Here is a 43,821-nt window from a genome sequence, read left to right as displayed (position 1 = left end):
GGGCATGGCTGAGATGCTCAAGGGCGGCGTCATCATGGACGTCGTTAACGTCGAGCAGGCCCGCATCGCTGAGGATGCCGGTGCCGTGGCTGTCATGGCGCTCGAGCGCGTTCCGGCCGATATCCGCGCCCAGGGCGGCGTGTCCCGCATGTCGGATCCGGACATGATCGATGCGATCATCGCTGCCGTGTCCATCCCGGTCATGGCCAAGGCCCGCATCGGCCACTTCGTCGAAGCCCAGATCCTGCAGTCCCTCGGCGTCGACTACATCGACGAGTCCGAGGTCCTGACCCCGGCCGACTACATCAACCACATCGACAAGTGGAACTTCACCGTTCCCTTCGTCTGTGGCGCCACGAACCTCGGTGAGGCCCTGCGCCGCATCAACGAGGGCGCGGCGATGATCCGTTCCAAGGGCGAGGCCGGCACCGGGGATGTTTCCAACGCCACCGGGCACATGCGCCAGATCCGTTCGGAGATCGCCAAGCTCGCCGCCCTTCCCGAGGACGAGCTCTACGTCGCGGCCAAGGAACTGCAGGCCCCGTATGAGCTGGTCAAGGAAGTTGCCGCCACCGGCAAGCTCCCCGTGGTGTTGTTCACCGCCGGTGGCATCGCCACTCCGGCTGATGCTGCGATGATGATGCAGCTCGGCGCGGACGGCGTGTTCGTTGGCTCGGGGATCTTCAAGTCCGGCAACCCGGCAGAGCGCGCGGCCGCCGTCGTGAAGGCCACCACGTTCCATGATGATCCCGACGTCATAGCCAAGGTCTCCCGCGGACTCGGCGAAGCCATGGTGGGCATCAACGTCGACGACATCCCCCAGCCCCACCGCCTCGCAGAGCGCGGCTGGTAAAAGTAAACCGTACGACGGCGGCCGGTCACCTTCCGAGGTGACCGGCCCCCGTCGTTTCTAATCCAGTCCCCTGCGCTTCAGGAGGGGCTCCAGTGCGGCGTCCCGGCCACGGAACGCGCGGAACGACTCCAGCGGGTCGCGGCTGTTTCCCCGTGAGAGGAGCTCGGATCGGAAGTGAGCGCCGTTCGCCCTTGTCAGGCCGCCGTTCTCCTTGAACCATTCCACGGTGTCCGCATCCAGTACTTCGCTCCAAATGTAGGAGTAGTAGGCGGCCGCGTAGCCCGCGCCGGCAAAGATGTGCTGGAAGTAGCCCGTCCGGTAACGCGGCGGAATCAGCGGGTGGGCAACGCCGGCGCTGGCAAGGGCTGTGGCCTCGAAGGCCAGGACGTCCTCCGGAACGTCCGCTTCAGCCAGTACATGCCAGGCCAGGTCCAACAGGGCAGCTGCAAGATACTCCGTGGTGGCGAACCCTTCGCCCCACAGCAGTGAGGCATTGAGTTTGTCCACAGTGGCCTGGGGGAGGGGTTCCCCCGTGGAGTAATGACGGGCGTAATTGGACAGGACTTCGGGCCACATGATCCACATTTCGTTGACCTGCGACGGATACTCCACAAAGTCCCGTGGAACGGAGGTGCCGGAGAACCGCGGGTAGGTGACCTCGGAAAACAGCCCGTGCAGTGCATGTCCGAACTCATGGAAGACAGTGCGGACCTCGTCGAGGGTCAACAGCGTGGGCTCGCCGGGAGCAGGTTTGGTGATGTTGAGGTTGTTGATCACCACCGCCTTTGTTCCCAGCAGGCCGGACTGTTCCACCAACGAATTCATCCATGCGCCACCACGCTTCGAAGCACGGGTGTAGTAGTCGCCCAGGAACAGTCCGATTCCGTGGCCGTCCTCGTCGTGCACTTCCCAGATACGCACATCCGGGTGGTAGCCATCAAGATCGGACCGCTCATGGAAAGTGATGCCGTACAACTGGGTGGCAGCATGGAAGACGCCGCCGGAGAGGACGTTGTCCAAGCTGAAGTAGGGGCGCAGCGCTTGCTCGTCCACCTCAAACTTCTCCTTGCGGACCCGGGCGGAGTAGAAGGCCCAGTCCCACGGCTCCAGGTCATGCCCGGCGGAGGCGGCCAAGGCTTCGGCCTCGGACTGGGCGTTCCGAACGGCGGCAGGGGCCAAGCATGGCCTCCACATCGCCGAAATTTGGCGCGGTCTGCTGGTCCACCACAAGCCCGGCATAGTTCGCAAAACCCAGGAGGTCAGCCTTCTCCGCGCGCAACCGGACAGTAGCTGACACGAGGTCCCGCACATCCAGGCCCCCACCGCTGGTGCCGCGTGCCAGGGACGCTTCATACAAACGACGCCGGATGGACCGGTTCTCCAGCGACGCGATGGCGGGCTGGTTGCTGGGCTGGATGAGCGTCAGCAGGTATTTGCCTTCGTGCCCGGCCGCTTTTGCCGCCTCAGCGGCCCCCGTGACATCTTCGGCAGGCAGCCCGGCCAGGTCTTCGGGGTCGTCGAGCAAGAGCGCCGCGGACTTCATCCCGTCCTTGACCCGCTGGCCGAACTCCGTTCCCAACCGCGAGAGTTCTGCGTTGACGTCCCGCAAGCGTTGTTGTCCAGCGGCATCAAGCTGGATGCCGGACTGCCGGAACTCCTTCAGGTATTCCTCCACCAGGCGGGAGGACTCGGGGTCGAGATCGGAGGCATCGATCGCGGCGAACCGTTCGTACAGGGCCCGGTTCATGTACACGGCGTCCTGGTGCGCCGAGAACTTGGGTGACAACTCTGTCTCCAGTGCCTTGATGTCATCAGAGGCATCGGCCGAAACCACGGTGAAAAATGCTGCAGCCGACCTGTCCAGAAGGCGCCCGGAGCGTTCCATGGCCACGGCCGTATTCTGGAACGTTGCCGGTTCGGGATTGTCCGTAATGGCTTGAATTTCCTGCAGGTGCCCGGCCAAACCGGTGTCGACAGCCTCGGCGTAGTGCCCGGGGGTGAGGCCGGCAAACGCCGGAAGTCCATACGGCAGGGGGCTGGGGCTCAGGAGGGGATTAGTCATGAAGTGACTCTTTCACGTAAGAATCGTGTCCTCAAGGGCGGCACGCCCGGGCGTGCGGGTCTTCCGCCTTAGGATAAAAGTCATGGGGAACATCACATCTGCGGCACGACGGATCCGTCATTCACGAGCCATGATCGTGACGATCACAGCGGTGGCTGCATTGTCACTGGGCGCTTGTGGTGTCCTTGCCGAAAACGATGACCAGAACCGCAGCGCAGCGGCCTCTGCTCCCGCTTCGGAGTCGCCAACACCAACCCGCACTCCGGCGCCCAACCCGACTCCCGGCAAAGGGCCCGCCTGCCCTGAACTTCGTTGCACTTCCATCACCGTGACCGGGGACATGCTGGTCCACACCCAGTTGTGGCAACAGGCCAGGGCAGATGCCGCGGCAGCCGGCCTTCCCGGGTACACGTTCGTCCCCCTCCTTGAAGGGCAGCGACGCTATATCCGCAACAGCGACCTCGCCATCTGTCATCAGGAAACACCGGTGGCGACGCCAGAGGGGCCCTTCTCGGCCTATCCGTCCTTCAACGTTCCGCCGCAGATCATCACTGCGTCCAAGGACGTTGGCTACCAGGCGTGCACCACAGCGAGCAACCACACCATTGACCGCGGGACTGACGGGCTTCTGCGGACGCTCGATGCCCTGGACGCGGCCGGGCTCAAGCACACAGGCTCCTACCGTACCGAAGCGGAGTCCAAAGAGATCCTGATGCTCCAAACCGAGGCTGCCAAGGTGGCCGTCATCATCGGTACCTACGGCCATAACGGTCAGATTCCCGAGTACCCCTGGCTGGTGGACGAGCTTGATCCCGCAGCCATGATCGCCAAGGCCACGCAAGCCAGGGCGTTGGGGGCGGACATCGTCCTGGGAGTGATGCACGCAGGCGACGAATATGCCAGCGAAGCAAACGCCCAGCAGCAGGATGTTGCGCACGCGTTGGTGGACAGCGGCCAGTTCACTATGATCTACGGGCACCACACCCACTCTGTGCTGCCGATAGAGAACTACAAGGGAACGTGGATTGTGTACGGACTGGGCAACGGTGTCACGGAGCTGTCGCCCTGGTACGTGCTCAACAACGAAGGTCTGCTGGTGAGGGCCCAGTTCAGCCAGAATGCCGCGGGCGCCTGGACCGCTTCAGACCTTGCCTGGGCGCCTTCGGTGATTGTCCGGGACCCCTACCGATGGTGTTCTGTGGCCAGCGATGCTCCACAGGGAGTCTGCGCGTCACCGGCAGCCGACGCGGCCACTTACCAACGGACCAAAGCTGTGGTGGAGTCCATGGGTGCAGCGACTGCAGGCGCGCACGAACTGCTGATTACCAAGGAGAAATAGCGCCTACCGCGGCCGGCGGGCGGCGTGTTCGCGCGCCAGTCGGGCGTAGTCGTCGTCGGGCGTTCCCGGTACAAAGGTGCCGTACTTGCGCTCGGCCGCCGTTCGGATGAGGAAATCGGCAATCGCCGGGTTCTTCGGCAGCAATGAACCATGCAGGTAACTGGCTACCACATTGTTGTAGCGCGCGCCTTCGTGCCCGTCCTTGCTGTTGTTTCCGGCACCTTTTGTGACGGTCCCAAGAGGTTCGACGCCGGGACCCAAGGTGGTCTGTCCGCTGTGGTTCTCGTAGCCCAGAATGTCTCCGAACTCGGTGGACTTCATGATCACGTTTCCAATGAGCCGCTCATCGGTGCCGTGGGTTTCGACGTCAAGGATGCCGATTCCGGGAATGACGGGCCCAGCACTGGTTTTGAAGAACTTGCCGAAAAGCTGGTAGAGACCGCAGATCACCAGCATGGGGGCGCCGCCATCGGCCAGGTCCCGGAGGTGGTCTGCGCGTGCCTGGAGGTCGTCCTGGATGACCACCTGTCCGCTGTCCTGTCCGCCTCCACCGACAACAATGTCTATGTCCTCGGGGAATTCGTCACCCACGTTGTATTCAAGCAACTCCGCTGTGTAGCCGTGCCACTTGATGCGCTGCTGGAGGACCAGGGCGTTGCCCCAGTCCCCGTAGATGTTCATCTCGCGGGGGTAGAGCTGAAGGACGCGGAGGGTCCCCTTGCTGGGCTGCGACGATTCGGGCTTTGCTTCCGGCGTGGGCTGTACTTCCGAGGTCATGAGACCACCTCAACTATGGTGATTTTGGCGAGTTCGCGGCGGATCGCGAGCATGGAGGTGTAGGTGCAGAAAATCCGTTTGGGTTTGCCGCGGGAGCCGTTGATGAACGTGCGCAGAGCGGCGGTGATGTCCGGTTCCACCACGCCGAACGGCACGTCGTCGTACTGCAACCGCAGCGCCATGTCGTAGGCGCGGACGCCAGTGAGGACTTCCACGCCATCCTCGCGCAATGATTCGAACTCCACATCCCAGAGCCAGGACATGTCCCTGCCGTCAGCGTAGTTGTCGTTGATGGCGATCATGGTGGCGTACCCACCGGCAGGGAAGGACTTCAGCCCGAGCCGGAATCCACTGGGATTTTTCACGAGGACAAGTTCCAAGGGCTGGCCATCCACGGTGAGGCTTTCACCACGACCAAAGGCAGGAGCTACTTCGCCCAGTGCTTTGACCAGTTTGGGGGTATCGACGGGGCCGGTACCGAGGACAGCGCGCGCCAGCGACAAGGCGGCAGCTGCGTTGAAGATGTTGTAGACCCCCCGCAACTTCATTTCGGTACTGACGGTTTCGCCGTCGAACTCGAAATCGGCGTCCTGCGCGCCTACCCGGCGGAGCACGACGTCGGCGGCCGGCAACTCTACTGGCTCACCTGGTGCCGCGGCCACCGAAGTTCCGGACGGCGACGGGCCGGAGCCCGAGGTTCGCATTTCGTCGTCGTTCGGGAAAGTGCTGCGCAGGGATTCGTCGAGGCCGAAGTACCGAACGGCGGGGTGGTGAAGTGCGTCAACGTCATGAAGGATCTTCGCGATCCGGGCCACGCGGGGATCTTCACGGTTCAGGACCACGGTGTCCGTGGTTCTGGAGGCGATGTGCTCCAGTAAGCGGGCGGTTTTGTCGATTTCGCCAAAGCGGTCCAATTGGTCGCGGAGGACATTGAGCAGGAGGCTGAAACGAGGCTGGACCTTGTTGACGAAATGCACTGCATGCGCTTCGTCGAGTTCCAGGATGGCGATGTCGGCATCGAGCCGTCCACGCCAGTCCACTTCGCCAAGGAGGGACGCGGCCACGCCGCGGGTGAAGTTGCTGCCAGAGCGGTTGGTGAAGACTTTCAGGCCTTGGCTTTCGAGGAGCTCCACCACCATCTTTGTGGTGGTGGTCTTGCCGTTGGTGCCACTGACCACGGCCACGCCGTGGGGGAGTGAGGCCAGCGTTCGCTGCATGAAGCCGGGATCGATTTTCTCAACCACCAGGCCGGGAAAAGCTGATCCTCCGCCCCGAAGCCGGGACAGTGTGCGGACCAGCTTGCCGAGGGGGACGCTGAAGGAAAGCATGCTCTGTAATATATCCCAGTCAGGGCATGGAACCCGGACTGGGCGGAGTCACCGGTGGCCGCAGAAGACGTCGCGGCAGGCGCAGCGCACTATGATGGATCAATGACCAACCCCCTTTCCGACGCTTCATCGCGCGTGGGTTCAGGACTCAGGATCGGCGTTCTGGCACTTCAGGGCGACTTCCGCGAGCATATCCACGCTGTGGAGGCCGCTGGAGCCACCGGCGTGGGTATCCGCCGGCCGTCCGAGCTGGACGATGTTGACGGCCTGATCATCCCCGGCGGCGAATCCACCACCATCGACAAATTGTCGCGGATCTTCGAACTGCGTGATCCGATCCAAAAGCGCATTGCAGACGGCCTTCCCGTCTATGGCTCCTGCGCCGGAATGATCCTCCTGGCCGATGAGATCGCCGATCCCGCCAAGGATCTCAACGGAAATCCCCAGCAGACTTTCGGCGGCCTGGACATCACTGTGCGCCGGAACGCCTTTGGGCGCCAGCGTGAATCCTTCGAAACGGATCTCGATTTCAAGGGCCTGGACTTCAGCGCCGGGGAGTCCGGCGTGGATCCCGTCCACGCCGTCTTCATTCGTGGTCCCTGGGTGGAGCGTGTGGGTGCGGGCGTTGAAATCCTGGCGCAGGTTGATCCGGACCACGCCAGCCACACGGCTGCTTTGCACGGAGTGGCTAGAATTGTTGCAGTGCGCTCCGGCCACCTGCTGGCCACCTCCTTCCACCCGGAAGTGACTGGGGAGAAGCGCGTGCATGAACTCTTTATTCGAATGATCAGAGGAGAAGCGTAAAGCATGTCAGGCCACTCCAAATGGGCGACCACCAAGCACAAAAAAGCCATCATTGACGGCCGGCGTGCAAAGTCGTTCGCGAAACTGATCAAGAACATCGAAGTTGCTGCCCGCATGGGCGGCCCRGACCTCGCCGGCAACCCCGGCCTGGAACTCGCCGTCACCAAGGCCAAGAAGACTTCGGTACCCAATGACAACATCGATCGCGCTATCAAGCGTGGCGCGGGCCTCACCGGCGAGGTAGTCGACTACACCGAAATCATGTACGAGGCCCGCGGCCCGCAGGGTTCGGCACTGCTGATCGAATGTCTGACAGACAACAAGAACCGGGCAGCTTCGGAAGTCCGCCTCGCCATTTCGCGCAACGGCGGCACCATTGCCGACCCCGGATCGGTCAGTTACCTCTTCGCCCGGAAGGGTGTTGTGGTCCTGCCGAAAAACGGCCTCAGCGAAGACGACATCCTGATGGCTGTCCTGGAAGCCGGAGCCGAAGAAGTGAAGGACAGCGGCGAGAACTGGGAAATCCATTCCGAGCCCTCTGACCTCCAAGCCATCCGCGACGCCCTCAAGGAAGCCGGCATCGACTACGAAACCGATGAAGCCGAGTTTGTTCCGTCCATGCAGGTGGAGCTCGATGTCGATGGTGCCAGGAAGTTCATGAAGCTTGTCGATGCCCTGGAAGATCTGGACGATGTCCAGAACGTCTACAGCAACGCGGACTTCAGCGAGGAAGTGCAGGCAGCCCTCGACGCCGAGTAGTCGGCACGGCGCAGCACTTACTTTTTGTCACTCAGCAGGTTTACAGCCACCAGGAAGGCCCGGACTTGACTCTTCGCGTATTGGGAGTCGATCCGGGCCTCACCCGTTGCGGCATAGGCGTTGTGGACATAGAGCGGAACCGCAGGGCCACCATGGTGGCCGTCGGCGTGGTGGGCACTTCTGCTGAGCTGACGCTGGATAAGCGTCTTCTGGTCATAGCCCAAGCCATTGATGAATGGCTGGACCTGCACAAGCCCGACGTCGTAGCCGTCGAACGTGTTTTCTCGCAGATGAACGTCAGCACGGTGATGGGTGTGGCACAGGCTTCGGGCGTGGTTATCGTGGCGGCCGCACGTCGCGGGATCCCCGTCGCGTTGCACACACCTTCGGAGGTCAAGGCGGCAGTTACCGGCAGCGGCACTGCCAACAAGGATGCGGTGACCAAGCTGGTGACCAAGATTTTGCGCCTGGATGCTCCGCCGAAGCCCGCTGATGCCGCGGACGCCCTTGCGCTTGCCCTGACGCACGCGTGGCGCGCAGGCAGTGGAATGGGCTCAGCCAGCGGCGCGAACGGTAAGGGTGGTCTCACGCCCGCCCAGAAAGCGTGGGCTGACGCGGAAGCAAAAGCGCGCCGCAAACGGTGATTGCCAGCTCCCCTTGCTAGGGTATTCGTAGATATGTTCGGATAGTCCGCTTCGGCCGCAATACTGAGAGCAGTATGACGGTGACGGAGCAGGCAGTATTTCAGGAGCCGGGTCTTGATCAGTTTTCTCCGTGGAACCGTAGCCCACGTTGGTTTGTCCACCGCTGTAATCGACCTCAACGGTGCGGGCATGAGTGTCTTCGCCACGCCGCAGACCTTGAGCCACCTCAAAACAGGGACTGAAGCCAAGCTCTTCACGTCCATGATCGTCCGCGAAGATTCGCTCACGCTCTTCGGATTCGCCGACGACGACGAACGTGAAGTATTCGACGTCCTGCTCAGTGTCAGCGGGGTAGGGCCGCGTTTGGCGTTGGCCGTCCTCGCCGTGCACGAACCGGAGGCCATCCGGGTGGCTGCGCACACCGGTGACAGCAAGACGTTCACCAAGGTGCCGGGAATCGGTCCCAAGGTAGCCGGCCGGATTGTCCTTGAACTGGCCGGAAAGTTGGTTCCCCACGGGACTGGTTCCGGTACTGCTCCCGCAGTGGCCCCCAATGCCGAATGGAAGCCGCAGGTAGTCGCAGCCATGACCAGCCTGGGATGGTCCGAGAAGGACGCAAACGGCAGCATCGACAAAGCAATGGCCGACTCCCCGGAACTCGTGGATGCAGCGAACGTGGCCCAAATTCTCCGCGCCACACTGCGGTGGCTGGGCCAGGACGGGGCACGCGCAGGCAATCGTGTAGGCACCCGTGGCTGAGCAGTCACTCGTCAGCGGGGGAGAGGAACCGGAAGAGCGGGTCATTGAGGCTGCACTCCGTCCCAAGAACCTGCATGATTTCGTCGGCCAGCACCGGGTCCGTAAGCAACTGGCACTGGTCCTTGAGGCGTCAAAGATGCGCGGCCGCAGCGCCGATCACGTCTTGATGTCCGGCCCTCCCGGCCTGGGCAAGACAACTCTGGCCATGATCATCGCGGCAGAAATGAACGCTCCATTGCGTATCAGCAGTGGTCCTGCCATCCAGCACGCCGGAGACCTCGCCGCCATCCTCTCCTCCTTGTCCGAAGGGGAGGTCCTGTTCCTGGACGAAATCCACCGCATGTCCCGGCCTGCAGAGGAAATGCTCTACATGGCCATGGAGGACTTCCGCGTGGACATCGTGGTCGGAAAGGGAGCCGGTGCTACGGCCATACCCTTGGAGCTGCCTCCGTTCACCCTGGTTGGAGCCACCACTCGTGCCGGCCTCCTGCCGGGTCCGTTGCGCGACCGCTTCGGCTTCACAGGCCACCTCGAGTTTTACTCGGTTGGCGAACTGGAACTTGTCCTTCGACGATCTGCCGGCCTGCTGGACCTGAAGGTGAACTCGGCTGGCTTCACCGAGATCGCGGGCAGGTCGCGCGGTACGCCCCGAATTGCAAACCGCCTCCTTCGCCGTGTCCGTGACTGGGCCCTGGTCCACGGCATTGACCAGATTGACGCCAGGTCAGCTTCGGCTGCTTTGGACATGTATGAAGTGGATGCGCGGGGACTGGACCGGCTGGACCGTTCCGTACTGGAAGCGCTCATCACCAAGTTCAATGGTGGTCCTGTGGGATTGTCCACCCTGGCGATCGCCGTGGGAGAGGAACCGGAAACGGTGGAGACCGTGGCCGAGCCGTTCCTGGTGCGTGAAGGACTGTTGGGACGCACGCCGCGGGGCCGTATTGCCATGGCGTCTGCGTGGACGCACCTTGGTTACGCCGTGCCGGCCGGAGTCTTCGGCCAGGAAGCCCTGGCACTGTTCGGCGAGGACGAAAACCACGCCGAAAGCGTAGATACCATCGGTTAACACGCCCTGTTCAGCTTTTCCCTCTAGACTGGTATGACGCTCGGCACGTTCGAGTCCTTGATCCATGCAACCGCCTCGCGGATCTGCCAGGGACGTTGCCGTGGACCAAAACGTAAGTACAGAACGGAACTTCCCTGTGGATCCAATGACCATATTGCTGTTCGTCATGCTTGGACTCTTTGTCTTCATGATGTTCCGCCGCAACAAGAAGACCCAGCAGCAGCAGGCTGAGATGCAGTCCAAGTTTGCTCCGGGCGTCGACGTCATGACCAGCTTCGGTCTCTTTGGCCGCATCGTCTCCATCGACGAAGCCGAGAACAAGGTCGTCATCGAACTTTCCCCGGGTAACCAGGCCACGGTTCACCGCCAGGCCGTCACCAAGGTCGTCGAGGCGCCCGCCGAGGAAGCCCCGGTTGTGCCGGACGACGCTTCTTCCCTGACTACCGCAGATGCTGAAGCTCCTGCCGCAGTTGAGACGCCCGAAGAAACCATTGCGCGCCTCAACAAAGAGGACAAGAAGGACAACTAGGATCGTCAGGCGCGGCACCCCCGCGCCAGGCAACTTCTACGGCAGCTGAGAGCCGCCGGCAGACGCTCACCAGCGTTGGCCGGCGGCTGTCCGGCGATAACAGGAAGATCGATAATGGCACGGACCGGCCCCAAAAATTCAGCCCGCAGGGTGCTGACCTGGCTTGGAGCAATATTCGTTGTACTCACCGCTGTCCTGGGTGGCGGAGTTTTGACTGGCAACGCCAGTTGGGCCCCCAAGCTTGCCTTGGACCTCGAGGGCGGTACCCAGATGATCCTGGCGCCCAGGGTTGAAGGATCCAGCGAGATCAACGAAGAGCAGCTCAACCAGGCAGTCGCCATCATCCGTCAGCGAGTTGATGGCTCGGGCGTTGCTGAAGCAGAAATCAGCACCCAGTCCGGCCGCAATGTGGTGGTCAGTCTCCCGGGCACACCCTCCAAGGAAACCCGCGACCTGATCCAGGCTTCGGCCGACATGAACTTCCGGCCTGTCATCACCTATGGCGATCCCGCTGCCGTTCCCGTGGAATCGCGCACACCGGATGACCAGCTGAACAAGCCGACGGCGGAGCCGGCCAATGCCAGCGATGCCAATTGGATCACCCCGGAAATCCAGAAGGAATTCGAAGCCCTCGACTGCGTCAATCCTTCGACTGAAAGGCGTGAACGCTCCGATCCGGCCAAGCCCCTTGTGACCTGCGAAGCTGCCACGGCCACGACGCCCGCCATCAAGTACATCCTTGGACCCGTAGAAGTCCGGGGCCAGGACATCAGCGACTCCACCTTCTCCCAGGTGCAGGGCGCCCAGGGTTCGGTCACCAACTCCTGGGGCGTGAACATCGTCTTCAACGGGGATGCCACAGAGAAGTTCAAGGCCGTCACCGAGCGGCTGAACCAGTATTACGTGGCTGCACAAGCCCAAGGATCCGACGATCCCAAGTCCCAGTTCGCCATTGTCCTGGACGACAAAGTCATTTCCGCGCCGCGTTCCCTGGCAGTGATCACTGACGGACGCCCTCAGATCACTGGCAACTTCACGCAGGCTACCGCCAAGGCGCTGTCCGATCAGCTCCGCTACGGCGCTCTGCCCATCAGCTTCGAGATCCAGTCACAGGAGCAGATTTCGGCCACCCTGGGTGGCGACCAGCTTCGGCTCGGGTTGCTGGCAGGCATGATCGGCCTGGCGCTGGTGGTTGTCTACTCACTCTTCCAATACCGGGCCCTTGGCCTTGTCACCATCGCCTCCCTGGTGGTGGCAGGTGTCTTGACCTATCTCACCATCGCGATCCTCGGTTGGACTGAAAATTATCGACTCTCCCTTGCCGGTGTGGCTGGTTTGATCGTGGCCATCGGACAGACTGCTGACTCGTTCATAGTCTACTTCGAGCGCATCCGCGATGAACTGCGCGAAGGCCGTGGACTGGTTTCCGCCGTCGAAAACGGCTGGAAGCGGGCCAAGCGAACCGTCCTTGCGTCCAAGGCCGTTAACCTCCTTGCAGCCCTGGTGCTTTACTTCGTGGCTGTCGGAAACGTGCGTGGCTTCGCCTTCACTTTGGGACTGACAGCCCTTGCCGACCTCTTGGTGGTCTTCATGTTTACGCACCCCATGCTGCAGGTCCTGGCGCGCACCAAGTTCTTCGGGGAAGGCCACCGTTTCTCGGGCCTCTCCCCGGACCGTCTTGGCGCAGTTCCCTTGTATCGTGGCGCGGGCCGGCTCCGGACACCCGATGAGAAGCCCACGCCTGTTCGTGCGCGCAACACCGGCGCAGTGGCTGAGGCCGAGCGTCGCATGACCATCGCCGAACGGCGCCTTGCCGAGAAGGGCCAGCTGACTGGTTCCTCCAAGGCAACCAAGGAGGAGAAGTAATGACTACGAGCTTCGCAACCTTCGGCCATGAGCTGTACACGGGCAAGCGCTCGTACAACTTCGTCAATTCGAAGAAGATCTGGTTCATCATCGCGGCCGTCGCGGTGGCCCTGTCCATCCTCATTCCAGTGGCCAAGGGCGGATTTAACCTTGGCATCGAATTCAGGGGCGGCTCGGAGTTCACCGTCTCCAACGTGAGCACCACGGATGCCAGCCTCGGCGAAAAGGCTGTGCACGACGTCGTACCCGGCGCCATTCCCCGGGTGGCAAATGTCGCGGGCAACACCATGCGGATCCAAACGGACCAGCTGACCGATGACGAGACCAACCGCATCAAGGATGGCCTCACCAGCGCCTACGGCGTCACCGAAAATGAGGTGACGTCCAACTTCGTCGGTCCCACCTGGGGGCAGGATGTCACCAGGCAGGCACTCATCGGCCTGGTGGTCTTCGTTGGTTTGGCTGCCATCCTGATGGCGCTGTACTTCAGAACCTGGAAAATGTCGTTGTCGGCCCTCGTGGGCATGCTTGTCACGATGTTCACCACAGCGGGTGTCTACGCCCTGAGCGACTTCGAGGTCACGCCGTCGGCCATCATCGGGTTCCTGACGGTCCTGAGCTACTCGCTCTACGACACCGTGGTGGTCTTCGACAAGATTCGCGAGAACACTGCCGACATTTCCACCTCCACCCGCCGTACGTTCGGTGAAGAGGTCAACCTGGCCGTCAACCAAACCCTGGTCCGCTCCATCAACACCATGATGGTGGCCGTGCTCCCGGTCGCAGCCATCCTCTTCATCGGTGCCGGACTGCTTGGCGCGGGCACGCTGCGCGACCTCTCGCTGGCGTTGTTCGTTGGGATCCTCATCGGTACGGCAGCCACCATCTTCATCGCAGCGCCCCTTTACGCCTGGCTGCGCCAAGGTGAACCGGAGCTCGTGAAGCAGGCCAAGAAGGTAGCCCACCGCCGGGCCGACGCCACCGTATAGGCCCGTTGCAACACCTCTGTTTGACCAAAGAGCCGGTCCCCGCACTTATGCAGGGACCGGCTCTTTGACTTGCCCGTCCTGTGCGTCATGTGCTGCCCATTTGCAGAAGCATTCACCTGCGGGAATAGACTTAGAGAATTATTCGGTTGTGAGGGGTACTTCTGTGGAAGAACGTGCGACGTCGGCACCACCGGCGGGCGGGGAAGACGGCCACAATGCTGTGGCGGTTCCAGCAACAAGCATGGCTGGACGGACTGCGGGAGCTGTTCCGGTGGACACCCCTGGCGCGCGTCCCACCTTCCCGGGGCGGCGGGAGCGTACACGTTCCCGGCTGGCCCGTCTGACCGGCCGTGGCGTGGCTCCATACTCGCCGATCCTCGAACCCTTGCTGCGGACGGTGCGGGCCAACAACCCCAAAGAAGACTTTGACCTGATCCAGCGGGCCTTCACAGTTGCAGAGCGGAGCCACCAAGGCCAGAAACGCAAGAGTGGTGATCCCTACATCACCCATCCGGTGGCCGTGGCCACCATCCTGGCTGAACTCGGCATGACAGGCACCACGCTGGCGGCGGCGTTGCTTCACGACACCGTGGAGGACACTCCCTACACGCTCGCTGACCTCACACGGGATTTTGGTCCCGAGGTTGCCATGCTGGTGGACGGCGTAACCAAGCTGGACAAGGTCAGCTTTGGTGAAGCCGCACAATCCGAGACCGTCCGCAAGATGGTTGTGGCCATGGCCAAGGACATCCGCGTCCTGATGATCAAGTTGGCTGACCGCCTGCACAACGCCCGTACGTGGCGCTTCGTCTCCGCTGAGTCTTCCTCCCGCAAGGCTCGTGAAACGCTGGAGATCTTTGCCCCGCTGGCTCACCGACTTGGCATGAACACCATCAAGTGGGAGCTCGAAGACCTGTCCTTCGCTGCCCTGTACCCCAAGGTGTACGAGGAAATCGTGCGCATGGTGGGAGACCGTACGCCGGAGCGCGAGAAGAGCCTCAGCGTCATCCGCAACCAGATCGCAGACGATCTGCGCACGGCCAGGATCAAGGCGACCATCACCGGGCGTCCCAAGCACTATTACTCCATTTACCAGAAGATGATCGTCCGGGATAAGGACTTCGACGACATCAACGACCTCATGGGCGTGCGTGTCCTGGTGGACTCGGTCAGGGACTGTTACGCAGCGCTGGGTACCCTGCATTCGCGATGGAACCCCCTTCCGGGGCGGTTCAAGGATTACATCGCCATGCCCAAGTTCAACATGTACCAATCGCTGCACACCACGGTGATCGGCCCGGGCGGCAAGCCCGTGGAGATTCAGATCCGTACCCACGAGATGCACCGCCGGGCCGAGTACGGTGTGGCAGCGCACTGGAAGTACAAGGACCAGCCCAACCGAACGGCGCAAGGCCCGGGCAGCCCTCGCGACGGCGACATGGGCTGGTTGAGGTCCCTGGTGGACTGGCAGCAGGAAACGTCAGACCCCGGCGAGTTCCTGGACTCCCTGCGGTATGAGATCAATGCACGCGAAGTGTTCGTCTTCACCCCCAAGGGTGAGGTCATGGCTCTGCCTGCGGGATCAACTCCCGTCGATTTTGCCTACGCCGTCCATACAGAGGTGGGTCACAGGACCATCGGGGCCCGCGTCAACGGCAAGCTGGTCCCGCTCAACAGTGAGCTGAACCATGGCGACTGGGTGGAGATTTTCACCTCCAAGGCCGAAGGAGCCGGTCCCAGCCAGGACTGGCAACACTTCGTCAAGTCGGCACGTGCACGCAACAAGATCCGCCAGTGGTTCACCAAAGAACGCCGCGAAGAAGCAATCGATCGCGGCAAGGACATGCTGACCCGGGCCATGCGGAAGCAGAACCTTCCGCTGCAGCGCCTGATGACGCACGACGCTTTGTCTGCGGTGGCCGAGGACTTCCACTACGTTGATATCTCCGGGCTCTACGCAGGTGTCGGTGATGGGCACACCTCCGCCCAGTCCGTGATGGAAAAACTCGTCGAGCACTTGGGAGGCCACGAGACTCCGGATGAAGATCTCGAAGAAGTCAGCATTCCAACGCAGGTCGCCAAGTCCAAATTCTCAGACTCCGGAGTCATCGTCCGCGGTGTGGGCGACGTTTGGGTCAAACTGGCCCGTTGCTGCACGCCCGTTCCGCCGGACCCCATCCTGGGATTCGTCACCCGCGGCTCTGGCGTTTCCGTCCACCGAACGGATTGCACCAATGTTTCCGGGCTCCGGGACCAGCCGGACAGAATCGTTGAAGTGGAATGGGCCCCCACACAGTCGAGCGTCTTCCTGGTGGAAATCCAAGTGGAGGCCCTGGACCGTAAGTCGCTGTTGTCCGACGTGACGCGGATTCTGTCCGAGAATCACGTGAACATCCTCGCTGCGTCGGTCCATACCTCCAGCGACAGGGTAGCGATCTCGAAGTTCGCGTTCGAAATGGGTGACCCCAAGTATTTGCACCACGTCCTGAATGCCGTCCGCCGCATTGATGGTGTCTTTGACGTCTACCGCACCACGGGCAACAGGCGGCGCACCTAGCCGGCTGCAAGGTGCGACAACGTGGCCAGCGCGCGCCGCTTGTGGGGAACGCGGGGTGCTGCCTCCACAGCCAGGGTGAGGAGTCGCAGCCGGATGCCCAGGTCCTCCTTGGCCAGGAGGCGCCTTAGGGCCGGGAGGGCGCGGTCGCTTTCCACGTGCAAGGCGATGTCCGCTGCGGTGCGGAGCGGGCTGCTCACCAGCATCCCGCCCAGGCTTACTACGTCCATCTGACCCAGCCTTACCTCGTGGAGGCTGCAGGCGGTGCTTCCGCGCAGACTTGAAATACGGTGCTTCGCATCCACCAGGAGTGACAGGTGCTCCGGAGGGTTCGCGCAGCCGTAGATCCACGCGGCCGTGAGGCGGCCGGCGACTACTTTGGTCCGGATCCGTTCCGGAACTGTGAGGGCTGCTGCACGGGCCCGGAGGCGATGGGTGATTGCGGTGCCCGGCGAAGCATAACTCTTCCCGTAGAGCGGCAGCAGGATGCCGTCGAAGGCCATGCTCTGGAGTTCGTTCCATGTAAAGATCCGGTTGGGGGAGTACAGCTCTGGGATGACCGGCTCCGATAAGTGCGGGGCGGCGACAGCGGGGTCCATCCACTGATCATTCCGTGCAGCCACCCAACCAGTACAGGCTCCGTCCCGGTTATGTGGATAACCGGGACGGAGCCTGCAGTACTGCCAAGCCTGGAGTGCTAGGCGAGATCGATTGCAGAACGCTGAATCTGGTCCAGCCACGCCTGGCGGGCCTCCAAAGCCTCGCGAGCGGCCTTGATGCGGCGCTGGTCGCCTGCCTTCTCCGCCTTTTCAAGGTCATCCTTGAGACCGGCGATGGCAGCTTCGAGTTGGGAGAGGGCGCTGTTGGTGCGTGCCTTGGTCTCCGGGTTGCTCCGGCGCCACTTCTCTTCTTCGGCTTCCTTGACGGCGTCTTCGACCTTGCGGAGTCCGGCCTCGATGCGTCCCATATCCCCGCGCGGAACCTTACCGGCATCTTCCCAGCGGTCCCGGATGGACTGGAGGGCCTTCTTGGTTGCGTTGAGGTCGTTGATGGGGAGCAGAGCCTGCGCTTCGGCTACGAGCTGCTCCTTGACCACCAGGTTGGCGGTGTACTCCTGGTCGATTTGGTCGTTGGCTGCCTGGCGGTTGCTGAAGAAGACGTCCTGGGCGGCGCGGAACCGGCCCCACAGTGCGTCGTCATCCTTGCGGCTCGCCCGGGGGGTGGCCTTCCACTGGTCCATCAGCCTGCGGTATTCACCGGCGGCAAATCCCCAATCTGTGGAAGAGGAGAGGGCTTCGGCCTCCGCGATCAGCGCTTCCTTGGCAGACTTTGCCGCTGAATTGTTGCTGTCCAGTTGCGAGAAGTAGGCGCGGCGGTGACGATCAAAGACAGTGCGGGCCGAACGGAACCGCTTCCACAGTGCGTCCTCGTTGCTTCGACCCAGACGTACGCCGCTCTTCTGCGCCGCCTTCCAGGTTTCAAACAACTCGTTCATGCGTGCGCTGGAGGTCTTCCATTGGATCTGGGCAGGATCCTGTCCGGCAATGGATTCGGCTTCGGCAACGATTGCTTCACGAGCAGCGAGTTCACTGGCACGCACAGCATCGTGTGCTGCCTTCTCTGACTTTTCCAGCTCCACGACCTGAGCGGACAGGGCATCCAGGCGTGCCTCAGCAGACCGGATGTCGCCCACCATGGTGCGCTCTGCGAGTTGCTCGCGGAGATGGGTGACAGTTTTTTGCATGTCCGTGGCCGGAGCTTTTGATTCCACACGGTGTTCCAGCAGGACAACCTGGGCAACGATGTCGTCGAACTTCCGGGCGAAGTAGCCCAGGGCTTCGTCGGTGCTGACACCCGGGTACTGGCCAACGGCGATCTCTTCGCCATCCAACGTCAGGAACACGTGGCCATCACCTTCAGCGCGGCCCCACTTGGCTGCCTCGGCAAGAGACGCGGCGGACACGGCCGGGGCAGCGGGAACGACGGCGGCAGGGGCCTTCGGGCGGGCCGCAAACGCTGCAGGTGTTGGCGCTGCGGACGGGGCCGGTCGTGGTGCGGCCGGCTCGCTTGCGGCGGCTTCGGCCTCGGTCCCGGCGGCTGCCGGCTTGTCGTCGGCTGGGGCCTCGGTCTCGGCTGCGGCCTGGGTCTCGGCTGGGGCCTCGGTCCCGGCGGCTGCCTCAGTCTCTGCCGCTGCCTCATCAACATGCGTTGGTTCTTGTGTAGCTGCCGGGGCGACGGGGGTTTCTGCAGTGCCGGGGCTGGTCGCCTCGACTGCTTCTTCTTCGTTGGCCACTACTGCTGTTTCGTCGGATTTCTGACTGTCTGTCACCGCTAAAAGTCTTTCGCTTGGAGGGACTGCTAAGGTAATGCACCCCGGGCCGGGCCCGGAGCTGGTTACTTCAGAGAAAACGAGTCTATCGTGACAGGTGCCACAGGGGCGCCGTCACTGGTGCTTTCGCCGGTTTTCAGGCCTGTGGCGGCGATGTTGGTGACCACGTCCAAGCCGCTGGTTACCTTGCCCACTATGGTGTATCCACCTGCCGTATCAGCCGGAATGGTGGTGTCTTTGTAGACGATGAAGAACTGGTGGCCGTTGCCGTAGGCGTTGTTCCCGCTGCGGGCCACTGCAATTGTCCCCGCGGGGTACTTGTTGTCTGCGGGCGTGTTTTCGAGCGGGCCCCATCGGTAGTCGGGGGCGTCCGCGCCGTCGTCGGACGTGGCGCCGCACTGAAGCAGCCCGAAGGTTTCCGAGGTCGTCAGGCGGTGGCAGAACTTCCCGTTGTAGTAGCTGGCATCGCTCAACGACTTGAGGACTGCGGCGGCCTGCGGTGCCGCAGTGCCGTTCAGTTCGATGCCAAGCACGCCGGTGTTCAGCGCCAGCTCGCCGGTGAAGGTCTTACCCGCTGCGGTATCAGGGCTGGGAACGTCCGGACTGTTGGACGCGGCGGCAGAGGGAGAAGCGGACGGAGAACTCAGGCCCGCCTCTGCAGCAGCGAACTCAGCCTCGGTGGGGTTGGAGCTGAAGGCAGTCAGTTGCAGCACGACGGCGAGGATCACTGCCGCTGCACCCGCGCCGATGGCGATGGTGTTGTCGCGTTTGCGCCGCTTGCCCTGTTCCTGCCGCAGGGCACGCTTGGCTTCCATCTGCTTGATGCGCCGTTTCGCTTCGCGGTCATCCCGCGACCTTGTTGCCAAGAGTCCTCCTGATTTTGTGCACTTTACGGGGCCGCCGACAGGAACCCGGGCATGCTGCATTAGATGTGCACGCGCGGAAAGCATAAACTGGCTGCCGCACATAGTTTATGCATGACCGGCTGGACGCCCGCCCTGTAAACGCCGTACGGGCGTTTTAAAGCTGTGGGTCCTGTACCAGCGTCAGCTTTCTTCGAGGAGACATTTCCACCATGGCACGTACCGCCTCCCTGTCCGGATTCCCCGAGTGGCTTCCCCAGGAGCGGTTGGTGGAGCTCCATGTGCTGGATACGCTCCGTAAGACGTTTGAGTTGCACGGGTTTTCGTCCATCGAGACCAGGGCAGTGGAAACAGTGGGGCAGCTGCTCCGCAAAGGCGAGATCGACAAAGAGGTTTACGGCCTGAGCCGACTCCAGGATGACGAGGGTGAGGCAGCGAAGTCGGATAAAGCGGATCCCAACGCCTTGGCATTGCACTTCGACCTGACTGTTCCCTTCGCGCGCTACGTGGTGGAGAACGCCGGGTACCTGGCGTTCCCCTTCCGCCGCTACCAAATCCAGAAGGTGTGGCGTGGCGAGCGGCCGCAGGAAGGCCGCGCCCGTGAGTTCACCCAGGCGGACATCGATGTGGTGGGCGACGGCGAGCTTCCGTTCCGCTACGACGTCGAGATTGCCCTGGTCATCGCTGAGGCACTGAGCGCATTGCCGATTCCGGATTTCCGGCTCCGGATCAACAACCGGAAGCTGGCCGAGGGCTTCTATCGCGGCATCGGCCTGACGGACACTGCCGGGGTCCTGCGCAGTATCGACAAACTGGAAAAGATCGGCGCCGCGAAGGTTGCCGAGCTGTTGAAGAGCGAGCTCGGTGCCACGGACGAGCAAGCCGGACTGGCCCTGAAACTGGCGAGTATCCGTACTGAAGACACCTCCTTCGTCCAGCAGGTGCGCGCCTTGGGCGTCACCGATGAGCTCCTGGAGGAAGGGCTTAACGAGCTGGAGCAGGTCATCCAGGCGGCCGTTCAGCGTGCTCCGGGCAAGGTGGTTGCCGATTTGAGCATCGCCCGCGGCTTGGATTACTACACCGGAACTGTGGTGGAAACCGTGTTGGTGGGCCACGAACAGCTCGGTTCCATATGCTCCGGCGGCCGCTACGATGCCCTGGCCAGCAAGGGCAACCGCAAGTTCCCCGGCGTCGGCCTTTCCATCGGTGTGACGCGCCTCGTTTCGCGCATCCTTAGCCAGGAACTGGCGACGGCCTCGCGCTCGGTCCCCACAGCGGTCCTGGTTGCGTTGAACACGGACGACAGCTGGTCTGCGGCGCAGGATATCGCGGCACAGTTGCGGGGGAGGGGCATCGCGACCGAAGTTGCTGCGAAGGCCGAGAAATTCGGCAAGCAGATCAAGTTCGCCGACCGGCGCGGTATCCCGTTCGTGTGGTTTACCGACGACGACGGGAAGCACCAGGTCAAAGACATCCGTACCGGCGAGCAGGTTGACGCCGACCCCGCAGAATGGACGCCGTCGGAAGAGGACTTGCACGTCCGCGTCACCACCGCCTGATACAGGCATCGCTTGTTCCGCCGTTTGGCGGGAGCCGCGGCCGGGGCGGGTAAACTCGGACGGGACTGCCATTGCTGCGGTCCCTATAAATTTCATGCTGAAAGGAATGCTGTGCTGCGCACACATGACCTCGGATCACTTCGCTCCGAGCACATTGGACAAACCGTTACCCTGGCCGGCTGGGTGGGCCGCCGCCGTGATCACGGTGGCGTTGCATTCGTTGACCTGCGTGACGCGTCCGGTGTCGCCCAGGTGGTAGTCCGTGAGGAAGAGGTCTTCCATGGCCTGCGGAACGAGTACGTCCTGCAGGTGACGGGTACCGTCAACAAGCGTCCCGAAGGCAACGAAAACCCGGCTCTGGCGACGGGTGACATCGAGGTGATCGCTGACAAGGTGGTCATCCTCAACACCTCCGAGCCGCTTCCGTTCCAGATCGACGAACACGTCGAAGTCGGCGAGGAAGCACGCCTCAAGCACCGTTACCTGGACCTGCGCCGTCCCGGCCCCGCCCGCAACATGCGCCTGCGTTCGGAGGCCAACCGTGTGGCCCGCGAACTGCTGCACCAGCGCGGCTACGTCGAAATCGAGACGCCCACGCTGACGCGTTCGACGCCGGAAGGCGCCCGCGACTTCGTTGTCCCGGCACGCCTGGCGCCCGGTTCCTGGTATGCCCTGCCGCAGTCGCCGCAGCTTTTCAAGCAGCTGCTCCAGGTGGGCGGCTTTGAGAAGTACTACCAGATTGCCCGTTGCTACCGCGACGAGGACTTCCGTGCGGACCGCCAGCCGGAGTTCACCCAGCTGGACATCGAAGCCAGCTTCGTGGACCAGGACGATGTCATTGAGCTTGGCGAGGCAATCGTCAAGACCCTGTGGCAGCTCATCGACGTCGAGATCCCCACTCCGATCCGCCGCATGACGTACCTGGATGCCATGGCCAAGTACGGCTCGGACAAGCCGGACCTGCGCTTCGGTGTGGAACTGACAGAGCTGACGGACTTCTTCAAGGACACCAACTTCGGTGTGTTCAAGGCACCCTACGTCGGTGCAGTGGTCATGCCCGGCGGAGCTTCGCAGCCACGCCGTACGCTGGACGGCTGGCAGGAATTCGCCAAGCAGCGCGGACATAAGGGCCTTGCCTACGTTCTCTTCAAGGAGGACGGCGAGCTCGCCGGCCCCGTTGCCAAGAACCTCACGGAAGAAGAGCGTGCCGGACTGGCCGACGCCGTGGGTGCCAAGCCGGGCGACTGCATCTTCTTCGCCGCCGGTGAGAAGTCAGCGGCACGCGCCCTGCTCGGTGCTGCCCGCGTTGAAATCGGTCACCGTACCGGCTTGATCGACCCCAACGACTGGGCGTTTGTCTGGATCGTGGACGCTCCCATGTTCGAGCCCGCCGCCGCGGCCGTCGCTTCCGGTGACGTAGCTGTGGGTGGTGGCCAGTGGACGGCCGTGCACCACGCGTTCACCTCGCCCAAGCCGGAGTTCCTGGACACCTTCGATCAGGACCCGGAATCAGCACTTTCATACGCCTATGACATCGTCTGCAATGGCAACGAGATCGGTGGCGGTTCCATCCGTATCCACCAGCGCGAAGTGCAGGAAAGGGTCTTCCAGCTCATGGGGCTGGACAAGGAAGACGCCGAAACCAAGTTCGGCTTCCTGCTGGAGGGCTTCAAGTACGGCGCCCCTCCGCATGGCGGAATGGCCCTCGGCTGGGACCGCGTTGTGGCCTTGCTCGCCGGTGTGGAGTCCATCCGCGATGTTATTGCGTTCCCGAAGTCGGGCAACGGCTATGACCCCCTGACCGCCGCTCCTGCACCGATCACCCCGCAGCAGCGCAAGGAGGCAGGCGTCGACTTCAAGCCGGAGGCCAAGTCGGAACCCAAACCCGCAGCCAAGCCGGAAACCACGAACGAATAGACGGTCACCAAAGGCCCTCCACCCCGGTGGAGGGCCTTTGGTGTTTCCACCGAAGACTCCCTCAACGAAAGGTGCTGCTGGATGCTGGAGCAAGCATTCCTGGAAACTCTCATGGACAAGGCCTGGCCGGCCCTTGAGCGCGAAGACCTTGGTGGCGATGGCACAGCGAAGTGGGTGCTCCGTGCTTCGAACGGGGTGACGCAGCGGGCAAATTCCGTGTGGCCGGCCAACCCGGCAGAGAGTGCGGACAGTCATGTAGTGGCCACGGGCCTTGAGTCTGCCGCTGACCTTGAGCGATCCGTCAGCGCCGCCTCGGAGTGGTATAGGCGCCGCCGCCTGCCGTTGATTTTCCAAGTGTTCGATGACTCCCGCAGTGCTGCCCTCAATGATGTCCTGGACCGCAGGCGCTTCACCCGGCAGTCCGAAACGAAGATCATGCTCCGCGGCCTGGACGGTTTGCCGCCCCGCCCGCCGAAGATGGAGATGCTCGAACTGCCTTCCGAGGAATGGCTCCGTCTCTGGTGGTCCGTTGATGGCCGCGGTGGTGAGGCGGAATTGTCGGTCGCTCACAGGATCCTCACCGCCTGTCCGGCGCTGTACGCCTTGGTGAGGGACGACGACGGCGTCCCCGCCGCCGTCGGACGCCTCGCCCTGGTTGATGGCTGGGGCGGTATTTACGGGATGGCGACCTCTGCCGGGCACCGCCGGCGCGGATACGCGGCCCAAGTGTTGGCGGCGCTGCTGCATGCCGGCGCTGTGCGGGATCTCAAGGGGGTCTGGCTTTTGGTCACGGCCGCCAACCACGGGGCACAGTCGTTGTACACCCAGGCGGGATTCATGGACCACGGCAGCTACCTGTACCGGCAGGCACCCCTGAAGCGTGCCCTCAGCGGCTGCTAACCCGCCGGCGTCGGATCAGTCACCGTGATCCGAATGGAGCAGGCGTCTGCTGCCGCTTTCTGCAGAGCCGCGGATTTGATCTCCTGGATGTCCAGGAACGCCAGCCGTGCGCGCCCTGTGAACGCTTTGAGGGCGGGCTGCGCAAGGACCTGATCCACCAATGCCCTGTCTCCACCGGGAACGATGTACTCCATCCGGTGCCCCGTGAAGATCCTGGCCGCATGTTCCGCCGTGGACCTGGCGTCGATGAAGCGGTTGCCGCTCTTAGAGGCGAGGACGGTGGTACCGCTGGCCGAGGCCACAGCGTAACCGCCGCGCCGGACCAGCACCAGGCCCAGCCCCCGTTCCTGGGTGGCCAACGAGGCAAGGCGGTGGAGTTCGCTGCCGCCACGGCCGGGGCGTCCGTCCGATGGCCATGGCGCCCTCAGCAGCGCGGTGGCTCCGTCGGCTGCGCGCAGGAGGAGGCCGCCGTCGTCGAGGTCTTCCACCACAGGCCCGTGGCCGGCTGCGAACCGTTCCACCCAACCCTGCAACCTGGCGGCGGACACTATGGCGGTCCGGATGGCCTGCTGGCGCGGGGCTGATGCTCGGCGGTCCATGGTGGATGTCTCCTTTGGTGGAACTATGAGTAGCCTATCCATGTGGAAGATCTCTTTGGTGCCGGTGCAGTCAACGACGACGAGTCGGAGGATCTGCCTGCTACGCCGGATTCCCTACGGGGGTCGTCCGACGCTCACTGGATGGCGTCACAGCGCAGCCCACTGGCTGTGAGGATGCGCCCACGCACGCTGGACGACGTCGTGGGACAGCAGCACCTGCTGGGACAAGGCTCCCCGCTCCGGCAGTTGGCAGCCGGGGCTGAAGCTGCCGGTCCTGCCGGACCGAGCTCTGTGATCCTCTGGGGGCCACCGGGAACGGGCAAAACCACGTTGGCGCACGTGATCGCGCGGGGTCCCGGACGGAAGTTCGTGGAATTGTCTGCGATCACCGCGGGTGTCAAGGATGTCCGGCGTGTCATGGATGAGGCGCTGACGGCCCGCGATCTCTATAAGAAAACCACCGTCCTCTTCCTGGACGAGATCCATCGTTTCAACAAGGCCCAGCAGGATGCCCTGCTGCCGGGTGTTGAAAACCGCTGGGTGGTGCTGGTCGCCGCCACCACGGAAAACCCATCATTCTCGGTGGTGTCGCCCCTGTTGTCGAGGTCGCTGCTGCTGACGCTGAAGCCGCTCACCGATGACGACATTGCGGGACTGCTGCAAAAGGCGGTCGCCGAAGCCCGCGGCCTGGCCGGACGCGTGGAACTCAGCCCCGAGGCGCTGGATCACCTGGTTCGCCTTTCCGGGGGAGATGCCCGCAGGGCATTGACCGCACTGGAAGCTGCTGCCGGGGTCGCATTCGGTGACAGCACCGCTGTCGGACCCTCTGTGCCGGACGGTCCCGATGCCGTGCTGGAGGAGGACAGTGGCGCTGAAGAAGCCGGTGGCGCTGCTGCAATCAACGACGACGGCGAGCCGGGACTCGCCAACGACGGCGCCCATGACGCTGCGGTGCTGGTGGAACTGCGGCATACCGAGCGTGCCTTGGACGCGGCCGCTGTGCGCTATGACCGTGCCGGGGACCAGCACTACGACGTCGCCAGCGCCTTTATCAAGTCCATCCGCGGCTCTGACGTGGATGCCGCGTTGCACTACCTGGCACGCATGCTGGAAGCGGGCGAGGATCCACGGTTCGTTGCACGACGGATCGTGATCTCTGCCGCGGAGGACATTGGAATGGCCGATCCCACAGCGTTGCAGACCGCAGTCGCAGCGGCGCAGGCAGTGCAACTGATCGGTATGCCGGAGGGGCGGATCGTGCTGGCCGAAGCTGTGGTCCACCTGGCCACCGCGCCCAAGTCAAACGCCGCGTACATGGGTTTGAACAAGGCCGTGGCAGATGTCCGTGCCGGGTTTGGCGGCGGCATCCCCATGCACCTGCGTGATGCGCACTACCCTGGAGCGAAGCAGCTGGGCCATGGGAAGAGTTACAAGTACGCCCATGATGAACCGCACGGTGTGGTAACCCAGCAGTACCCGCCCGATGATTTGGTGGGTAAGGACTACTACCAGCCCACCAATAACGGAGCCGAACGGGACATCGCCGCCAGGTTGGTACGGCTCCGCAAAATAGTGCGGGGGGACTAGGCAGTGGAGCCCTTTCCGCCGGAAAGTACGCAGGGCGTCAACCACTTTGTGCATGGTAGGATTGATCCTTGTCTGGCATGGCCTGACGCACAATCCCACTGAAGATTCCGTCTACAGTGCTGTGCGCCCGGGCTAGTAGCAAGAGGCAGCGGTTGGCCGATGCTCTCCCTGATGGAGGCCAGTAACACTGACACACCGCAGTAATTGGAAGGACACAAGTGGCTAACAACACTCGTGCTCGCCGCACCGCGCGCCTTTCGCGTGCACTCGGCATCGCTCTGACCCCCAAGGCCGCCAAGTACATGGAGCGCCGCCCGTACGGCCCCGGTGAGCATGGCCGTGCCCGCAAGAAGCAGGACTCCGACTACGCCGTACGTCTGCGCGAAAAGCAGCGTCTGCGCGCCCAGTACGGCATCCGCGAAGCCCAGATGACCCGTGCCTTCGAAGAAGCACGCCGCACCAAGGGCCTGACCGGTGAAAACCTGGTTGAGCTGCTCGAAATGCGTCTGGACGCCCTCGTGCTCCGTGCAGGCTTCGCCCGCACCATCGCACAGGCCCGCCAGCTGGTTGTGCACCGCCACATCATGGTTGACGGCATCCGCGTGGACCGCCCGTCCTTCCGCGTTGGCGAAGGCCAGCTCATCCACGTTCACAGCCGCTCCGAGGTCATGCCCCCGTTCCAGGTGGCAGCTGCAGGCGCACACGTTCTGAACAACGTGCCGGCATACTTGGACGTCAAGATCGACGCCCTGCAGGCACGCCTGGTTCGTCGCCCCAAGCGCTCTGAGGTCCCCGTGATCTGCGAAGAGCAGCTCGTCGTCGAATTCTACGCTCGCTAAATTCCAGCAGCGCATACAAAGAAGCCCGTGGCACATGCCGCGGGCTTCTTTGTATGTAAGAGACCGGTCCAAAGTGGGTAAGGTACTGGGGAGGCCTTGTCCAAAGCCGTTCAGCGGCTGGTGCAGGGCAGTGCAACAACCCTAGGAGAAGAGTTCTATGTCTGGTGGCGACATCGCCGGCCTCATCGCAGCAGGAGTCTTCGCGCTCCTCGTGTTGTTGTTGGCTGTGCCAATCTTGAAGCTTGGTGGCGTTTTTGACGAGGTCCGGACCTCCATCCGGTCCATCAGCGACGGTGCTACGCCTTTGATGGATGAAGTGACCGCTACGGTGTCCACCACCAACCAGCAGCTGAAGAAGGTTGACGGCATCGCCTCCAACGTCTCTGACGCCTCGGCCAACATCTCCGCGTTGTCCTCGCTGGTGGCTGCCACAGTGGGTTCTCCCTTGATCAAGGTGGCAGCGTTCAGCTACGGCGTGCGCTCGGCGTTCGCCGGACGACGCGCCCCTTCCTCCGGCCGCCGCAGCCGCTGAACCGCATAGCCGCCGAACTACAAGGGAGAACGGAAACCATGAAAAGAATTGTGTGGATGGGCATCGGCGTCGCCATCGGCGTCATTGCCTTCCGAAAGATCACCGAGGCCCAGGCGAACATCGGTCCAGATGGCTTGAACCGTGCCGTGGGCCGGATGGCTGATGGCTTGTTCGATTTCGCCGACGCGGTCCGGACGGGTATGCACCAGCGGGAAGAGGACCTTCGGGCGGCGTTGGGGATTGACGACGCCGGAGCTGGCCGCCGCTAGCCGAGCGGTTCGCTCCCACGCCCGCAACAGGGCAGAATGGAAAACTGCGGAACGGCACCAGCCGGTACCGCGCACATTACGTGCAGTGGATTGAGAAGGGTAAGTAATCAGCTAATGAAGTCGCAGGAGATCACCAAACGCTGGGTGGACTTTTTTGTCAGCAAGGGCCACACCGCCGTTCCCTCCGCGTCGCTCGTTTCCAGCGACCCGTCCCTTCTCTTCACTGTGGCCGGAATGGTGCCGTTCATTCCGTACCTGACTGCGCGCGAAGAGCCCCCGTACAGCCGTGCCACGAGCGTCCAGAAGTGCATCCGCACCGGAGACATCGAGGAAGTGGGAAAGACGGCCCGCCACGGGACGTTCTTCCAGATGTGCGGCAACTTCTCCTTTGGCGACTACTTCAAGGAAGACGCCATCAAGTTCGCTTTCGAGCTGCTCACCACAAGTGTTGACGACGGCGGTTACGGACTTCCCGCCGAGCGCCTCTGGGTGACCGTCTACGAAGAAGACGACGAAGCCAAGGAACTGTGGCTCAAGAACACAGGTATCCCCGCTGAACGCATCCAGCGCATGGGCAAGGCCGACAACTACTGGTCCACCGGCCAGCCGGGCCCCGCCGGCCCCTGCTCGGAGATCTACTACGACCGCGGCCCCGCCTACGGCATCGAAGGCGGCCCGCTGGCCGATGAGACCCGGTACATCGAGATCTGGAACCTCGTGTTCATGCAGTACCAGATCGAGAATGTCCGTTCCAAGGTGGACTTCGACATCGCCGGAGAGCTCCCGCAGAAGAACATCGACACCGGCCTGGGCATGGAGCGTCTCGCGATGATCCTCCAGGGTGTCGAGAACATGTATGAAACCGACCAGGTCCGCCCGGTCATCGACAAAGCTGCTGCACTGTCCGGCCGCGAGTACACCTCGGCCGAGTCGCCGGAGGACCCGCACCACACGGACGACGTCCGTATGCGCGTCGTTGGCGACCACATTCGTTCCGCACTGATGCTGATTGCTGATGGTGTTTCGCCGTCCAACGAAGGCCGTGGCTATGTGCTGCGCCGCCTCATTCGGCGCGCAGTCCGCGCCATGCGGCTGCTCGGCGTCGAAAAGGCCTGCCTGCCGGACCTTCTTCCCGCCTCCCGCGACGCCATGAAAGGCGTCTACCCGGTGGTGGAGACGGATTTCGCCAGGATCAGCCGCATTGCCTACGCCGAAGAAAAGGCGTTCCTGCGCACCATTGCTTCGGGTACGGCCCGCCTTGAGGATGCCGTGGCCGAATCGAAGGCTGCAGGTGTTCCGCTTTCCGGCGCCGACGCGTTTGCCCTGCACGACACCTATGGCTTCCCGATCGACCTGACGCTGGAAATGGCAGAAGAGGCCGGCCTCAAGGTTGATGAGGCAGGCTTCCGCTCGCTCATGCTCGAGCAGCGCCAACGTGCACAGGCTGATGCCAAGGGCAAGAAGGGCGGCCACGCGGACCTCAGCGCCTACCAGGATCTCCTGGGCAAGGGTGAGACCGTCTTCACGGGCTATGACGAACTTGAGGGCGAATCCACGGTTCGCGGGATCGTCAGCGGAGGACGGCCGGTGGGGCATGCCTCCACCGGCGACGAAATTGAGTTGGTCCTCAATGAAACCCCGTTCTATGCCGAAGCCGGTGGCCAGTCCGCTGACACCGGCCTCATCACCGGCGATGGCTTCGTGGTGGAGGTCCTGGATGTTCAGCGGCCCATCAAGGGCTTGAGCGTGCACAAGGCGATTGTCCGCGAAGGCGAGATTGCCTCAGACGCGTTGGTGCGCGCCGCCGTCGACCGCGAACGTCGCCACGCAGCCGAGCAGGCCCACACCGGCACGCACATTGTGCACGCCGCCCTGCATCAGATCCTCGGCCCGGAAGCTACCCAGCGCGGTTCGTACAACAAAGCCGGCTACCTGCGTTTCGACTTCGCCTGGGGCGAGGGTCTGAGCACTGCCACGCGGTCCGAGATCGAAGAGGTCTCCAACATCGCCATCCGGAACAATTTCCGGGTAGACACCAAGGTGATGGGGCTCGCTGATGCCAAGGCCCTGGGTGCCATGGCATTGTTCGGCGAAAACTACGGGAGCGAAGTGCGCGTCGTGGAGATCGACGGCGCCTGGTCCCGCGAGCTGTGTGGTGGCACGCACGTGTCCAACACCTCCCTTATCGGCAGCCTTTCGCTGCTGGGCGAACAGTCGGTTGGCTCGGGAAACCGCCGCGTGGAAGCCTTCGTTGGCCTGGACGCATTCCGTCATCTGGCCGCCGAGCGAGCCTTGGTGACTGAGCTCACAGAACTCCTCAAGGTTCCCTCCGGGCAACTCGCCGACCGGATTTCCAGCACGCTGAGCAAGCTGAAGGCAACGGAGAAGGAACTCGACCGCCTTCGCAAGGAGCAACTGGCCGCGGCTGCCGCCAATCTGGTGGGCACCGCAAAGGACGCTGCGGGTGTGAGGGTTGTAGCGCACGACGCCGGTCAGGTTGGCGGTGCCGACGATCTCCGGAACCTTGCCCTGGACCTCCGCAGCCGCCTCGGCTCGGACGCTGCCACGGTGGCCGTTGCAGGCGTCAGCAATGACCGCCCGGTGATCCTCATTGCCACCAATGAAGCCGCCCGTGAAGCCGGCGTGAAGGCCGGTGCGCTGGTTCGCCTTGCTGCCGGCATCCTTGGCGGTGGCGGTGGCGGCAAGGACGACGTCGCCCAAGGCGGCGGCGCCGACGCTGGGAAGGTCTCTGAGGCCCTCACAGCGGTGGTGGATGCGATAGCCAAGCGCTGACGGTGGCTTCAAGTACTAACGGTGACGTCTACCCCCGGGGCATCAAGCTGGGGGTAGACGTCGGTACCGTCCGTGTGGGAGTGTCCATCTGCGATCCCGACGGAATCCTGGCCACACCCTTCAAGACCCTTGCACGCGATACCAAGAAGAACTCCGACGTCCGCGTGGTGGTCAAGCACGCCGCTGAGCTGCTTGCCGTGCAAATATTCGTGGGCCTTCCCCGCACCATGAAGGGGGAGGAACGTGCCTCTGCGGACATGGCCACAGCGTACGCCGAACTCATCGCCGGCGAGCTGTTGCGGGCCGGTTTGGACATCCCTGTGAGCCTTGTTGACGAGCGGCTTTCGACCGTGACGGCACACCGCAACCTGCACCAAGCTGGCATGAGCAGCAGGAACCACCGTAAAGTGGTTGATCAGGTTGCCGCTGCTGGAATACTGCAGCACGCAATCGACATGCAAAAAGCCAGAGGAACGGACGTTGGCCGCCGAGTGCAGGCACCGGCGCAATCCGATAAGCCCAGCAGTGCCCCAACGCTGCGGGCTGCCTCCGGCAGTGAACCCGATTCTTCTACGAGGGGACTGCAACTGTGAGCCCGGTCAACAACGACCCCTCCAGCGGTACCGCCGGTGGCGGCATGCCGCTGACCCGCAAAGAGCTGCGGGCGCGGGAACGATTCCTCGCCACGCAGAACCATAACGTCGTACCCGTTCCCGAAGCGACACCAGGGGAAGCCGCTGCATCCGCAGAGGGTGAGCCTGAGTTGCCCCGTCCTGTTCCCGCAGTGACCCCCGCGCCTGTTGCGCCCCCTGTGCCTGTCGCTCCACCCGTTCCCGTGTCAAAGCCAACGACTCCGCCCGTTCCCGCCGCGCAACCAGTGTCTTCAGCACCGATTCCTGCCGACGGGCCCACCCAGACGTCCAACGACGAATCGCCGTCCGTTGAGACTCCAGTGGAGGCACACCCTGTTGAACCGGAGCATGATGCAGAGGCGGATGCGACCCTCCCTCATGACGATGAACACGTCGATCCTGACCACGTGCACGAGTTCATCGAGCACGATGACCACCACGCGTTCGAAGCCCACCACGATCTTCATGATGGGCACCACGTCGACGAACTTCATCACGACGAACTTCACGATGAGCACCACCACGACCTCATCGCGCCCCTCGAGCAGACAGCCTCCACCAAGGCCGCGGTCAAGAAGGCCCGCCGCCGTCGTCGTGTCCTGGCCCTTCTGATCACGCTGGGTGTCTTCGTTGCCGCCATCGCCATCGGGGCCCAGTTCCTCAAGCCTTTGTTGGGCATGGACAGAGTGACTGACTACCCGGGCCCCGGTACGGGATCGATCACTATCACTGTGGCAGAAGGCTCCGGACCCAAGATCGTTGCCAACACACTCGTGGAGAACAAGGTAGTGGCTGACGCCGATGCCTTCGTCAAGGAGTTCCTCAGCGACGGCGGTGAATTGTCCCCGGGCGAGTTCACCTTCCGGACCGAGATGAAGAATTCCGACGCCGTAAATGTCCTGGTCAACAAGGACGCGTCCAAGGTGATGTACTTCGCCCTCAGCGCAGGCCTTCGCATCAATGAGTCGCTGGAAGCCATTTCCAAGGGCTCGGGTATCTCCATGCAGGAACTCAACGCGCTCAACCAGGCCCCGGCACAGTTCGGCATTCCGTCCAAGGCCAAGAACCTGGAAGGCTTCCTTGCCCCGGGGGAGTACCGCTTTCCGCTCGGCACGCCTGCCAAGGACATCATCCAGAAGCTGGCCACCACCACGCTGGATGAGCTCAAGTCCCAGGGAATCACGGAACCGGGCAAGCAGTATGACGCTGTGACCATCGCCAGCATTGTGCAGGCTGAAGGCGGTCAAGCGGACTATGGCAACGTGGCCGGCGCCATCTACAACAGGCTCAAGCCAAACAATGTCGAAACCAGCGGCCTGATCCAGTCCGATGCCACGGTGACCTACGGACTCGGCAAGAAATCCTTCCATCTCACGGAGGAAGAGAAGGCCGATAAGTCCAATACGTACAACACGTACGCCAATGTTGGGTTGCCGGCCGGACCCATCGGCTCGCCGGGCAAGACTGCCATTGATGCGGCGGCCAAACCCACCCAGAACGACTACATGTACTGGGTCACCATCAACCTGGACAGCAAAGAGACCAAGTTCTCCAAGACGCTGGCTGAGCACAATACTTATGTAGAGCAGTACAACGCGTGGTGCCAGGCCAACCCGGGACGGTGTGTGTGAGTCGTCGTGCCGCAGTCCTGGGGCATCCGATCTCGCATTCGAAGTCCCCGGCCCTGCACACTGCGGCCTACGCAAAACTGGGCGTGGACATCGAATACTCCGCAATCGACGTCACCGTGGACAGCCTGCCGGCCTTCATGGGATCTCTCTTCGGCGATGACTCCTGGTGCGGGCTCTCCGTGACCATGCCCTTGAAGTCGGCCATGGTCACGGAAGTGGACGAGGTCCGCGGTGCGGGCGCCCAGCTGGGTGTCATCAACACCGTGGTGTTTGAACATGACGGCGGGGCGGTGCGTCGGGTTGGTTACAACACCGATGTCGCCGGGATCGTCGAAGCTGTCCGGTATGCCGGGGTTGCCTCCACGCCCCACGCTGCCATCCTTGGTGGCGGCGGTACCTCCGCTGCTGCCGTTGCTGCTGTCAAAGAACTTGGTGGCAGTCACGTCGATGTTTTCGTCCGGGACGCAGGACGTGCCGGTGACGCGGAAGCCGCTGCTGCCGCCGTCGGAATTTCCCTTCGTGTCAGGCCGTTGAGTGAAGCAGCCAGCGCTGTGGCAGGCAACGACCTGGTGATCTCCACCTTCCCGCCGCACGCCGCCGACTCCTTGGCTGATGAGTTGGCGACACTTCCTGGAACAGGGGCCGGTGTCCTGCTGGACGTTGCCTACGAACCCTGGCCCAGCCGCCTTGCCGAGGTGTGGCACGGTCACGGAGGTGCCGTTGTCCCGGGACTTGAGATGCTGATGTACCAGGCGGCCGAGCAGATCAGGCGCTTCAGCGGCTGTGACGTGGATGCCGCCGTCATAGATGTGATGTGCGACTCAGTCGGGCTTCCCCGGCGAGTGTTCTAGAAGCCTTACATGGCAGGATTGGTTATATGTTGCGTTGGTTGACTGCCGGTGAATCCCATGGTCCGGCCCTGATCGGAATTGTTGAAGGCGTGCCCGCCGGTGTTGAACTCACCAGCGCGCAGATCCGTGATGCCTTGGCGCGTCGACGCCTGGGCTATGGACGTGGTGCCCGCATGAAGTTCGAGCAAGACGAGGTCACCATCATGGGTGGCGTCCGTCATGGCCTGACCCAGGGCGGCCCCGTAGCCATCCAGGTGGGCAATACCGAGTGGCCCAAGTGGGAGCAGATCATGTCTGCTGACCCCGTGGATCCCGAGGTCCTTGCCGACCAAGCCCGCAACGCACCCTTGACCCGGCCGCGTCCGGGCCACGCAGATTTTACGGGCATGCAGAAATACGGTTTCGACGAAGCCCGTCCTGTGCTTGAACGCGCCAGTGCCCGGGAAACAGCCACCCGCGTGGCTCTTGGCACCGTTGCCGCGCAGTTCCTCAAGCAGCTGGGCGTGGAATTGGTGAGCCACACTGTTTCCATTGCCAGCGTGACTGTTCCCGAGGGCCGCCCCTTGCCGCTGCCCCAGGATGTCCTGGCGCTCGACGCCGACCCCCTGCGCTGCTTTGACCGTCAGACCTCCGACGCCATGGTCGCTGAAGTGGACGCTGCCCACAAGGAAGGCGAAACCCTTGGCGGCGTCGTCGAGGTCCTGGCGTACGGACTTCCGCCGGGACTGGGCAGCTACGTGCACTGGGACCGCCGCCTTGACTCCCGCCTTGCTGCTGCGCTGATGGGCATCCAGGCCATCAAGGGAGTGGAAGTCGGTGACGGTTTCCTTACTGCTGCGCGCCGTGGTTCCGCTGCCCACGATGAAATCCTGAAGGACGCTGACGGAAAGATCGTTCGGCAGACAAACCGCGCTGGCGGCATAGAGGGCGGCATGAGCATAGGCGAGGTTTTGCGCGTGCGTGCTGCCATGAAGCCGATCGCCACCGTTCCCCGGGCCTTGCGCACCATCGATGTCAGCACAGGCGAACCTGCCAAAGCCCACCACCAGCGGTCAGACGTCTGTGCGGTGCCAGCGGCCGGTGTGGTCGCCGAAGCAATGGTTGCTCTGGTCCTGGCCGAGGCTGTCGCCGAGAAATTCGGCGGCGACTCCGTGGCTGAAACCCAGCGCAACCTGCAGAGCTACCTCGACAGCATCCCGGCCACCCTGGACTCGGTCGGCCGGTAGTGGTTCGCCCGATCCTGGACGACCTCACAGGCCGTCCCGTTGTGCTGGTGGGCCCAATGGCTGTTGGCAAGTCGGCCATTGGCCAGCAGTTGGCCCAACAGTTGGGGCTCGCGTTCGTGGACACCGATGCTGTGGTGGTCTCTGCCCACGGCAGTATCGCGGATATTTTTGCGGGGCGCGGAGAACATGCCTTCCGTGAAATCGAAGCCCGGGCAGTGGCGAAGTCCATCGAGAATGCCAAGGTTCAGCCCGCCATTATTTCCCTGGGCGGGGGAGCGGTCCTGGACTCCGGAACCCAGCAACTCCTGGGGGAGTGCACCGTGGTTTACCTCGAGTGTGACGCGGAGACAGTCGCCGACCGGATTGCGCGGAACACGGGCCGGCCATTGCTGAAAGGTGATGCGATGACGCGATGGGAAGCCTTGTTCGCTACGAGGCGTCCTGTCTATGAGCGTCTCGCGGACATCGTCATGGACGTCCGATCAGGATCCGTGGCGGAAATCGGCCTCCGGTTGGAGGAGCGGCTGCGCCAGTATGCAGCCTTGAAAGAGGAAGTTGAAAAGTGAGCAACGAAGCAACTGTCATCAAGGTGACTGGCCAGTCCGCCAATGAAAGCTACGACGTCGTAGTGGGGCGCGGCCTCTTGGAGACCCTTCCCGAAAAGCTTGGGGAGCGTGTCCGGCGCGTTCTGGTCATTCATCCCCGGGCCCTCCGCTTGACGGGAGACACGGTCCGCGACGAGCTGGAAACAGCCGGTTTCACCGCGCTGACCGCAGAAATCCCTGATGCAGAAGAGGGTAAGCACATCCAGGTTGCCGCTTTCTGCTGGCAGGTGCTGGGCCAAAACGACTTCACCCGCTCTGACGCCATCGTGGCGGTGGGCGGCGGCGCTGTGACGGACCTCGCCGGCTTCGTGGCAGCCACGTGGCTTCGTGGCGTCAAGGTCATCCACATGCCCACCAGCCTGCTGGGCATGGTAGATGCTTCAGTGGGCGGAAAGACCGGCATCAACACTGCCGAGGGCAAGAACCTTGTGGGATCCTTCCACCCGCCGGCTGCCGTGTTGGCAGACCTCGATACACTTCAGACGCTGCCCAAAAACGAGCTCATCTCCGGTATGGCCGAGGTCATCAAGTGCGGGTTCATTGCTGATCCCGCCATCCTGGACCTGATCGAGAAGAACACGGACGCAGTGATGGACCCGGCCTCGGACGTTGTCCGCGAACTCATCGAGCGGGCCATCACCGTTAAGGCAGATGTGGTGTCGCAGGACCTCAAGGAATCCGGCCTCCGCGAAATCCTGAACTACGGCCACACCCTGGGGCACGCCATTGAATTGGTGGAGCGCTACTCCTGGCGCCACGGCGCCGCTGTCGCAGTGGGCATGATGTTCGCTGCAGAGTTGTCGCGCAGCGTGGGGCGGTTGTCGGATGCCGACGCAGACCGTCACCGCACCATCCTCGAAAGCCTGGGACTGCCCATCTCCTACCGGCGCGACCGCTGGCAGGGTTTGCTGGATGGCATGCGCAGGGACAAGAAGTCACGTGGCGACCTTCTGCGGTTTGTCGTCCTTGATGGTGTTGCCAAGCCAGGCATCCTGGAAGTTCCTGATACCTCCCTCCTGTTTGCGGCCTACCAGGAGATCGCATCATGAGTGTTGCCGTGCGGGAAGGCGTCAGCGACTGGCCAACAGCCGGATTCCCGGGTGTCCGGACGAATCCCGACACCCTCCTGCCCGTCATTGTCAACGAGGAAGTCATGGAGACGGCACTTGCGGCCTCTGAGGATCCCGCTGACCGCATCATGGCCTTGTTGCTTGAAAACCAGCCAAACGAGGCAGCCGAACTGTTGGCCGAAGCCCGCTACAAGGATCCGGAGTCGTTCCGACTGAGGATTTTCGAAGCGGAAGTCCACCGCGCCACCAACCGTCTGGACCGCGCCATACAGTTGTTCCGCCACCTTTTGCAGGACGTCCAAGGCAGCTCGAAGGAAGCGATCGTCCACCAGTACCTGGGACGGGCTTATTTCGTCAGCGGCAACGCCCTGGCAGCATCCGAGGAATTCGCCAAGGCCTTGGACCTTCGCGTCGCGATGGCCGCTGATGCCGCGTTGATCTACTCCTCGGCAGTCGCCCTCCAGAGGGCCCGGAATGTGCTGGAACTGGCTTCCTGACGCACGTGGTGACACGCCCCGCAAGCCCTCGGCGTATTTGCCGGTAGAATAGTTCTTGGATTTTTGATAAATACGCGCTGGCGGGCCGATTGGCACGCCTGCTTGGCATAGATAGCTGGCAGCTAGAACCAGTGCGATAACCAGAGGATACGAGTGGCAACCACAAACGACATCAAGAACGGGACCGTACTGAAGCTCGAGGGCCAGCTCTGGAACATCATCGAGTTCCAGCACGTCAAGCCGGGCAAGGGCGGCGCCTTTGTCCGCACCAAGATGCGCAACGTCATGTCCGGCAAGGTGGTCGACAAGACCTTCAACGCCGGCCTGAAGATCGAAACCGCTACGGTTGACCGCCGCGACTACCAGTACCTGTACCAGGATGGCGAAGACTTCGTTTTCATGGATACCCAGGACTTCGACCAGATCACCGTCTCCGGCGCAACTGTTGGCGACGCCACCAACTTCATGCTCGAAAACCAGATGGTCAACATTGCCATCCATGAGGGCACCCCGCTGTACATTGAACTGCCCCCGAGCGTTGTGCTCGAAATCACCTACACGGAGCCGGGCCTCCAGGGTGACCGCTCCTCGGCAGGCACCAAACCGGCCACCGTTGAAACCGGTTACGAGATCCAGGTTCCGCTGTTCGTCGAGCAGGGCACCAAGGTCAAGGTCGACACCCGCGATGGCAGCTACTTGGGCCGGGTCAACGACTAGTGAGCGCACGCGGTAAAGCCCGTAGCAGGGCTCTTGAAGTACTTTTCGAGGCGGAGCAGCGCTCCGTCTCGGCTTTCGACGCCATGACGGCGCGCCGGGAGAAGACTGACTTGGTCATCAACCCCTACACCGTGGAAATCGTCGAGGGCGTTGTCTCCATGCAGGCAACAATCGATGAGTTCCTGGCGACGTATGCCCAGGGCTGGACGCTGGAGCGGATGCCGTCCGTGGACCGTATCATTCTGCGGATCGGCGCGTGGGAACTTCTCTACAATGACGAGGTTCCCGATGGAGTGGCTGTCAGCGAAGCCGTGGCCCTCGCCAAGACGATGTCTACGGACGAGTCCCCGGCGTTCATCAATGGACTCCTCGGCCGGCTCCAGAAACTTAAGCCATCACTCCTCGCTTAAGTTCACGGACGGCCTGAATTCAAAGGACCCGCTTCACAGGAAACTGTGGGAGCGGGTCCTTTTTTGCCGCTATTGGAGAACTGCAGCCCGCAGGCCGGGGATGCTGCGGAGATGCTCCAACTCGTCCTGCTGGTGAACGTGGACGTCCCGCCCGCTGAGTATCCTCTGCCTGGTGAACGCCAAGGCGGTGGCTCCCTTGATGAAGGATTTCATCTGGTTCGCACGGCCGCGCGAGGATGCCCAGCGCACTGCTTGCCGCCGGCCGCGTGAAGTGGCAAGCATGTCCACCTCGGCCGGGGTGAACCAGCCGACCCGGGCATACTCAAGGAGGCGTTGGCGCGTGAGTTTACCTTCAGCGACCCGAAGCAGGATGATGCCTACTGCTGCCACCAGGAAGATGGGGACCTGGACCACGAAGTACTCCACCAGGAAGTTCTGACCCATGCTGTTCCAGCGGTTGTGCAGGAACATCGCGGGCAGCAAACCTATGAAGAATCCCAGGACGGCATAGCCGCTGTGCCACCTGCGCGCAGCGAAGCCCATGATCAGGCCGGTGGTGCCGGTGAACACAGCGTGGGCGAAGGGCGACATGACGCCGCGGAGGATGAAGATACGGACCAAGTCCGTCCCGGGATCAGTGGAGGAGGCAATTTCGCGTCCAAAGTAGAGGATGTTCTCCGTGAAGGCGAAGCCGGCGGCAATGGTGAAGGCGAACACCACTCCGTCCACGGGTCCGTCAAAGTACTTCCGTGCGGCCAGGATCAGGACCAACAAACCCAGGGACTTGGTGAATTCCTCGACGATGGGTGCCTGGACAGTTGCCATGAAATAGGTGAAAGCTTCTTCGCTGCTGGTGGGCGCGGCCAAGGCAAAAAGGGGCTGGATCAGCAGGGTGCCGGCGATGGACACTGCCGCACCCCAGGTGAAGGCGAACCACAGCAGCCTTTTTGGTTCCGGCTCCCAGCGATCTATGAGTCGTACAGTCAGCAGCACCACGGACAGCGGAATCAATGACGCAATGAAGCCGATCACGAAGCCTGTCACACCCGTGTTGCCCAGCAGGAACGGCAGCACCAACACCAAGCTGGCGAGAGCAAGGACCCCACCAACAATGACCAAGGGGAGTGTGCCCAACGACCGGCGGCTGCGTGGTGCCTGTGGTGTGGCCCAGGTTTGCCGGGGGAGCGAGGCTGGATTCCCTGGAGCCGGTTGGTAGTTTCCCGGCTGCACCCGTCCGATCCACGTGGGGTTGGCGCCAGGTTCCAGGTACGGTCGCGGATAGGGTTGTCCGCCGGGTTGGCCGTGGTGGTTCGAGGTCATGGGCAAGAGCCTATTCCACAGCACGCAGTGTGAGCTTAAACTCACGCCTGGGTTGGCCAGGCGGTGAGGTGCCAAAGGGCCGCTGTGGTAGTTTTGAAAAGCAAATATTCCTTTTTTAATTCCGTCCCGTGAGGCGGGGAAAGGGGAGACGAGCGATGACTGAAGTCACTTCAGCGCACGTGCCGTCGCGGGTTGTTCTCAACCAGGCTGACATTGATCGTGCGCTCACTCGTATCGCCCACGAGATCCTCGAAGCCAATAAAGGCTCCCAGGACCTGGTCCTGTTAGGCATTCCCAGCCGCGGCTATCCCTTGGCCGTACGGCTCGCCCAAAAGATCGCTGCTGCCGACCCCTCGGTCAACGCCGAAACGATTGTCGGCCAATTGGATGTCACCATGTTCCGTGACGATCTCTCCCACCAGCCCACGCGGCCCCCGCGCCACACGCGCCTTCCGTTGTCAGGGATCGACAACAAAGTGGTTGTCTTGATCGACGACGTCCTGTACTCGGGCCGAACCATCCGTGCTGCACTGGACGCACTGGTGGACCTTGGCCGCCCTCGGATTGTCCGCTTGGCCGTTCTGGTTGACCGGGGCCACCGGGAGCTTCCCATCCGCGCAGACCACGTGGGAAAGAACCTGCCTACCTCCTCTTCTGAAAAGGTCCGTGTCCATCTCGAGGAAATCGACTCCGTGAACGGCGTGCCCGTCAACGAGGTAGTTATCGAGGCCGGCAAGTGAAGCACCTCCTTTCCACCGAGAACCTGAGCGCGTTCGATGCCATCCGAATCCTTGACACGGCAGAAGAGATGTCCGCCGTCGGCGAGCGTGAAGTGAAGAAGTTGCCGGCGTTGCGCGGCCGGACAGTGGTGAACCTCTTCTTTGAAGACTCCACCCGCACCCGCATCTCCTTCGAGGCCGCCGCGAAGCGACTCTCTGCCGACGTCATCAACTTTGCTGCCAAGGGATCTTCGGTGTCCAAGGGGGAGTCCCTCAAGGACACGGCACAGACCCTGGCCGCCATGGGCGCGGATGCCGTGGTCATCCGGCACTGGGCGTCCGGCGCCCCGCACCGGCTTGCTGCGACAGACTGGATCGACGCTGCCGTCATCAACGCCGGCGACGGCACCCACGAGCACCCGACACAGGCGCTCCTGGATGCGTTCACCATGCGCCGGCACTGGTCCAAGGTCAATGGCAGCGAATCTACCGGTGCTGACCTCAAAGGCATGCGCGTAGCGATCGCAGGCGATGTCCTGCACTCCCGCGTTGCCCGGTCCAACGTCTGGTTGTTGAAGACCCTCGGCGCCGAAGTCACGCTGGTGGCGCCACCCACGCTGCYGCCCATCGGCGTCGAGCACTGGCCGTGCAACGTCAGTTACAACCTGGACGAAACGCTGGAAGCCGGCATTGACGCCATGATGATGCTGCGCGTCCAGGGTGAGCGCATGAACGCATCGTTCTTCCCTTCAACCCGGGAGTACTCGCGTCGCTGGGGTTTTGACGACGCCAGGCTCCGTGCGCTGGATGACCTCGGTATGAAGGACACCATCATCATGCACCCCGGCCCCATGAACCGGGGCTTGGAAATTTCCTCCGCCGCTGCGGATTCGCCGCGATCCACCGTGCTTGCCCAAGTGCGCAACGGTGTCTCGGTCCGCATGGCCGCCCTCTACCTGCTGCTCTCCGGAGACTCCCGCGAAGCCGCCCACACATCAAGCCAGCCCAGCAAGGAGACCAACTGATGGCCGAGAACACCTACCTGATTCGTGGGGCCGCCATCCTCGGCGGCGAAGCTGAAGACCTGCTGATCCGCGATGGCATGATCGCAGCACGCGGCAAGGACCTTGCCGCTGACGGCGCCACGGTGATTGACGCCGCGGGCCTCATCGCCTTGCCCGGCATGGTTGACGTGCACACCCACTTGCGCGAACCCGGCCGCGAAGACGCCGAAACGGTGGAAACCGGTACCCGCGCCGCTGCCTTGGGCGGTTTCACTGCCGTCCACGCGATGGCCAACAGCAACCCGGTGGCAGACACTGCGGGCGTCGTGGAGCAGGTCCACAGCCTGGGCCGCGCGTCAGGTTGGGTGGACGTGCGTCCCGTAGGAGCAGTCACTGTGGGTCTGGCCGGCGAACAGCTCGCCGAGCTTGGGGCCATGGCCGATTCCCGGGCCCAGGTCCGCATGTTCTCCGACGACGGTATCTGCGTCCATGATCCCGTCTTGATGCGCCGCGCCCTGGAGTACGTAAAAGCGTTCGACGGCGTGGTGGCCCAGCACGCGCAGGAACCGCGCCTTACCGCCGGGGCACAAATGAACGAAGGCACCGTCTCAGCCGTCCTCGGGCTGACCGGTTGGCCGGCCGTTGCCGAAGAGAGCATCATCGCCCGCGATGTACTGCTGGCCCAGCATGTTGGTTCCCGCCTCCACGTCTGCCACGTCTCCACTGCGGGATCCGTGGACATCGTGCGCTGGGCCAAGGCGCGGGGAATCAACGTCACTGCCGAGGTCACCCCGCACCACCTCCTCCTTACCGATGAACTGGTCCGCAGCTATGACCCCGTCTATAAGGTCAACCCGCCGCTGCGTACCGATGCCGACGTGCAGGCTTTGCGTGAAGGCCTGGCAGACGGCACCATCGACGTCGTGGGCACCGACCACGCCCCGCATCCCAGCGAACACAAGGAATGTGAGTGGGCGCAGGCCGCAATGGGCATGACCGGACTGGAGACAGCATTGTCGGTGGTCCAGGAGACCATGATCGAGACTGGCCTGATGTCCTGGGCCGACTTCGCGCGGGTGACGTCCTTCACTCCGGCGGTCATCGGCCGCGTCGCTGACCAAGGCCGTCCACTGGAGGTCGGCGAGCCGGCCAACGTCATCCTGGTGGACCCGGCTGCGCGATGGACCGTCGACCCCCATAAAATGGCAACCATGGGCCGCAATTCACCGTTCAAGGGCAAGGAGCTGCCCGGATCCGTGGTGGCAACCTTCTTCAAAGGCCATCCCACGGTCCTCGACGGCAAGCTCAACACGCCGTACCGGTACCCGGAAGTCAGCAGCAATTAATGGATAACCAGACACTGACCGTGCTGATCACGGTGCCGTTGATCGTCGTCGTCCTGGCGATGATCTGGCTGGGGTGGCGGAACAGGCTGAGGCGACAAGCCGACGTCGAACGCCTTCCCGCGGTCCCCGAGCAGCTGACGCCGGCCACCGTCGTCGCAGATGGCCAGTATGTAGCCACCACCACGGCGGGCGACTGGCTGGACCGGATCGCGGTTCAGGGCCTGGGTATCCGGACCAACGCGGAACTGAGCATTCACGCCGAAGGCGTGCTGTTCGACCGCTCTGGTGCCGCCCCGGTCTTCATCCCCCGCTCCGCACTGGCGGACAGCCGTGAGTCCAGCGGTATGGCAGGGAAGTTCGTCGAAAAAGACGGGCTCCTGATCATCAGCTGGAAACTCGGCGGCCGGGAACTGGATACCGGATTCCGGTCCAGGCTCGCAGCCGACAAGCAACTCCTCCTCGAAGCCCTCCAGGAATTGATCTCCGCAGCCCCTCAGGCAGATGCCGATAGTGGAAAGTAATAAAGTGACGGATAGTAAAGCAGCCACCACACCCACCCCCTCAGCAGCAGTGCTGGTGCTCGAAGACGGCCGCATGTTCCGCGGCCGCAGTTATGGCGCGCAGGGAACTGCGCTCGGTGAAGCGGTGTTCGCCACCGGCATGACCGGTTACCAGGAGACCATCACCGACCCCTCCTACGCGCGCCAGCTGGTAGTCCAGACTGCGCCGCACATCGGTAACACCGGCGTCAACAGCGAAGACGCTGAGTCCCGCCGAATCTGGGTGGCAGGCTACGTCGTACGCGACGCCGCACGCCGTCCCTCCAACTGGCGTTCGGAACGAAGCCTCGATGACGAACTGGTGGAGCAGGGCATCGTTGGCATCCAAGGCGTAGACACCCGTGCCATCACCCGCCACCTCCGCGAGCACAAAACCATGCGCGCCGGCATCTTCTCCGGCGAGGCTGCCCTGGCAACCGACAAGGAACTGTTGGACGCCGTCCTGGCCAGTGCACCCATGGAAGGCGCCGCCTTGGCGGAGGAAGTCTCCATCGATGAGGCCTACGTCGTGGAACCCAAGGATCACGGCTGGGAAGGCGAGCCCCGGTTCTCCATCGCCGCTGTGGACCTGGGCATCAAGGCCATGACCCCGGTGCGTTTCGCCGAGCGCGGTGTTCGCGTCCACGTGCTGCCGGCCACCTCCACGCTGGAGGACGTCAACGCAGTCAACCCTGACGGCTTCTTCATGTCCAACGGTCCAGGTGACCCCGCTAC

40 protein-coding genes and 1 pseudogene (1 of these 41 only partly in view) are annotated in these 43,821 nt (G+C 62.9%); 33 read left to right on the top strand and 8 right to left on the bottom strand.

Annotation, left to right across the window (positions count from 1 at the left end):
- Positions 1–853: pyridoxal 5'-phosphate synthase lyase subunit PdxS (gene pdxS, locus AB4Y77_RS05575; RefSeq protein ID WP_442013199.1), on the top strand; the 853-nt coding region annotated here is incomplete at its 5' end.
- A gap of 57 nt (positions 854–910) precedes the next feature.
- Here pdxS and AB4Y77_RS05570 read toward each other — a convergent pair.
- Positions 911–2,915, bottom strand: a pseudogene (locus tag AB4Y77_RS05570) (M3 family metallopeptidase).
- 82 nt (positions 2,916–2,997) lie between these two features.
- Here AB4Y77_RS05570 and AB4Y77_RS05565 point away from each other — a divergent pair.
- Entirely contained in the window at positions 2,998–4,254 is a 1,257-nt protein-coding gene (locus AB4Y77_RS05565; RefSeq protein WP_442013198.1) for a CapA family protein, read from the top strand.
- A 3-nt stretch (positions 4,255–4,257) separates the two neighbouring features.
- On the opposite strand, the gene AB4Y77_RS05560 is transcribed toward AB4Y77_RS05565, so the two are convergent.
- Together AB4Y77_RS05560 and AB4Y77_RS05555 are read right to left on the bottom strand one after the other, a co-directional pair.
- A complete protein-coding gene (locus AB4Y77_RS05560) occupies positions 4,258–5,031 on the bottom strand; it encodes a type 1 glutamine amidotransferase (protein ID WP_442013197.1) in 774 nt (257 codons plus the stop codon).
- Positions 5,028–6,359 carry a MurT ligase domain-containing protein gene (locus AB4Y77_RS05555; RefSeq protein ID WP_311212970.1) on the bottom strand — a complete coding sequence of 444 codons (1,332 nt, stop codon included), beginning with the start codon at positions 6,357–6,359 and terminating at the stop codon, positions 5,028–5,030. The genes AB4Y77_RS05560 and AB4Y77_RS05555 overlap by 4 nt, the downstream gene beginning before the upstream one ends.
- Before the next feature lie 102 nt (positions 6,360–6,461).
- Here AB4Y77_RS05555 and pdxT point away from each other — a divergent pair, with 102 nt between their 5' ends.
- From pdxT to AB4Y77_RS05510, 9 genes are all read left to right on the top strand, one after another.
- Positions 6,462–7,163, top strand: coding sequence for a pyridoxal 5'-phosphate synthase glutaminase subunit PdxT (pdxT, locus tag AB4Y77_RS05550; RefSeq protein WP_442013196.1), 702 nt, complete (start codon positions 6,462–6,464; stop codon positions 7,161–7,163).
- Between the two features lie 3 nt (positions 7,164–7,166).
- A complete protein-coding gene (locus AB4Y77_RS05545) occupies positions 7,167–7,922 on the top strand; it encodes a YebC/PmpR family DNA-binding transcriptional regulator (RefSeq protein ID WP_442013195.1) in 756 nt (251 codons plus the stop codon).
- A gap of 65 nt (positions 7,923–7,987) precedes the next feature.
- Positions 7,988–8,566 (top strand): crossover junction endodeoxyribonuclease RuvC, encoded by a 579-nt coding sequence (gene ruvC / locus AB4Y77_RS05540; protein WP_442013194.1) that lies wholly within the window; start codon positions 7,988–7,990, stop codon positions 8,564–8,566.
- A gap of 114 nt (positions 8,567–8,680) precedes the next feature.
- On the top strand, positions 8,681–9,325 hold the full coding sequence (gene ruvA, locus AB4Y77_RS05535; RefSeq protein ID WP_442013193.1) for a Holliday junction branch migration protein RuvA: 645 nt from the start codon (positions 8,681–8,683) through the stop codon (positions 9,323–9,325).
- Positions 9,318–10,394, top strand: coding sequence for a Holliday junction branch migration DNA helicase RuvB (ruvB, locus tag AB4Y77_RS05530; protein ID WP_442013192.1), 1,077 nt, complete (start codon positions 9,318–9,320; stop codon positions 10,392–10,394). Before ruvA ends, ruvB begins: the two co-directional genes overlap by 8 nt.
- A gap of 145 nt (positions 10,395–10,539) precedes the next feature.
- Complete coding sequence (gene yajC / locus AB4Y77_RS05525; protein ID WP_311213071.1) at positions 10,540–10,923, top strand: preprotein translocase subunit YajC; 384 nt, start codon at positions 10,540–10,542, stop codon at positions 10,921–10,923.
- Positions 10,924–11,037: 114 nt separating this feature from the next.
- Complete coding sequence (secD, locus tag AB4Y77_RS05520) at positions 11,038–12,789, top strand: protein translocase subunit SecD (protein ID WP_442013191.1); 1,752 nt, start codon at positions 11,038–11,040, stop codon at positions 12,787–12,789.
- Positions 12,789–13,778, top strand: a complete 990-nt coding sequence (gene secF / locus AB4Y77_RS05515; RefSeq protein WP_311212964.1) for a protein translocase subunit SecF — start codon at positions 12,789–12,791, stop codon at positions 13,776–13,778. Before secD ends, secF begins: the two co-directional genes overlap by 1 nt.
- 163 nt (positions 13,779–13,941) lie before the next feature.
- On the top strand, positions 13,942–16,335 hold the full coding sequence (locus AB4Y77_RS05510) for a RelA/SpoT family protein (RefSeq protein ID WP_311212963.1): 2,394 nt from the start codon (positions 13,942–13,944) through the stop codon (positions 16,333–16,335).
- Here AB4Y77_RS05510 and AB4Y77_RS05505 read toward each other — a convergent pair.
- The 3 genes from AB4Y77_RS05505 to AB4Y77_RS05495 all read right to left on the bottom strand — a co-directional run bounded on the left by AB4Y77_RS05505 (position 16,332) and on the right by AB4Y77_RS05495 (position 19,527).
- Entirely contained in the window at positions 16,332–16,931 is a 600-nt protein-coding gene (locus AB4Y77_RS05505; protein ID WP_442013190.1) for a hypothetical protein, read from the bottom strand. The genes AB4Y77_RS05510 and AB4Y77_RS05505 overlap by 4 nt on opposite strands.
- Before the next feature lie 98 nt (positions 16,932–17,029).
- On the bottom strand, positions 17,030–18,661 hold the full coding sequence (locus AB4Y77_RS05500; protein ID WP_442013189.1) for a DUF349 domain-containing protein: 1,632 nt from the start codon (positions 18,659–18,661) through the stop codon (positions 17,030–17,032).
- A 65-nt stretch (positions 18,662–18,726) separates the two neighbouring features.
- The gene (locus AB4Y77_RS05495) at positions 18,727–19,527 is read right to left on the bottom strand and encodes a peptidylprolyl isomerase (RefSeq protein WP_442013188.1); all 801 of its coding nucleotides are present in this window, start codon (positions 19,525–19,527) and stop codon (positions 18,727–18,729) included.
- A gap of 209 nt (positions 19,528–19,736) precedes the next feature.
- Here AB4Y77_RS05495 and hisS point away from each other — a divergent pair, with 209 nt between their 5' ends.
- The 3 genes from hisS to AB4Y77_RS05480 all read left to right on the top strand — a co-directional run bounded on the left by hisS (position 19,737) and on the right by AB4Y77_RS05480 (position 23,900).
- On the top strand, positions 19,737–21,083 hold the full coding sequence (gene hisS, locus AB4Y77_RS05490; protein ID WP_442013187.1) for a histidine--tRNA ligase: 1,347 nt from the start codon (positions 19,737–19,739) through the stop codon (positions 21,081–21,083).
- A gap of 111 nt (positions 21,084–21,194) precedes the next feature.
- A complete protein-coding gene (gene aspS, locus AB4Y77_RS05485) occupies positions 21,195–23,000 on the top strand; it encodes an aspartate--tRNA ligase (RefSeq protein WP_442013186.1) in 1,806 nt (601 codons plus the stop codon).
- A gap of 81 nt (positions 23,001–23,081) precedes the next feature.
- Positions 23,082–23,900 (top strand): GNAT family N-acetyltransferase, encoded by an 819-nt coding sequence (locus AB4Y77_RS05480; protein WP_442013185.1) that lies wholly within the window; start codon positions 23,082–23,084, stop codon positions 23,898–23,900.
- Here AB4Y77_RS05480 and AB4Y77_RS05475 read toward each other — a convergent pair.
- Positions 23,897–24,499 (bottom strand): Vms1/Ankzf1 family peptidyl-tRNA hydrolase, encoded by a 603-nt coding sequence (locus AB4Y77_RS05475; protein WP_442013184.1) that lies wholly within the window; start codon positions 24,497–24,499, stop codon positions 23,897–23,899. The genes AB4Y77_RS05480 and AB4Y77_RS05475 overlap by 4 nt on opposite strands.
- Positions 24,500–24,541: 42 nt before the next feature.
- Here AB4Y77_RS05475 and AB4Y77_RS05470 point away from each other — a divergent pair, with 42 nt between their 5' ends.
- The 14 genes from AB4Y77_RS05470 (at position 24,542) to nusB (ending at position 38,158) form a co-directional block, all read left to right on the top strand.
- The gene (locus tag AB4Y77_RS05470) at positions 24,542–26,086 is read left to right on the top strand and encodes a replication-associated recombination protein A (protein WP_442013183.1); all 1,545 of its coding nucleotides are present in this window, start codon (positions 24,542–24,544) and stop codon (positions 26,084–26,086) included.
- 218 nt (positions 26,087–26,304) lie between these two features.
- Positions 26,305–26,925 carry a 30S ribosomal protein S4 gene (rpsD, locus tag AB4Y77_RS05465; protein WP_011774968.1) on the top strand — a complete coding sequence of 207 codons (621 nt, stop codon included), beginning with the start codon at positions 26,305–26,307 and terminating at the stop codon, positions 26,923–26,925.
- A gap of 157 nt (positions 26,926–27,082) precedes the next feature.
- A complete protein-coding gene (locus AB4Y77_RS05460) occupies positions 27,083–27,457 on the top strand; it encodes a DUF948 domain-containing protein (protein WP_026540818.1) in 375 nt (124 codons plus the stop codon).
- Between the two features lie 38 nt (positions 27,458–27,495).
- Entirely contained in the window at positions 27,496–27,726 is a 231-nt protein-coding gene (locus tag AB4Y77_RS05455) for a hypothetical protein (RefSeq protein WP_026540817.1), read from the top strand.
- Between the two features lie 114 nt (positions 27,727–27,840).
- On the top strand, positions 27,841–30,519 hold the full coding sequence (gene alaS / locus AB4Y77_RS05450) for an alanine--tRNA ligase (protein ID WP_311212954.1): 2,679 nt from the start codon (positions 27,841–27,843) through the stop codon (positions 30,517–30,519).
- A 2-nt stretch (positions 30,520–30,521) separates the two neighbouring features.
- Positions 30,522–31,112 (top strand): Holliday junction resolvase RuvX, encoded by a 591-nt coding sequence (gene ruvX / locus AB4Y77_RS05445; protein ID WP_311212953.1) that lies wholly within the window; start codon positions 30,522–30,524, stop codon positions 31,110–31,112.
- Positions 31,109–32,782 (top strand): endolytic transglycosylase MltG, encoded by a 1,674-nt coding sequence (gene mltG / locus AB4Y77_RS05440; protein ID WP_442013182.1) that lies wholly within the window; start codon positions 31,109–31,111, stop codon positions 32,780–32,782. The genes ruvX and mltG overlap by 4 nt, the downstream gene beginning before the upstream one ends.
- Entirely contained in the window at positions 32,779–33,633 is an 855-nt protein-coding gene (locus tag AB4Y77_RS05435) for a shikimate dehydrogenase (RefSeq protein WP_311212951.1), read from the top strand. Before mltG ends, AB4Y77_RS05435 begins: the two co-directional genes overlap by 4 nt.
- 26 nt (positions 33,634–33,659) lie before the next feature.
- Positions 33,660–34,859: a chorismate synthase gene (gene aroC / locus AB4Y77_RS05430; RefSeq protein WP_311212950.1), complete on the top strand. Its 1,200-nt coding sequence runs from the start codon at positions 33,660–33,662 to the stop codon at positions 34,857–34,859.
- A gap of 11 nt (positions 34,860–34,870) precedes the next feature.
- The gene (locus tag AB4Y77_RS05425) at positions 34,871–35,425 is read left to right on the top strand and encodes a shikimate kinase (protein ID WP_442013205.1); all 555 of its coding nucleotides are present in this window, start codon (positions 34,871–34,873) and stop codon (positions 35,423–35,425) included.
- The gene (gene aroB, locus AB4Y77_RS05420; protein ID WP_442013181.1) at positions 35,422–36,513 is read left to right on the top strand and encodes a 3-dehydroquinate synthase; all 1,092 of its coding nucleotides are present in this window, start codon (positions 35,422–35,424) and stop codon (positions 36,511–36,513) included. Before AB4Y77_RS05425 ends, aroB begins: the two co-directional genes overlap by 4 nt.
- Positions 36,510–37,031, top strand: a complete 522-nt coding sequence (locus AB4Y77_RS05415) for a tetratricopeptide repeat protein (RefSeq protein WP_311212947.1) — start codon at positions 36,510–36,512, stop codon at positions 37,029–37,031. The genes aroB and AB4Y77_RS05415 overlap by 4 nt, the downstream gene beginning before the upstream one ends.
- Before the next feature lie 153 nt (positions 37,032–37,184).
- Entirely contained in the window at positions 37,185–37,748 is a 564-nt protein-coding gene (efp, locus tag AB4Y77_RS05410) for an elongation factor P (protein ID WP_089595230.1), read from the top strand.
- On the top strand, positions 37,748–38,158 hold the full coding sequence (nusB, locus tag AB4Y77_RS05405; RefSeq protein ID WP_089595229.1) for a transcription antitermination factor NusB: 411 nt from the start codon (positions 37,748–37,750) through the stop codon (positions 38,156–38,158). The genes efp and nusB overlap by 1 nt, the downstream gene beginning before the upstream one ends.
- Before the next feature lie 69 nt (positions 38,159–38,227).
- Here nusB and AB4Y77_RS05400 read toward each other — a convergent pair whose 3' ends face one another.
- Positions 38,228–39,523, bottom strand: coding sequence for a PrsW family intramembrane metalloprotease (locus AB4Y77_RS05400; protein ID WP_442013180.1), 1,296 nt, complete (start codon positions 39,521–39,523; stop codon positions 38,228–38,230).
- Positions 39,524–39,633: 110 nt separating this feature from the next.
- Here AB4Y77_RS05400 and pyrR point away from each other — a divergent pair, with 110 nt between their 5' ends.
- The 5 genes in view from pyrR to carA are tightly spaced (each overlapping or abutting the next) and all read left to right on the top strand, a layout consistent with a single transcriptional unit that may run on beyond the window.
- The gene (gene pyrR / locus AB4Y77_RS05395; RefSeq protein WP_311212945.1) at positions 39,634–40,218 is read left to right on the top strand and encodes a bifunctional pyr operon transcriptional regulator/uracil phosphoribosyltransferase PyrR; all 585 of its coding nucleotides are present in this window, start codon (positions 39,634–39,636) and stop codon (positions 40,216–40,218) included.
- Positions 40,215–41,222, top strand: coding sequence for an aspartate carbamoyltransferase catalytic subunit (locus AB4Y77_RS05390; protein ID WP_442013179.1), 1,008 nt, complete (start codon positions 40,215–40,217; stop codon positions 41,220–41,222). Before pyrR ends, AB4Y77_RS05390 begins: the two co-directional genes overlap by 4 nt.
- Positions 41,222–42,547: a dihydroorotase gene (locus AB4Y77_RS05385; protein WP_311212943.1), complete on the top strand. Its 1,326-nt coding sequence runs from the start codon at positions 41,222–41,224 to the stop codon at positions 42,545–42,547. The genes AB4Y77_RS05390 and AB4Y77_RS05385 overlap by 1 nt, the downstream gene beginning before the upstream one ends.
- Positions 42,547–43,068, top strand: coding sequence for a PH-like domain-containing protein (locus AB4Y77_RS05380; RefSeq protein ID WP_442013178.1), 522 nt, complete (start codon positions 42,547–42,549; stop codon positions 43,066–43,068). The genes AB4Y77_RS05385 and AB4Y77_RS05380 overlap by 1 nt, the downstream gene beginning before the upstream one ends.
- Positions 43,049–43,821, top strand: partial view of a glutamine-hydrolyzing carbamoyl-phosphate synthase small subunit gene (gene carA, locus AB4Y77_RS05375; protein ID WP_442013177.1) — the 5' portion only. Its footprint extends 475 nt past the window's final position; only the first 773 of its 1,248 coding nucleotides appear in the window; it begins with the start codon at positions 43,049–43,051; the stop codon falls past the right edge of the window. Before AB4Y77_RS05380 ends, carA begins: the two co-directional genes overlap by 20 nt.

The sequence above is a fragment of the Paenarthrobacter sp. YAF11_1 genome (assembly GCF_052113445.1).
In the GTDB taxonomy this organism is placed as follows: domain Bacteria; phylum Actinomycetota; class Actinomycetes; order Actinomycetales; family Micrococcaceae; genus Arthrobacter.
Note: the sequence above shows the minus strand (reverse complement) of the source record. Positions and strands in the feature narration are given on the sequence as shown.

Bases quoted from the DNA above. Each gene is read 5' to 3' on its own strand.
- AB4Y77_RS05565 (WP_442013198.1), top strand. From the start codon at position 2,998: ATGGGGAACATCACATCTGCGGCACGACGGATCCGTCATTCACGAGCC.
- AB4Y77_RS05380 (WP_442013178.1), top strand. From the start codon at position 42,547: ATGGATAACCAGACACTGACCGTGCTGATCACGGTGCCGTTGATCGTC.
- aroC (WP_311212950.1), top strand. From the start codon at position 33,660: ATGTTGCGTTGGTTGACTGCCGGTGAATCCCATGGTCCGGCCCTGATC.
- pdxT (WP_442013196.1), top strand. From the start codon at position 6,462: ATGACCAACCCCCTTTCCGACGCTTCATCGCGCGTGGGTTCAGGACTC.
- AB4Y77_RS05460 (WP_026540818.1), top strand. From the start codon at position 27,083: ATGTCTGGTGGCGACATCGCCGGCCTCATCGCAGCAGGAGTCTTCGCG.
- AB4Y77_RS05480 (WP_442013185.1), top strand. From the start codon at position 23,082: ATGCTGGAGCAAGCATTCCTGGAAACTCTCATGGACAAGGCCTGGCCG.
- AB4Y77_RS05415 (WP_311212947.1), top strand. From the start codon at position 36,510: ATGAGTGTTGCCGTGCGGGAAGGCGTCAGCGACTGGCCAACAGCCGGA.
- AB4Y77_RS05475 (WP_442013184.1), bottom strand. From the start codon at position 24,499: ATGGACCGCCGAGCATCAGCCCCGCGCCAGCAGGCCATCCGGACCGCC.
- hisS (WP_442013187.1), top strand. From the start codon at position 19,737: ATGGCACGTACCGCCTCCCTGTCCGGATTCCCCGAGTGGCTTCCCCAG.
- secF (WP_311212964.1), top strand. From the start codon at position 12,789: ATGACTACGAGCTTCGCAACCTTCGGCCATGAGCTGTACACGGGCAAG.
- AB4Y77_RS05560 (WP_442013197.1), bottom strand. From the start codon at position 5,031: ATGACCTCGGAAGTACAGCCCACGCCGGAAGCAAAGCCCGAATCGTCG.
- pyrR (WP_311212945.1), top strand. From the start codon at position 39,634: ATGACTGAAGTCACTTCAGCGCACGTGCCGTCGCGGGTTGTTCTCAAC.
- AB4Y77_RS05455 (WP_026540817.1), top strand. From the start codon at position 27,496: ATGAAAAGAATTGTGTGGATGGGCATCGGCGTCGCCATCGGCGTCATT.
- AB4Y77_RS05385 (WP_311212943.1), top strand. From the start codon at position 41,222: ATGGCCGAGAACACCTACCTGATTCGTGGGGCCGCCATCCTCGGCGGC.
- AB4Y77_RS05555 (WP_311212970.1), bottom strand. From the start codon at position 6,359: ATGCTTTCCTTCAGCGTCCCCCTCGGCAAGCTGGTCCGCACACTGTCC.
- AB4Y77_RS05505 (WP_442013190.1), bottom strand. From the start codon at position 16,931: ATGGACCCCGCTGTCGCCGCCCCGCACTTATCGGAGCCGGTCATCCCA.
- yajC (WP_311213071.1), top strand. From the start codon at position 10,540: ATGACCATATTGCTGTTCGTCATGCTTGGACTCTTTGTCTTCATGATG.
- alaS (WP_311212954.1), top strand. From the start codon at position 27,841: ATGAAGTCGCAGGAGATCACCAAACGCTGGGTGGACTTTTTTGTCAGC.
- secD (WP_442013191.1), top strand. From the start codon at position 11,038: ATGGCACGGACCGGCCCCAAAAATTCAGCCCGCAGGGTGCTGACCTGG.